The 56,169-nt window shown below is 72.9% G+C and carries 54 protein-coding genes, 1 pseudogene and 1 riboswitch (2 of these 56 only partly in view); of the genes and pseudogenes, 21 read left to right on the top strand and 34 right to left on the bottom strand.

The window, feature by feature from the left end; all coding sequences use genetic code 11:
- Positions 1-1,308, bottom strand: partial view of a polysaccharide biosynthesis tyrosine autokinase gene (locus ACIRG9_RS05925; RefSeq protein ID WP_402850818.1) — the 5' portion only. The gene continues 144 nt to the left of window position 1, outside the view; only the first 1,308 of its 1,452 coding nucleotides appear in the window; it begins with the start codon at positions 1,306-1,308; its stop codon lies beyond the left edge, outside the window.
- Positions 1,309-1,771: 463 nt separating this feature from the next.
- Between ACIRG9_RS05925 and nhaA the strand changes: the two genes are divergently transcribed.
- Positions 1,772-3,121, top strand: coding sequence for a Na+/H+ antiporter NhaA (gene nhaA / locus ACIRG9_RS05930; protein WP_402850820.1), 1,350 nt, complete (start codon positions 1,772-1,774; stop codon positions 3,119-3,121).
- A gap of 25 nt (positions 3,122-3,146) precedes the next feature.
- On the opposite strand, the gene ACIRG9_RS05935 is transcribed toward nhaA, so the two are convergent.
- From ACIRG9_RS05935 to ACIRG9_RS05970, 8 genes are all read right to left on the bottom strand, one after another.
- A complete protein-coding gene (locus ACIRG9_RS05935) occupies positions 3,147-3,362 on the bottom strand; it encodes a hypothetical protein (RefSeq protein WP_402850822.1) in 216 nt (71 codons plus the stop codon).
- Between the two features lie 255 nt (positions 3,363-3,617).
- Positions 3,618-4,205, bottom strand: a complete 588-nt coding sequence (locus tag ACIRG9_RS05940; protein ID WP_402850825.1) for a TMEM165/GDT1 family protein — start codon at positions 4,203-4,205, stop codon at positions 3,618-3,620.
- Between the two features lie 226 nt (positions 4,206-4,431).
- Positions 4,432-5,397 carry an L-histidine N(alpha)-methyltransferase gene (egtD, locus tag ACIRG9_RS05945; RefSeq protein WP_402850828.1) on the bottom strand — a complete coding sequence of 322 codons (966 nt, stop codon included), beginning with the start codon at positions 5,395-5,397 and terminating at the stop codon, positions 4,432-4,434.
- A 38-nt stretch (positions 5,398-5,435) separates the two neighbouring features.
- Positions 5,436-6,182, bottom strand: coding sequence for an ergothioneine biosynthesis protein EgtC (gene egtC, locus ACIRG9_RS05950; protein WP_402850831.1), 747 nt, complete (start codon positions 6,180-6,182; stop codon positions 5,436-5,438).
- Between the two features lie 42 nt (positions 6,183-6,224).
- Complete coding sequence (gene egtB / locus ACIRG9_RS05955) at positions 6,225-7,559, bottom strand: ergothioneine biosynthesis protein EgtB (protein WP_402850834.1); 1,335 nt, start codon at positions 7,557-7,559, stop codon at positions 6,225-6,227.
- Positions 7,556-8,791: an ergothioneine biosynthesis glutamate--cysteine ligase EgtA gene (gene egtA / locus ACIRG9_RS05960; RefSeq protein ID WP_402850836.1), complete on the bottom strand. Its 1,236-nt coding sequence runs from the start codon at positions 8,789-8,791 to the stop codon at positions 7,556-7,558. The genes egtB and egtA overlap by 4 nt, the downstream gene beginning before the upstream one ends.
- A gap of 153 nt (positions 8,792-8,944) precedes the next feature.
- A complete protein-coding gene (locus ACIRG9_RS05965; RefSeq protein ID WP_402850839.1) occupies positions 8,945-9,694 on the bottom strand; it encodes a hypothetical protein in 750 nt (249 codons plus the stop codon).
- Between the two features lie 16 nt (positions 9,695-9,710).
- Complete coding sequence (locus tag ACIRG9_RS05970; RefSeq protein ID WP_402850842.1) at positions 9,711-10,352, bottom strand: RNA polymerase sigma factor; 642 nt, start codon at positions 10,350-10,352, stop codon at positions 9,711-9,713.
- A gap of 542 nt (positions 10,353-10,894) precedes the next feature.
- Here ACIRG9_RS05970 and ACIRG9_RS05975 point away from each other — a divergent pair.
- On the top strand, positions 10,895-12,271 hold the full coding sequence (locus ACIRG9_RS05975) for a serine/threonine-protein kinase (protein WP_402850844.1): 1,377 nt from the start codon (positions 10,895-10,897) through the stop codon (positions 12,269-12,271).
- Between the two features lie 77 nt (positions 12,272-12,348).
- Here the strand turns inward: ACIRG9_RS05975 and ACIRG9_RS05980 are convergent, their stop codons facing one another.
- The 10 genes and pseudogenes from ACIRG9_RS05980 to ACIRG9_RS06025 all read right to left on the bottom strand — a co-directional run bounded on the left by ACIRG9_RS05980 (position 12,349) and on the right by ACIRG9_RS06025 (position 22,783).
- Positions 12,349-14,829 carry an ABC transporter permease gene (locus ACIRG9_RS05980; protein WP_402851867.1) on the bottom strand — a complete coding sequence of 827 codons (2,481 nt, stop codon included), beginning with the start codon at positions 14,827-14,829 and terminating at the stop codon, positions 12,349-12,351.
- A 14-nt stretch (positions 14,830-14,843) separates the two neighbouring features.
- A pseudogene (locus tag ACIRG9_RS05985) lies at positions 14,844-15,068 on the bottom strand (ATP-binding cassette domain-containing protein); the annotation flags it as partial.
- Between the two features lie 149 nt (positions 15,069-15,217).
- Positions 15,218-15,883 carry a response regulator gene (locus ACIRG9_RS05990; protein ID WP_402850846.1) on the bottom strand — a complete coding sequence of 222 codons (666 nt, stop codon included), beginning with the start codon at positions 15,881-15,883 and terminating at the stop codon, positions 15,218-15,220.
- Positions 15,880-17,121: a sensor histidine kinase gene (locus ACIRG9_RS05995; protein WP_402850849.1), complete on the bottom strand. Its 1,242-nt coding sequence runs from the start codon at positions 17,119-17,121 to the stop codon at positions 15,880-15,882. The genes ACIRG9_RS05990 and ACIRG9_RS05995 overlap by 4 nt, the downstream gene beginning before the upstream one ends.
- A gap of 80 nt (positions 17,122-17,201) precedes the next feature.
- The gene (locus tag ACIRG9_RS06000) at positions 17,202-18,131 is read right to left on the bottom strand and encodes a PfkB family carbohydrate kinase (RefSeq protein ID WP_402850852.1); all 930 of its coding nucleotides are present in this window, start codon (positions 18,129-18,131) and stop codon (positions 17,202-17,204) included.
- Positions 18,132-18,387: 256 nt separating this feature from the next.
- Positions 18,388-19,212 carry a MerR family transcriptional regulator gene (locus ACIRG9_RS06005; protein WP_402850855.1) on the bottom strand — a complete coding sequence of 275 codons (825 nt, stop codon included), beginning with the start codon at positions 19,210-19,212 and terminating at the stop codon, positions 18,388-18,390.
- A 53-nt stretch (positions 19,213-19,265) separates the two neighbouring features.
- Positions 19,266-20,231 carry a hypothetical protein gene (locus ACIRG9_RS06010; protein ID WP_402850857.1) on the bottom strand — a complete coding sequence of 322 codons (966 nt, stop codon included), beginning with the start codon at positions 20,229-20,231 and terminating at the stop codon, positions 19,266-19,268.
- Positions 20,232-20,351: 120 nt separating this feature from the next.
- A complete protein-coding gene (locus tag ACIRG9_RS06015; protein ID WP_402850860.1) occupies positions 20,352-21,173 on the bottom strand; it encodes an isocitrate lyase/phosphoenolpyruvate mutase family protein in 822 nt (273 codons plus the stop codon).
- A gap of 193 nt (positions 21,174-21,366) precedes the next feature.
- A complete protein-coding gene (locus ACIRG9_RS06020) occupies positions 21,367-22,107 on the bottom strand; it encodes an ArsR/SmtB family transcription factor (RefSeq protein WP_402850863.1) in 741 nt (246 codons plus the stop codon).
- 142 nt (positions 22,108-22,249) lie between these two features.
- Positions 22,250-22,783, bottom strand: coding sequence for a 2'-5' RNA ligase family protein (locus ACIRG9_RS06025; RefSeq protein ID WP_402850866.1), 534 nt, complete (start codon positions 22,781-22,783; stop codon positions 22,250-22,252).
- Positions 22,784-22,898: 115 nt separating this feature from the next.
- Between ACIRG9_RS06025 and ACIRG9_RS06030 the strand changes: the two genes are divergently transcribed.
- Entirely contained in the window at positions 22,899-24,626 is a 1,728-nt protein-coding gene (locus ACIRG9_RS06030; RefSeq protein WP_402850869.1) for a DEAD/DEAH box helicase, read from the top strand.
- A 55-nt stretch (positions 24,627-24,681) separates the two neighbouring features.
- On the opposite strand, the gene lon is transcribed toward ACIRG9_RS06030, so the two are convergent.
- On the bottom strand, positions 24,682-27,018 hold the full coding sequence (gene lon / locus ACIRG9_RS06035) for an endopeptidase La (RefSeq protein WP_402850872.1): 2,337 nt from the start codon (positions 27,016-27,018) through the stop codon (positions 24,682-24,684).
- 246 nt (positions 27,019-27,264) lie between these two features.
- On the opposite strand from lon, the gene ACIRG9_RS06040 reads away from it, so the two are divergent.
- A complete protein-coding gene (locus ACIRG9_RS06040) occupies positions 27,265-27,612 on the top strand; it encodes an Lsr2 family protein (protein ID WP_402850874.1) in 348 nt (115 codons plus the stop codon).
- Between the two features lie 202 nt (positions 27,613-27,814).
- Here the strand turns inward: ACIRG9_RS06040 and ACIRG9_RS06045 are convergent, their stop codons facing one another.
- Positions 27,815-28,696, bottom strand: a complete 882-nt coding sequence (locus ACIRG9_RS06045) for a hypothetical protein (protein ID WP_402850877.1) — start codon at positions 28,694-28,696, stop codon at positions 27,815-27,817.
- Positions 28,697-28,956: 260 nt separating this feature from the next.
- On the opposite strand from ACIRG9_RS06045, the gene ACIRG9_RS06050 reads away from it, so the two are divergent.
- The 5 genes from ACIRG9_RS06050 (at position 28,957) to ACIRG9_RS06070 (ending at position 31,485) form a co-directional block, all read left to right on the top strand.
- Complete coding sequence (locus tag ACIRG9_RS06050) at positions 28,957-29,202, top strand: hypothetical protein (protein WP_402850880.1); 246 nt, start codon at positions 28,957-28,959, stop codon at positions 29,200-29,202.
- A 22-nt stretch (positions 29,203-29,224) separates the two neighbouring features.
- Positions 29,225-29,614, top strand: coding sequence for an Asp23/Gls24 family envelope stress response protein (locus tag ACIRG9_RS06055; RefSeq protein WP_402851868.1), 390 nt, complete (start codon positions 29,225-29,227; stop codon positions 29,612-29,614).
- A gap of 21 nt (positions 29,615-29,635) precedes the next feature.
- A complete protein-coding gene (locus tag ACIRG9_RS06060; RefSeq protein WP_402850882.1) occupies positions 29,636-30,154 on the top strand; it encodes a hypothetical protein in 519 nt (172 codons plus the stop codon).
- Positions 30,151-30,702, top strand: a complete 552-nt coding sequence (locus tag ACIRG9_RS06065; RefSeq protein WP_402850885.1) for a hypothetical protein — start codon at positions 30,151-30,153, stop codon at positions 30,700-30,702. The genes ACIRG9_RS06060 and ACIRG9_RS06065 overlap by 4 nt, the downstream gene beginning before the upstream one ends.
- A 66-nt stretch (positions 30,703-30,768) precedes the next feature.
- Entirely contained in the window at positions 30,769-31,485 is a 717-nt protein-coding gene (locus tag ACIRG9_RS06070; RefSeq protein WP_402850888.1) for a helical backbone metal receptor, read from the top strand.
- 41 nt (positions 31,486-31,526) lie between these two features.
- Here ACIRG9_RS06070 and ACIRG9_RS06075 read toward each other — a convergent pair whose 3' ends face one another.
- Complete coding sequence (locus ACIRG9_RS06075) at positions 31,527-32,225, bottom strand: CBS domain-containing protein (protein WP_402850891.1); 699 nt, start codon at positions 32,223-32,225, stop codon at positions 31,527-31,529.
- A 218-nt stretch (positions 32,226-32,443) separates the two neighbouring features.
- On the opposite strand from ACIRG9_RS06075, the gene ACIRG9_RS06080 reads away from it, so the two are divergent.
- Positions 32,444-33,019, top strand: a complete 576-nt coding sequence (locus tag ACIRG9_RS06080) for a hypothetical protein (RefSeq protein WP_402850894.1) — start codon at positions 32,444-32,446, stop codon at positions 33,017-33,019.
- 171 nt (positions 33,020-33,190) lie between these two features.
- Positions 33,191-33,559, top strand: coding sequence for an FKBP-type peptidyl-prolyl cis-trans isomerase (locus tag ACIRG9_RS06085; protein WP_402850897.1), 369 nt, complete (start codon positions 33,191-33,193; stop codon positions 33,557-33,559).
- 55 nt (positions 33,560-33,614) lie between these two features.
- On the opposite strand, the gene ACIRG9_RS06090 is transcribed toward ACIRG9_RS06085, so the two are convergent.
- The 5 genes from ACIRG9_RS06090 to pdhA form a co-directional block, all read right to left on the bottom strand.
- Positions 33,615-33,980: an STAS domain-containing protein gene (locus tag ACIRG9_RS06090; protein WP_402850900.1), complete on the bottom strand. Its 366-nt coding sequence runs from the start codon at positions 33,978-33,980 to the stop codon at positions 33,615-33,617.
- A gap of 181 nt (positions 33,981-34,161) precedes the next feature.
- Positions 34,162-35,421 carry an Ig-like domain-containing protein gene (locus ACIRG9_RS06095; RefSeq protein WP_402850903.1) on the bottom strand — a complete coding sequence of 420 codons (1,260 nt, stop codon included), beginning with the start codon at positions 35,419-35,421 and terminating at the stop codon, positions 34,162-34,164.
- Between the two features lie 260 nt (positions 35,422-35,681).
- Positions 35,682-37,076 carry a dihydrolipoamide acetyltransferase family protein gene (locus tag ACIRG9_RS06100; protein ID WP_402850906.1) on the bottom strand — a complete coding sequence of 465 codons (1,395 nt, stop codon included), beginning with the start codon at positions 37,074-37,076 and terminating at the stop codon, positions 35,682-35,684.
- Positions 37,073-38,077 carry an alpha-ketoacid dehydrogenase subunit beta gene (locus ACIRG9_RS06105; protein WP_402850909.1) on the bottom strand — a complete coding sequence of 335 codons (1,005 nt, stop codon included), beginning with the start codon at positions 38,075-38,077 and terminating at the stop codon, positions 37,073-37,075. Before ACIRG9_RS06105 ends, ACIRG9_RS06100 begins: the two co-directional genes overlap by 4 nt.
- Positions 38,077-39,276, bottom strand: a complete 1,200-nt coding sequence (gene pdhA / locus ACIRG9_RS06110; protein ID WP_402851871.1) for a pyruvate dehydrogenase (acetyl-transferring) E1 component subunit alpha — start codon at positions 39,274-39,276, stop codon at positions 38,077-38,079. The genes ACIRG9_RS06105 and pdhA overlap by 1 nt, the downstream gene beginning before the upstream one ends.
- 72 nt (positions 39,277-39,348) lie before the next feature.
- On the opposite strand from pdhA, the gene ACIRG9_RS06115 reads away from it, so the two are divergent.
- Entirely contained in the window at positions 39,349-39,855 is a 507-nt protein-coding gene (locus tag ACIRG9_RS06115; protein WP_402850912.1) for an Lrp/AsnC family transcriptional regulator, read from the top strand.
- Positions 39,856-39,859: 4 nt separating this feature from the next.
- Here the strand turns inward: ACIRG9_RS06115 and ACIRG9_RS06120 are convergent, their stop codons facing one another.
- Both ACIRG9_RS06120 and ACIRG9_RS06125 read right to left on the bottom strand, forming a co-directional pair.
- Complete coding sequence (locus ACIRG9_RS06120; protein ID WP_402850915.1) at positions 39,860-40,843, bottom strand: DNA polymerase domain-containing protein; 984 nt, start codon at positions 40,841-40,843, stop codon at positions 39,860-39,862.
- 108 nt (positions 40,844-40,951) lie between these two features.
- Entirely contained in the window at positions 40,952-41,182 is a 231-nt protein-coding gene (locus ACIRG9_RS06125) for a hypothetical protein (protein ID WP_402851874.1), read from the bottom strand.
- Between the two features lie 275 nt (positions 41,183-41,457).
- Between ACIRG9_RS06125 and ACIRG9_RS06130 the strand changes: the two genes are divergently transcribed.
- The gene (locus ACIRG9_RS06130; protein WP_402850918.1) at positions 41,458-43,068 is read left to right on the top strand and encodes a vanadium-dependent haloperoxidase; all 1,611 of its coding nucleotides are present in this window, start codon (positions 41,458-41,460) and stop codon (positions 43,066-43,068) included.
- A 57-nt stretch (positions 43,069-43,125) separates the two neighbouring features.
- On the opposite strand, the gene ACIRG9_RS06135 is transcribed toward ACIRG9_RS06130, so the two are convergent.
- Entirely contained in the window at positions 43,126-43,878 is a 753-nt protein-coding gene (locus ACIRG9_RS06135; RefSeq protein ID WP_402850921.1) for a BTAD domain-containing putative transcriptional regulator, read from the bottom strand.
- Positions 43,879-44,361: 483 nt separating this feature from the next.
- Between ACIRG9_RS06135 and ACIRG9_RS06140 the strand changes: the two genes are divergently transcribed.
- Together ACIRG9_RS06140 and ACIRG9_RS06145 are read left to right on the top strand one after the other, a co-directional pair.
- Positions 44,362-45,888, top strand: a complete 1,527-nt coding sequence (locus tag ACIRG9_RS06140) for a S8 family peptidase (RefSeq protein WP_402850924.1) — start codon at positions 44,362-44,364, stop codon at positions 45,886-45,888.
- Between the two features lie 121 nt (positions 45,889-46,009).
- Positions 46,010-46,099, top strand: a riboswitch (ZMP/ZTP riboswitch).
- Between the two features lie 18 nt (positions 46,100-46,117).
- A complete protein-coding gene (locus ACIRG9_RS06145) occupies positions 46,118-47,554 on the top strand; it encodes a glycine hydroxymethyltransferase (RefSeq protein WP_402850927.1) in 1,437 nt (478 codons plus the stop codon).
- A gap of 142 nt (positions 47,555-47,696) precedes the next feature.
- Here the strand turns inward: ACIRG9_RS06145 and ACIRG9_RS06150 are convergent, their stop codons facing one another.
- Entirely contained in the window at positions 47,697-47,951 is a 255-nt protein-coding gene (locus ACIRG9_RS06150) for a hypothetical protein (protein WP_402850930.1), read from the bottom strand.
- A gap of 131 nt (positions 47,952-48,082) precedes the next feature.
- On the opposite strand from ACIRG9_RS06150, the gene ACIRG9_RS06155 reads away from it, so the two are divergent.
- Positions 48,083-48,481, top strand: coding sequence for an MmcQ/YjbR family DNA-binding protein (locus ACIRG9_RS06155; protein WP_402850933.1), 399 nt, complete (start codon positions 48,083-48,085; stop codon positions 48,479-48,481).
- Positions 48,482-48,610: 129 nt separating this feature from the next.
- Here the strand turns inward: ACIRG9_RS06155 and ACIRG9_RS06160 are convergent, their stop codons facing one another.
- Positions 48,611-49,282 (bottom strand): TetR/AcrR family transcriptional regulator, encoded by a 672-nt coding sequence (locus ACIRG9_RS06160; RefSeq protein ID WP_402850935.1) that lies wholly within the window; start codon positions 49,280-49,282, stop codon positions 48,611-48,613.
- Between the two features lie 59 nt (positions 49,283-49,341).
- On the opposite strand from ACIRG9_RS06160, the gene ACIRG9_RS06165 reads away from it, so the two are divergent.
- The 5 genes from ACIRG9_RS06165 (at position 49,342) to ACIRG9_RS06185 (ending at position 53,457) form a co-directional block, all read left to right on the top strand.
- The gene (locus ACIRG9_RS06165) at positions 49,342-50,181 is read left to right on the top strand and encodes an alpha/beta fold hydrolase (protein WP_402850937.1); all 840 of its coding nucleotides are present in this window, start codon (positions 49,342-49,344) and stop codon (positions 50,179-50,181) included.
- Between the two features lie 127 nt (positions 50,182-50,308).
- Positions 50,309-50,761 carry a hypothetical protein gene (locus ACIRG9_RS06170; RefSeq protein ID WP_402850940.1) on the top strand — a complete coding sequence of 151 codons (453 nt, stop codon included), beginning with the start codon at positions 50,309-50,311 and terminating at the stop codon, positions 50,759-50,761.
- 212 nt (positions 50,762-50,973) lie between these two features.
- On the top strand, positions 50,974-51,741 hold the full coding sequence (locus ACIRG9_RS06175) for a helix-hairpin-helix domain-containing protein (RefSeq protein ID WP_402850943.1): 768 nt from the start codon (positions 50,974-50,976) through the stop codon (positions 51,739-51,741).
- A gap of 191 nt (positions 51,742-51,932) precedes the next feature.
- Positions 51,933-53,135 carry a low temperature requirement protein A gene (locus tag ACIRG9_RS06180; RefSeq protein WP_402850946.1) on the top strand — a complete coding sequence of 401 codons (1,203 nt, stop codon included), beginning with the start codon at positions 51,933-51,935 and terminating at the stop codon, positions 53,133-53,135.
- A 115-nt stretch (positions 53,136-53,250) separates the two neighbouring features.
- Positions 53,251-53,457 (top strand): hypothetical protein, encoded by a 207-nt coding sequence (locus tag ACIRG9_RS06185; RefSeq protein WP_402850948.1) that lies wholly within the window; start codon positions 53,251-53,253, stop codon positions 53,455-53,457.
- A gap of 127 nt (positions 53,458-53,584) precedes the next feature.
- On the opposite strand, the gene ACIRG9_RS06190 is transcribed toward ACIRG9_RS06185, so the two are convergent.
- Together ACIRG9_RS06190 and ACIRG9_RS06195 are read right to left on the bottom strand one after the other, a co-directional pair.
- The gene (locus ACIRG9_RS06190; protein ID WP_402850951.1) at positions 53,585-55,693 is read right to left on the bottom strand and encodes an amino acid transporter; all 2,109 of its coding nucleotides are present in this window, start codon (positions 55,691-55,693) and stop codon (positions 53,585-53,587) included.
- 119 nt (positions 55,694-55,812) lie between these two features.
- Positions 55,813-56,169, bottom strand: partial view of a DUF5995 family protein gene (locus tag ACIRG9_RS06195; protein WP_402850954.1) — the final stretch only. The gene runs 414 nt beyond the window's last position; the window shows 357 of its 771 coding nt (coding positions 415-771); its start codon lies off the right edge, out of view; it ends in the stop codon at positions 55,813-55,815.

Here is a 56,169-nt window from a genome sequence, read left to right on the forward strand (position 1 = left end):
CTTGGCGACCTTGGCCATGTTGAGCACGCAGCCGAGCAGGCGCACCGAGACGGAGTGGAGCGCGCGGGCGGCGGCGGCCACCTGACTGCGTGAGGTCCGCCCCTGCTGGGTGACCAGCAGCGCGCCGTCGGCCTGCACGGCCACCACCACACCGTCGGTGACGGCGAGCAGCGGCGCGGTGTCGATGACCACGATGTCCGCCGACTCCCGCAGGGCCACCAGCAGATCCGCCATCGCCTTGGACCCGAGCAGCTCGCTGGGGTTGGGCGGGGTGGCGCCGCTGGGCAGGACCAGCAGTGACTTCTCGCCCCACCGTTGCACCACGTCGCCGACCTGGACGTCGCCCACCAGCACGTCGGTGAGGCCCACCCCACCGTCCAGGCCGAGGTAGTCGGCCACCTTGGGCCGGCGCAGGTCGGCGTCGATGAGCAGCACCCGCCAGCCGGCCTCGGCCAGCGCGATGGCGGTGTTGCAGGCCATGGTGGTCTTCCCCTCGCCCTGCAGCGCGCTGGTGACCGCGATGACCCGGGCCGGCTCGTTGACGTCGACGAAGCGCAGGTTGGTCCGCAGTTTGCGGACCGCCTCGGCGCGCGACGAGTTGGCCGCCTCGCCGACGATCAGCGGGGCCGACTTGGCGCCGGCCTCGAACGGGATCTCGCCGAGCAGCGGGCTGCCGGTCACCCGCTGGAGCGCGGCCGCGTCCCGCATCCGGACGTCGGCCAGCCCGCGCAACACGGCCAGTCCCGCGCCGAGCAGCAGGCCCACCAGGCCCCCGAGGACCAGGTTCTTGACCGGCTGCGGCGACACCGGGCTGGTGGTCACCCGGGGACCGCTCACCACCTCGATCTTGATCGGCGGCGACTTGCCGTCCGGGGGCGTCTCCACCTTCTGCACCAGCTCGACGAACTTCGCGGAGAGCACCTCGGTGGTCTTCAGGGCCCGGGCCTGGTCGGTGTCGATGAAGGTGGCCTTCAGCAGGACCGTGCCGGCCTCGGTGGAGGTGCTGATCCGGCTCCGCACCTGGTCGGCGGTGAGGCCGGGCGGGCTCTCCGACACCACGCTCTGCGCCAGCCGGTCGCTGGTGAGCAGGTCGGCGTAGGACTTGACCCGCTGCTGGAGGAAGAGGCCGCCCTGGTTGGCGTCGGTGACGCCCTGGCCGGGCGTGGTCACGAAGAAGGTCACCGAGGCCTGGTAGCGGACCGGGGTGCGAACGGTGATGAGTGCGGCGGTCCCCAGCGCGAGCATCACGGTGATCAGGACGATCCACCAGTGCCGTCGGACCAGGCGCAGGTAACTGAGAACGTCCATCACGTTCCCCCTCGCGACACGCCGACCAGCCGATGAAACTGCACGTAACCCCCCTAAAACGCCCACTACACGTGTCAGGATCTAAAACGCCTTATTCATCACTGTAAGCACCATGACGAACGTAAACGACAAGAAGCGCATAGACGGCCTAAATCCTCCAATTCGGGATGGGCACGCAGAGAGCAACGATGGATCACGAGGCCCTCGCCGCCGAAAATGCCGCTCGACCTCGTGACCGGGTCACCCCGCCGCGCAGCCACCCTCTCCCTGTTAACGCTGGACACCGCTGGGTGGTGCGGGGGATTTCTGGGGGCGGCCTGGGACGCGCCCCGCCAATGAGGTAGGCGGGGACCCGTACGTCGATGCGCGGCGCCGCCGCCGGTGCGGATAGGCTCGGAGGTGGTGTGCCGGGAAGTCTGGTCGGCGATGGTTCCGACAACTCGACGTCCCGAGGTGACACCGCATGGCCAACCGCACCCCCGAGCACCTGCTCTCCCGCCGGTCCTGGCCGGAGGCGCGATTTCTGGCCGACGTGCTACGCACGGAGACGGTCGGTGGCGGGCTGCTGCTGCTCGGCGCGGTGATCGCCCTGATCTGGGCCAACTCGCCCTGGCGCGCCGGGTACGCCGCCGTCGCCGGCTGGGTGCCGTGGCCCGGTGGCGCGGCGCTGCACCTGGACCTCGACCTGGCCGCCTGGGCCGGCGACGGACTGCTCGCGATCTTCTTCTTCGTGGTGGGCCTGGAACTGAAGCGCGAGTTCGTCGCCGGTGACCTGCGGGACCCCCGACGGGCCGCGTTGCCGGTGGTGGCCGCCCTGGGCGGCATGGCGCTGCCCGCCGTGTGCTACGTCGCGGTGACCCTCGCCGCGGGCGGGACCGGACTGCGCGGCTGGGCCATCCCCACCGCCACCGACATCGCGTTCGCGCTGGCCGTACTCGCCGTCGTCAGTTCCCACCTGCCGCAGGGCCTGCGCGCGTTCCTGCTCACCCTCGCGGTGGTCGACGACCTCTTCGCGATCATCATCATCGCGGTCTTCTACACCGCCGACTTCCACGTCCTGCCGCTGCTCGGGGCGCTCGTGCCGATCGCCGCCTTCGCCCTGCTGGTGCGGCGGCGCCGGCTCTGGTGGTGGGCGCTCGTGCCGCTCGCCGTGCTCGCCTGGGGCCTGGTGCACGCCTCCGGGGTGCACGCCACGGTCTCCGGGGTGCTGCTCGGCTTCACCGTGCCGGTGCTGGCCCGACGAGGCAACCGACCGGAGCCGGCCGGGCGGGGCGACGGACCGACAGCGGCCGGGCGGGGCGACGGCCCGGGGCTGGCCGAGCGGCTGGAGCACCGGTGGCGCCCGGTCTCGGCCGGCCTGGCGGTGCCGGTCTTCGCGTTCTTCGCCGCAGGCGTGTCGCTGGTCGACGTGGACCTGGCCGGCGTGCTCACCGACCCGGTGGTGCTCGGGGTGGGCGCCGGACTGGTGCTCGGCAAGGCCATCGGCGTGTTCGGCTCGACGTTCCTGCTCGCCCGGTTCACCCGCGCCGAACTCGACGAGGACATCACCTGGGCGGACCTGTTCGGGCTGGCGCTGCTGGCCGGCATCGGCTTCACCGTCTCGCTGCTCATCGGCGAGCTGGCCTTCGGCGCCGGCAGCCCCGAGAACGACCGGGTGAAGGCGGCCGTCCTGCTCGGGTCACTGGTCTCCGCCGCGCTCGCCTCCGGCGTGCTGAGACGACGCAACCGGGTCTACCGACGGATCTCGGAACGGGAGAGCCGGGACTCCGACGGCGACGGCGTGCCGGACGTCTACCAGGAGGAGTCCTCGTAACGCGACCGACGGGCGGGTACGCGGGTCAGCGCCGGTGTTCGGCCGTACGCTCCTGCTCGGTCTCCTCCGGCTCCTCGGTCTCCTCCTCCACCGCCTCGGCGTACGGCTCCATCAGGTCGTCACCGGGCACTGCGACCGCGTCGGCCTTGTCCTGCTCGTCGGCGCGCCCGCCGGGCGGTGGCTCCGGCGCTGTGGGGTCACCGGCGAAGCCGTACTCGTTGGGCTCGTCGTGCCTGCTCATGCGCTGAGACCTCCCGCTCGTGGCCGTGTTCGCCTCACGTGGGTCACGCTATGCGCTGCTCTGCTCCGCCGCAGCGCGCCGGAGATGTTCATACCCGGGCGCGGCGGGCACGATCATCGGCGCCGGGCACCGCTCACGGTTCCGCCACCCCGCCCGCCCCGGGGCCGGGCCGGGGCGGGGCGGGGCGGGGCGGGGCGGGGCGGGGCGGGGCGGGGCGGGGCGGGGCGGGGCGGGGCGGGGCGAACCCGCGCGGGCTCAGGTCAGCTTGGCGACCGCATCGAGGATCAGCCAGAGGCCGGTGACGGCGAACAGGACCGCGGCGCCGTACCGGATGAACTTCTCGGGCAGGTGCCGGCCGAGCAGCCGGCCCACCATGATCGCCAGCGCGTCGGCGGCCACCATGCCGAGGGTCGAGCCGAGCCAGGTGCCGAACCAGCCGTACTTGGTGGCCAGGGTGATGGTGGCCAGCATGGTCTTGTCGCCCAGCTCGGCCAGGAAGAACGCGACGCCGACGGCGATGACGGCGTTGCGGCTGCTCTTCTCCGCCTTACGCTTCTCCTCCTCGGTGAGCTTGTCGCCACGCAGCGTCCACGCGCCGAAGCCGAGGAAAGCCACGCCGGCGATGAGCGAGATCCAGCTGGTGGGCAGCGTGGCGTGCAGTCCGTACCCGATGCCCACCGACGCCAGGTGCACGATCGCGGTGGCGACGGTGATGCCGATGAGCACCGGCACGGTCTTGAACCGCGTGGCGAACGTCAGGGCCATGAGCTGGGACTTGTCACCCAGCTCGGCAACGAAGATGACGCCGAAGCTGACCAGCAGCGCGACGAGAAAACCGTCCATCTGAACCTTCCCGATCAAGCCGGGAGGAGGTATGGGGTGCCCTCGACCCGGCTGCGACAGCCTGAGTCGAAGGTCTCGCCCGCCCCGAGCCGGGGCCGCGTGGCCGGATGCGGAACGCATCAGTATGTCGACCACGACATTGGGGGCTACTCCCCTTCGCACCGCCCAGCCTAGCCCACTCCCGGGCCCGGGAGTCCGCGGGGGAACCGCCCGCCCGGCGCGCCGCTCAGTCGGCCCGGGCGAGGGTGACGCCGAACAGCCCGTCGGGGTCGGTCCAGAACGCCTGCCGATCGAACCCGGCGTCGGCCAGCTCCGCCGCTATCCCCTCCGGCCGGAACTTCGCCGAGATCTCGGTACGCAGTTCCTCACCGGCGGCGAACTCGACCGCCAGGTCCAGCACCTGCACCCGCATCGGGTGTCCGGCGCGCAGGCGCATCTCGATCCACTCGTGCTCCGGGTCCCAGACCGCCACATGGGCGAACGCCTCCGGGTCGAAGTCGGCTCCCACCTCCCGGTTGATCACGCGGAGCACGTTGCGGTTGAACTCGGCGGTCACCCCGGCCGCGTCGTCGTACGCGGGCACGATCACCTTCGGGTCCTTCACCAGGTCGGTGCCGATCAACAGCCGGTCGCCGGGTTCCAGGGCGGCACGCATGGCGGTGAGGAACTCGGCCCGCTCCACCGGGAGCAGGTTGCCGATGGTGCCGCCGAGGAACACCACCAGCCGCCGGCCGCCGGTGGGCAGCCGGTCCAGCTGCCGGGTGAAGTCACCGACGATGCCGCGTACCCGCAGGCCGGGGTATTCGGCGGCGACCTGCCTGGTGGACTGGCGCAGCGCGCTGACCGAGACGTCCAGCGGCACGAACGTGCCCAGCTCGCCGTGCCGGGTGAAGGCGTCCAGCAGCAACCTGGTCTTCTCCGACGAGCCGGACCCCAGCTCGATCAGCGTCTTCGCGCCGGTCAGCTCGACGATCTCGTCCGCGTGCTCGGCCAGCACGGCCCGCTCGGCCCGGGTCGGGTAATACTCCGGCAGCCGGGTGATCTCCTCGAAGAGTTCACTCCCGCGAGCGTCGTAGAACCATTTCGGCGGCAGCCACTTCGGCTGCGCCGTCAGCCCGAACCGGACGTCCTCCCGCAGGCCGCGGCCGAGGTCCTGCTCCTCCAGGTAGATCTCCAGTGGCTCCGCGCTCATCAGCTGTCCCTTCTGCCTCAGAATTGGAAACGTCCGCGTCAGCCGACCACCAGGTCCCGGCTGTGCGCCCCGGTCGCGGTGGCCACCACCAGCCGGCCGTCCGGCACCGCCCGCCAGCCCGGGTCCTCGTCGAGGGGTTCCGAGGCCAGCAGCACCGACTCCGGGGTACACCGCAGCGACAGCGCGTGCCCGACCACGCTCGCCACCACGGTCTCGCCGTCGGTGAGCAGCAGGTTCAACCGCGAACCGGGGGCCGCCGCGGTGACCGCCGCCACGGTTTCGGCCACCGCGACCGCCGGGTCCTCGCCGGCCCGCAGCCGGTGCCGGACCAGCGCCCAGAGCAGCGCCGCGTCGGTCGGCGCGTCCAGCGTCAGCAGGTCGCGGAGCGGCAGTTCGGCGGCGAGCGGCACCACCGCGTCCGGCCAACCCCGGACCACCCCGTTGTGGCTGAACAGCCAGCGCCCCTCGGCGAACGGCGCGGCGGCCGCCTCCTGGACCGGCATGCCGACCGTGGCGGACCGGACGGCGGCCAGCACCGCACCGGCGACCGTCACCGCGGCCAGCTCCGGCAGGGTGGTGTCGCTCCAGAGCGGCTGCGCCCGCCGGTAACGCACCGGGACGCCGCCGCCCGGGTACCAGCCGACCCCGAAGCCGTCGGCGTTGATCGTGCCGCCGCCGCGCATGTCCCGCGGTGCCCAGGACTGCCGCAACAGCCCGTACGGCGGGTCGTACAGCAGGCTCCACAGGCTGACCGGCGGACCGAGATACGCCAGGTGGCGGCACATCAGCCAGGGCCGCCGCTCACACCGCCGCCTCGCGGCACCAGCTCACACCGCCTCTTCCGGACGGGCGTCACGGGCGCAGCGGAAGCCGCTGAAGATCTGCCGGCGGATCGGGTAGTCCCAGTTGCGGAACGTGCCCCGGCAGGCGGCCCGGTCGGTGCCGAAGGAGCCGCCGCGCAGCACCGGGTAGTCGTCGCCGAAGAAGACCTCCGAGTATTCCCGGTAGGGGAACGCGACGAAGCCCGGATGCCCCCGGAACGTCGTCGAGGTCCACTCCCAGACGTCGCCGACGAGCTGGTGCACGCCCAGTGGCGACGCGCCCGCGGGATACGCCCCCACCGGCGCCGGCCACAGGTGCCGCTGGCCCAGGTTGGCGTGCTCGACCGTCGGGTCCCCGTCGCCCCACGGATAGCGCCGGGACCTGCCGGTCGCCGGGTCCCAGCGGGCCGCCTTCTCCCACTCCGCCTCGGTGGGCAGCCGCTTGCCGGCCCAGGCCGCGTACGCCTCCGCCTCGTACCAGCAGACGTGCACCACGGGCTCGTCGTCGCGTACCGGCGACCACCGGCCGAACCGGCGGTACGCCCAGCCGTCGCCGTCCCGCCGCCAGTGCATCGGCGCGCTCAGCTCGGCCTCGACGCGGTGCCGCCAGCCCGCCGTGCTCCACCAGCGCGGCTCGTGGTACCCGCCGTCGGCGATGAACGCCCCGTACTGCCCATTGGTGACCGGCGTCGCGTCGATCGCGTACGCCGGCAACTCGACGGTGTGCGCGGGGCGTTCGTTGTCCAGTGCCCACGGGTCGGTCGAGGTGCCCATGGTGAACGGACCGGCCGGGACCAGCACCTCGCCGGCCACCCGGACGCGCGGCTCGGGCGGCGGCGGGGCGTCCAGCACCGGCACCCCGGCACGCAACTGGTGGGTGGCGAGCATGGTCTCGTCGTGCTGCTGCTCGTGCTGCACGATCATCCCGAACGCGAAGCCGTCCTCGACCAGCCTCCGGTCGGTGAACCGGATCCCGTCGAGCAGGTCGTAGACCTTGTCCCGCACGGTACGCACGTACGCCCGCGCCTCGGCGGGGGGCAGCAGTGGCAGCGACGGGCGGTCCCGGCGCGGCTGTTTGAACGCGTCGTACAGGTCGTCGATGTCGTGGCGCACCGGCTCACGGCCGCCGACGTCGCGCACCAGCCACAGCTCCTCCTGGTTGCCGACGTGCGCCAGGTCCCACACCAGCGGCGACATCAGCGTCGAGTGCTGCCGCAACAGGTCGTCGTCGTCCACCGCGTCGGTCAGCAGGGCGGTGCGGGCCCGGGTGCGGTCCAACTCCGCCGCGATCCGGCTGCGCAGCCGTTCACTGTCCGTACCCGTGCTCTCGGTCGTGGTCACCGGTGCCTCCTCTCCACGGCGACGCGGCGCCGCCGGATTTCTCGGCTCATCTCCTCGTGGCTTCCGGCCGGCAGGTCCAGCCCGGGCAGGGCCGCCAGGGCGAGTTCGAACAGCGCCGCCGCGGCGTCGGCGAGCGGTCCGTCGGCCAGGCCGCACCGGGCGGCGGCGTGCCAACGGTCGGCGACCGGCGCGGCGACGGCCAGCGCCTCCCGGGTGGTGGCCGGGTCGGCGAAGATCGCCGCCAGGACCGCGAGCGGCACAGTCCACTGCCGGCCCGGTTGGGCATCCAGGTAGCGGATCTCCAGGTAGCCGCGGGGGCGTACCGGCGGGAAGAGGGTGCTGACGTGATATTCCAGGTCGTCGGTGGTCGGCGGGTGCGGCAGCGCCCCGGCCAGCCAGTCGGCGAAGGTGACGCCCGCCGGCGGGGTCCAGTCCGAGCCGTCGTCGCGTACGCAGAGCAGGGGTGCGGCGAGCGCGTACTCGGTCCAGGCGGCGACCGGGTCGCGGTCGGACCGGGTGGGCGACCAGACCGGGGCCGTCCGGGCCGGGTCGATGGCCAGCCAGGCGGCCATCCGGGTGGAGGCCCATCCGGTACGCCGGCCGGCGTGGTGGTCCGCGGTGGCGAAGGCGGCCAGCAGCGGCGGCCCGACGGCGTGGGCGGCGGCCCAGCGTTGCGCCGACCGTTCCGGCTCCCCCGCGTCGAGGCAGACCTGGAGGCCGGCGGTGCTGTACATCATGGCGCGACCGGCCAGGCCACGCCGGTCGAAGACGCACCGCATGGCCCGGTAACGGGGCGTTTCGACCACCGGAAGCGGGGCCCGCCAGGGATCCATCCCGCTCTGGCCGAGGACGAGACCGCCGGTGCGCAGTGCGGCGGTCAGTTCGGCGATGTCGGCCTCGGTGGCCAGGATCAGCGCGGCGACCGAGGTTCGCGGCGCGGAGGAGATCTCCACCTGCCCGCCCGGCTCCACGGTCACGGCGCCGCCGTGCCGGAGTCTCTGGGCGGGGCTGGTGGGATCGATGGTCACGGGGCTGTGCCGCCCCAGCGCCCGGCACAGGCGCTCGCGGTCGACCGGTCGGGTCGGATCCGCGGCGTCGTGCACGGTCCATTCCAGCTCGACACCGGTCAGGGTCGGCGGGCCGGTCTTGAAGCAGATCCTGGCGAGGTACCTGGCCGCGGCGGCCTCGTCCCGTAGGACCATGGCCTGGTCCAATTCCGGCGACATCACCAAGAGACGGCTCCTCTCTCCGGGTGGCGGCCACCGCGTCGACCGAGACGCGCACGGTTACCAGTCGGACACACTCCCACCATCATGTGTCTAGCAGACTGAATCCGCGCGTCCGGAGAGATGAATGTTTGTCCGGAATCTGGTGGCGTCGTGGGATCAGCCGTCGTCCTTTTTTTTGCCGGAACGGGCGGGGGTCGACGTCGACGTGGCCTCGGGCGACCGGGTCGACCGGGTGTTCCGCGACGGCTTGCCGACCGCCTCCGGTACGAGCCGGACGCAGTACTCCTCGACCTGGTCGGCGCCGCCGGCCGCGGCGACCAGGTCGGCGAAGCCCGGCGTCTTCAGCGCTCGTGCCCGCTGCTCGGCCGACTTCGACAGGTACGCCCGGCAGTGGCCGGCGAGCTTCCCAGCCGTCGCCGACCGTCCGGGTTCGCCGGACCCGGTCGGGTCGGGTTCGGCGGACGGCATGACGGCACCCGTGGTCGGGCTCGCCTCCCGGGACTGGCCCGGCCGGCTCGGGCTACCCGCGCCGGTGCTGCCGGCGGAGGTGCCGCCCGCGGTGGCCGACGGCGGCGGCGCAGGGACCCAGGACCGGTCCAGGTTCACCGCGGCGACGGCGCCCCCGGCGGTGGCGACGGCGGCGACTCCGGCCACCCAGGCCGCCACGCCGACCCGGAAGCCTCCCCGCCGGGGTGCCCGCGCCGGTGTCGCCGGCGGGTTCGCCCGAGCCGCCCGGAACGCGGCGAGCGCCTGCTCCTCACCGGCCACCTCGGTCGGGTCGGCCGGGGCGGCCGCCGCGGCGAGCAGCCGGGCCAGCGGGTCGGCTGCCCATGGCGACTGCCCGGCTCGGGCCGCGTCGAGGAGACGCTCGGACTCCGTCCGGTCGTCGGGCCGGCGATGACTCATCCCAATCCCCCCACCCTCATCCGTCCGCCGGCTCCGCCGTCGGCGCGTTCGGCGCCTGCCGCCCCCGGCCGGTACGCGGGTGGGGCGGGGTGACCTCCGCGGCCCGTCTGGACGGCTGTACGGGGTCGGTACGTTCCAGGAGCGAGGCGAGCCGGCGCAGGCCTCGGTGCGCGGCGGTCCGGACGGCTCCCGCGCGCCGCCCGAGAACCCGCCCCGCGGTCTCCGCGTCGAGTCCGATCACGGCCCGCAGCAGGACCGCCTCCGCCTCCCGGGGCGGCAGGGTCGCGATCAGCGCCAACGCGCTCTCGGTGCCGATGGTCTCGCCGGCCCGCTCTGCCGTGTCGGCGTCCCCGGCCAGCCCGCTGAGCGCCTGGACCGGCACCGGCAGGGACGGCCGCCGTCGCTGCCGGCGCAGGTGGTCCATCGCCCGGTTGCGCGCGATGGTGACCGTCCAGGCCCGGAACTCCCCGCCGGTGAAGGTGGGCAGGTCACGGGAGATCTGCAACCAGGCCTCGGACGCGACGTCCTCGGCGTCCCCGCCCACCAGCGCGGTGAGGTAGCGCAGCAGGCCGGGCTGCAGGCTGCGGTAGAGGAAGCGGAAGGCGTCCTCGTCGCCCGCCTGCGCCGCGGCGACCACCTCGCTCAGCTCACCGGTCATGGACCCGCCGTTTCCGCCCTACCGATTCCCGGGACCGGAGCATGCCGGTGCCGGCGTACCCGGCGCGCGACTGGTCGGGTGACCGGATCACCACCCGCACCACCAGCCCCCCGCTGACCTGATCGGCGTTTGACGCGAAACGCGCGGACGCACATGGACAGGTGCCGCGACGTAACGGTCGTCGGCGGACACACCGTACCCGCGTTATGGGACACCCCAGAGCCGGGCTAACGGTAGGAGCGGATGGACCGGCGGACAAGCCACCAGCCCACCGGAAGCAAAGTGAGAATTGTCGCCAGGCGACAGCGGCGAGTCGGCGTAACGAACACCAGCGCTCGTACGCTGCGGTGGTTGCGGCGTTGGACCCGCCACCGCCGGGGCGGCCGATCAACGGCGGAGCTTTCGGCCCGATCGTACCCAGGTCGTCACCCTCAGCCGATCGGGGACACGGCCGCTGACCGTTTGGCGGAGCGAGTCGAACCGGCCGCCGCCCGCGCGGGGCGAGATCGCGAGAAATACTTCCCGACCGCTCTGGGTACGGTATGTGGGTGTTGTCATCGGAGGTCGTCCTCAGCGGTCGGTACCGCCTGAACGACCGTGTCGCCACGGGCGGCATGGGCGATGTCTGGCGGGCCACGGACCTGGTGCTGGGCCGTCAGGTCGCGGTGAAGGTCCTGCTGCCCGCGCTGGTCTCCGATCCCGACTTCATCGCCCGCTTCCGCGCCGAGGCACGGATCATGGCCGCCCTGCGGAACCCGGGTGTCGTGCAGGTCTTCGACTGCGGCGAGGACGAACTGCCCGACGGTAGCCGAGCCGACTACCTGGTCATGGAGTTCGTGGAGGGCGAGCCGCTGTCCAAGCGGATCGAGGCGGCCGGCCGGCTCGAGGTCGGCGAGACGATGTCGATCGTGGCGCAGGTCGCCCAGGCCCTGCAGGCCGCACATGCCCGGGGCATCGTCCACCGGGACGTGAAGCCGAGCAACCTGCTGGTCCAGGAGAACGGGACCGTCACCCTGGTCGATTTCGGGGTGGCCCGGTCGACCAATGTGACCAGTATCACCAGCACCAACGCGGTGCCCGGAACCGCCCTCTACATGGCCCCCGAGCAGGCCGCCGGCCGCCCCGTCTCCGGCGCCACCGACATCTACGCGCTCGGCGCGGTGGCCTACTGCTGCCTCACCGGCAGCCCGCCCTTCACCGGAGACACTCCGCTCCAGGTGGCCGTCCGCCACCTGGACGACGAGCCGCCCGAACTGCCGGCGGACATCCCGCAGCCGGTCCGCGACCTGGTCGCCCGGGCGCTCGCGAAGGACCCCGCCGAGCGCTTCCCCACCGGCACGGCGATGGCCGCCGCGGCCCGGGCCGCGATGTCCGAATCGCCGACCTCGACGGTGCCGGCCAGGTTACGCAGCCCGGCCGGGGTCGCGGACACCAGGGACGATCTTCCGGTTGTGACGCCGTCGGCGTCCCGGCCGGGCCGTCGGCGGGGGACGCTGGTCGGCGCCGGCGTCGCGGTCCTCGTGGGACTGGCCGCGCTCGGCGCTGCGCTGGGTGCCGCCAACAACACGGGCGAGCCGGCAACCACCTTCAAGACCCCGCCGGCGGCCACCAGCAGTGACGACGCGCCCGCCGTCAACGAATCGGTGTCCGCCGACGAGAGCAACCGGTCATACCGGCCGGGGTCGGGCAAGCGCCCGTCGGAAACGGCGACCGCCACCCCGACCCCGACCGGGTCTCCGACCGGGTCCGTGGAGTCGTCGCCGTCGGTGCCGCCGCCGACCGAGCCGACCGAGCCGGCGGCGACGCCGAGCAGTCCGGCCCCGACGACGGACGACCCCCCAAAGCCGAGCAACAGCCCGCCGACGTCCACGCCCGGCGGCAGTGGCGGTGGCGGCCAGATGCCGACCCAGGTCAACTGACCTCGCCCCGCTGCCAGGGACCGGCGGTCGAGCGCCGCTGATTCCGCTCCGATCCGTCCGGCCCCCGGCAGGACCGCTCACTCGGCGCCGAGCGCCACCACCACCGGCCGGGACAGCGCCCGCCGGGCCGGGAGGACGCTGGCGGCCAGCGCGGCCAGCACCGCCACCGCGACCACGAGACCGAGCCGCCCCCACGGCATGACCAGGGTGAAGTCACCGCCGATCCGGGCCACGACCGCCATCGCGCCGGCACCCACCCCGATGCCCAGGGCGAGGCCGAGCAGGGTGCCGACCAGCGCGGTGAGCACCGCCTCGACCGCGAGCACCGTCCGCATCCCGCCGCGGGTGAGCCCCACCGCCCGCAGCACGGCGTTCTCCCGGGCGCGTTCCACCACCGACAGGCTGAGCGTGTTCGCCACACCCACCAGAGCGATCACCACAGCCAGGCCGAGCAGCGCGGTGACGAACGCCAGCACCATGTCCACGGTGCCAGTGAGCATCTTCTTGTACGCGGCCTGGTCCAGCAGGTTGACCGTCGGGTATCCGGCGAGCACCGACTCGATGGCGGCCCGGGCGGTGTCCGGGGCGACCCCCTCCGCCGGATCCACCTCGGCCAGGTAGCCCCGCTCGGTCGGGAAGAGGCGGGCGAAGTCGGCGTCGACGACGTCAACCACGTACCCGGCGGGCACCGGGCCGCCCGCGAGGGCCGGGCCCTCGGCGGCCACCACCGCCGCCACCCGGAACGACCGGCCGGCGAGCGTGATCGTCTCGCCGACCCGCCACCCTCGGGCGGCGGCCAGCTCGCGGTGCACCAGCACCGTTCCCGGCCCCAGCCCGGCCGGGTCGCCCGCGTCCACCCCCGACAGGGTCCGGCGGACCAGCGCCGGGTCGGCGGCCCGCAGCTCGACCCCGCCGACCGCGTGGCTACGCTGCTCGTGCACGATCCCCAGCTCGGGCCGGGCGGCCAGTTCCCCGGCCAGCGGCGCCGGCAGGTCCCCGCCGATCCCGGTGACCAGGAAATCCACCCCGATCTGCCGGTCCACCGCGCGCTCGATGCCGGCCTTGGCGCTGCCGGCGCCGACCACGAACGCGGACACCAGGCCGATCCCGATCACCAACGCGGTGGCGGTGGCGGCGACCCGGCGCGGATTGCGCACGGCATTCGCCACGGCCAGGCCGGCGGTGGCGCCGAGCAGCCGGCGGGCCGGCCAGCCGAGCACCCGGACCAGCGCCGGCACCAGCAGCGGGCCGAACAGCACGATGCCCAGGAAGGCCAGCACCCCACCGGCGGCGACCAGCGGCAACTGGCCGGCGGCGCCCGCGCCGAACAACGCCGCCACTCCGCCGGTGAGGATCAGCCCGCCGGCCGCGAGGCGTACCCGGCCGGCCCGCTGCGCGGGCCGCACGGCGGCGTCGGTCAGCGCGGCCACCGGCGCGACCCGGGTGCCCTGCCACACCGGCACCGCGGCGGACAGCACCGTCAACAGCGTGCCCAGGCCGAGGCAGACCAGCACCGTACGGGCGGTCACGGCGAGGGTGCCGGTGACCGGCGCGTCCATCCTGGACATCAGTGCGCCGAGGCCCATGGCCAGGCCCACCCCGGCCAGCACGCCCACCGCCGAGGCGACCAGGCCGGTCAGCGCCGCCTCACCCAGGGTGGCCCGGAACACCTGTCCCCGGGTCGCACCGACCAGCCGTAGCAGCGCCGTCCGCCGGGTCCGCTGGGCGAGGACGATGGCGAAGGTGTTCGCGATCACGAAGCCCGCCACCACCACCGCGACGGCGGCGAAGGTCAGCAGGAACAGGCCGAACTGCTGCCGGTCGCGTACCGCGTCGGTGACGGCCTCGTCGAGGATCACCTGCCGGTCCTTCACGGCCACGTCGGGGCCGACCGCGGCGCGGACCCGCTCGGCCAGCGCCTCCCGGTCTACGCCGGGCCGGGCCGCCACCATGATCCGGCCGTACCCGGGCTCGCCGCCGACGACCAGGGCCTCCGCGCCGACCAGCCCGACGAACGGGCCGCCGACGTCCCGGGACGTGCCGGCCACGTCGACCGTGCCGACCAGGGTGTACGGCCGGGCCGGCCCCGCGGACCCACCGACCCGCACCGGCGCGCCGAGGACGAAGCCCTGCTCGGTGACGGTGGGCGCGTCGAGCACCACCTCACCCGGACGCTCCGGCAGGCGCCCGCTCACCACGTCGTACGACTGCAGGGCCGGGTCGGTGGGGATGGCGGCCAGCACGGCGTAGCCGAGCACCGGCCGGCCGTCGGAGCCGACCACCCCGGCGGAACCGATCAGCTCCCCGGCCGCGGCGGCCACCCCGTCGACCGCCCGGACCCGCTCGATCAGCGCGGGCGGCAGCGGTTCCTTCCCGGCGTACGCCGCCAGGTCGGTGTGCCGGTCGAAGGCGCCGGCCCGCGCGTACGCCCCGGCGCGCATACTGTCGGTGAAGATCAGGGTGCCGGCGACGAAGGCGACGCCGAGCACGACGGCCACGCTGGAGAGCAGCAGGCGCAGCCCGTCGGCACGAACCTGGCGCAGGGTCAGGCGCAGCATCCCGGTCACCGCCCCACCGTGCCGGCGGGGGGCCGGTCCAGTCCGGCGAGGCAGTGCAGGAGGGTCGACCTGCCGGAACCGGACGGACCCATGACGGCGGTGAACCGGCCGGCGGTCAGGTCGAGGTCGATCCCGTCGAGGGCGACGACCCGGGACTGCCCGGAGCCGTACTCCTTGCGCAGGGCACGGGTGGACACGGCGACGCCGGTGGCGGCGCTCGCGGTGGGTGCGACGGACACGTGGTGCTCCCCGTCTCGAGACGTTCAGCGGACGTCTCCGACGCTATGGGCGGCATCCCGTGATCGAGCTCCACCTGCGCGCTCGACCTCGGTACGCCCCGGGTCGCCCCCGACCGGGTCGACCCGTACGACCCAGGTCGTACGCCGGCTCAGCCGCCCGGGGTGATCAGGCCGCTCTCGTACGCCAGCACCACCGCCTGCACCCGGTCGCGGAGTTGGAGCTTCGCCAGGATCCGGCCGACATGCGTCTTCACGGTCGCCTCCGCGACGTGCACCCGGGCGGCGATCTCCGCGTTGGACAGTCCCCGCGCGACGAGCAGCAGCACCTCCCGCTCCCGCTCGGTGAGCTGAGCCAGTCGGGGGTCCTCGGTGGGGCCGGGACCGAACTGGCCGGCGAACCGGTCCAGCAGCCGCCGGGTGATCGACGGCGCCACCACCGAGTCGCCCTCGGCGACCACCCGGATCGCGGCGAGCAGTTCCTCCGGCGGGACGTTCTTGAGCAGGAACCCGCTGGCCCCCGCCTGGAGCGCCGCGAACGCGTCCGCCTCGGTGTCGAAGGTGGTGAGCACCAGCACCCGGGGACGCCCGGCGGGCGGTCCCGCGCAGATCCGCCGGGTCGCCTCCACCCCGTCCATGGTCGGCATCCGCAGATCCATCACCACCACGTCGGCGTCGACCCGGTCGAGCACCCGCAGCGCGTCGGCACCGTCGATCGCCTCGCCGACCACCGCCAGGTCCGGCTGGGAGTCCAGCACCATGCGGAACCCGGCGCGGACCAGCGCCTGATCGTCGACAATCACCACGCGGACCGTCACGCCGCCTCCTGCCGCTCGGTGTCCGGCACCGACGGTAGCGGTAGCCGCGCCTCGACCCGCCAGCCCCCGGCCAGCGTGGGACCGGCGGAGAGGCTGCCGTCGTACACCCCGACCCGCTCGCGCATGCCGACCAGGCCGTGCCCGCCGGACGGCGCCGGCCGGACCACCGGACGACCGCGCCCGTCGTCCACGGCCCGGACCACGACAGTGGTCGCGGACCAGTCCAGGCTCAGCTCGACCGACGCGCCCACCCCGGCGTGCTTGAGCGCGTTGGTCAGCGACTCCTGTACCACGCGGTAGACGGTCAACTCCAGGCCCGGCGGCAGGGGCACCGGGTCGCCCGTGGTGGCGTAGCCGACCCGCAGGCCGGCGGCGCGGAAGCGGTCCAGCAGGGCGGGCAGCTCCACCAAAGCCGGCCGGCGGTGCGCCGGCTCGCCGGAGAGGCCGCCCTCGGGCCCGGCCACCGCGGCCGGCGGGGCCACCGGTTCCGGCCGGCTCGGCTCCCGCAGTACGCCCACCAGCCGGCGCATCTCCTCCAGCGCCTGCCGGCCGGTGTCCGCCACCACCTTGGCCGCCTCGCGAGCAATGGCCGGATCGCGGTCGATGGTGAACCGGACCCCGTCGGCCTGCACGATCATCACCGCCATGCTGTGTGCGACCACGTCGTGCAGCTCCCGGGCGATCCGGGTCCGCTCCTCGGCCACCGCCGCCCGCGCCTCCGCCTCCCGCTCGCGTTCGAGGGTGGTCGCCCGCTCCTCCAGGCTCAGCACGTAGAGCCGGCGGGTCCGCACGTTCAGCCCCACCAGCCACACCGCGCCGGTGATCAGCCCGAAGTAGATCGCGCTGGCCCACCAGGCCGCGGGTCCGGGCACCTGGAGCGCGGCCAGCACCACGCCGACCGCGGCGACCAGCCCGGCGATCACCCCGTCGCGGAGCCGGTCGGCGTACTTGACCACGCTGTAGAGGGCGATCAGCACGGCGATGTCGTAGCCGAGCGGACCCCAGCCGGCGAGCACCTGGACGAGCGCCAGCACGGCCACCACCGCCGCGACCACCGTCGGCCGGGTACGCCGGAACAGCAGGGCGAGTGCCATCCCGATCCCGACCAGGGTCGCCTTCCAGCCACCGGGCTGGGCCACGACCGCGACGACGGCGAAGAGCACCACCAGTCCGGAGACGGCGACGTCGAAGCCGACGCTGCGCAACGGCCGACCAAAGATCCCGCGGTCCACGGTCACCCAGCGTACGGCGCGCACTGCCCGTCGATGCTGACCGTCCTTGTCGCGGTCCGGACAGCGCGAGCCTGGCACGTCCAGGATCAGCGGGCGGCCAGGCGGGCCAGTTGCGCGTCGATCGCCTCGGGGGTGAGGGCGGGTCGCCCGCCGGGTTGGCCGACGGTCGCGCCGGCCGCGGCGACCGCGTACCGGGCGACATGCTCGTACGGGTCGCCGCGGAGCAGGCCGACGGTGAGCGCGGCGACGAAGGCGTCCCCGGCGCCGGTGGTGTCCACGGTGGGCGTGTCGCTGAGCGGCACGAAGACCTCGCCGTCCGGCCAGACGAAGGCGTTCCCCACCCCCGCCACCTCGACCGCGGCCAGCGACGGCCCTCGCTTGAGCAGTTCCCGGCCCGCCCGCAGGCCCGACACGGCGTCCGTCGGCGGATCACCCACGAGCAGACCCACCTCCCGCGCGTCGGCGCGCAGCACGTCGGCCAGGGCGAGCAGCTCCAGCCCGCCGGCCGGATCCGGCGCGCCGTCCAGCACCACCAGCCGACCGGTCGTGCGGGCACACCGGGCCGCCGCGAGCGCCGCCGGAAGCGGCTGCTGGAGCTGCACGAGTACGGCCCGGGCGGCGCTCAGCGCCTCGGCCGCTCCGGTCACGTCCGCCTCGGTCAGCAGGGTCGCCTCGGGGATGTCCTCCAGGTAGCGCCACCGGGCCTGGGCATCCACCACGTCGACGATCAACGCGCTGGGGGTGCCGGCCCGGCGCAGCACGGGGGCTACGTCGATCCCGTCGCTGCGGGCCTGGCCCAGTAACCGGTCGCCGACCTCGTCCTCCCCGACCACGCCGAGCAACCCGACCCGGACGCCGAGCTGGGCGAGGCCGACGGCCTGGTTGGCCCCCTTGCCGCCGAGCAGTTCCCGCCGGCGGCGTACCGGTGCCGTGCCGGATGGGCCGGGCACCTCGTCCACCAGCAGGACGAGGTCCCGGCACACCTGCCCCACCACGAGCGCGTCCAGTCCGGCCATGCCCGGCTGATACCCGGGCGACGGCCGGTCACGCCCCGCTCACCGGCCGCCCGCACGCCCGACAGCGAACCTGAAGCAGCCGTACACCACGTTGCGGCTGTGCAGGCGGTCGACCGCGGGGTCGGCGAACAGCTCGCCGATGACGCACCCGCCCAGCCTGGTCCGCGTCCGTGGCCGGTGCTGGCGCCGATCGGACCTCACGTTCCCGGCATCTCGCCCCGACGCCGCTCAGCCTCGCCGCCGACCGCTCCCGGCGTCAGCGGCGGGAGATCGGGATCTGGAGTTCCGTCACGCCCTTCTCCGGCTCGTTCTGGCAGTATTCGAGGTAGACCTCGCGGGCGTATCCCTCGGCTCGCCAGCCGTTCTCCTCGATCCAACGGGCGAGCACCTGCATGGTGGCCTCGACCTCGTCCATCGAACCGTGATGCACGAGCGCCGCGGCGGTGGGGATCGCCGGCAGGTCGATGACGGCGAAGTCCCGGGCGGCCGCCAGGTCCACGCCAACGGTCGCCCCGGCGTGCACGACGACCGCCTCCCCCTCGCCCTCCGGCTCGTACCAGGCAATGGTCGGGCCGGTCGGGCGGACGTGCGCCTCGTCGAGCCGGCGGAACAGCTCCGGATAGAGCGGTTGAATCACCGGACCGATGTCCGTCGGCTCGTAGCTGGCGGCGACGGCCGTCAGCTCCGCGATCCGCACCGGCGGGATTTCCTTCAGTACGACGTCCTTGGTGGTCATCTGACCCTCCGTCTCGAGCATCCGGAGCCTCGCCTCGATCCTGGCCAGCCGGGCGGTGTCGGCGGCGACCTGCGCCGCGAGTTGGGCTTGGCGCAACCGCAGCATCCCGCGCAGCTCGGCGACATCGACCTCGTCGTCGAGGACGGTCCGGACCTGGCCCAGGGTGAGCCCCAGGTCCTTCAGGGCGACCACCCGGTTGAGCCGGCCCAACTGCGCCGCCCGGTAATAGCGGTAACCGGTGTGCGGGTCGACGACGGCCGGGCGGAGCAGCCCGATGCCGTCGTAGTGCCGCAGCATCCGGACCGACACCCGGCCGAGTGCGGCGAATTCTCCGATGGTGAACATGGTCCCCTCACGCTCGCCCCTGACACGGTGTCAGAGTCAAGCGTGCCGGACCCTCACACCCCCATCTCGGCCTCGTACGCCCGGCGGAACCGGCGACGGGCGGCGGGCGCGAGGCAGACGTGCCAGTACTGCCCCTCGTCGACGACGTTGACCTCACCGGCCTCCTGCCGGGCCAGCAGCAGCTCGGCCAGGGCGTCGCGGGCGCCGAAGCGGCGGAACCAGGTCATTTCCAGGTCGGCCGCCCAGCCGAGGCAGTGACCACTGGGCACCAGGGCCGCGTACCCGAGGCGGCGCAGCCGGTGCTGGTGCTCGGCGCTGCGCGCCAGGCTGGTCACCCAGAGCGGCGGGCTGGCCGGCGGGGTGGCCAGGGCGAACTCCCGACCGATGTCGTTGAGCAGCGCCACCATCTCGCGCCGGGTCCGGCGGAACCTCAGCCCGGCGGTGCGCGGGGTCACGCTCGGCAGCAGCCGCCGCCGGACCGCTCGTAGCCCGCGGCCGACGAGGGTCGCGGGTTGCTCCTGGTAGCGGAAGGCGAGCAGGCCGCGCCGGCGCAGCCACTCCAGGTCGACCAGGTCGATACTGCTGTCGACCTGCTGGTCGGTGAGGAAGGCCGGGGTGTCCCGCCACCACATCGCGTCGATACGGGAGAGCAGGTAGATCCGGACCAGCGCGGTGAGGTCGGGTGCCGAGCGGCGGGCGTCGGATTGGTGGCGGGCCAACTCCAGCAGCAGGGTCTCCCGGGCACCGACGAGCCCCTGCGGGGTGGCGTCGAGGACGGCGGCGATGGCCGGCTCGCGCAGCCGCTGGTCGAGCAACACCTGGCGGGCGGTGGTCGACGGGGCGTCCGCGAGGGCACCGACCTCGACCATCAGCTCGGCCACCGCCACCCGGTAGGCGGCCAGGTCGGGTGCCACGGGGTCCGGGCGGCGGGCCGTGGCCGAGGGCAGTCGGCGGCTGGGAGCGGTGGAGGCGATGGCGGGCCCGGAGGGCGGGCCAGGGCTTCCGATGGGCACTCGCATGTTCGGGTCCCCTCTCCAGGCAGGACACGGTGTGGCTGGAACCTGGACACACCGTATTCGCCAGGATCGGTAATTCTCCGAACGATTCTCCTATCTACCCACAAAGGGAGACAGGCAGCCTCATCCGGAGCGACCGTTCCCGAATCGCCCGGTCAACTCCTGCACCCACCCGTACGAGGGCAGGTCGGGGCCCGCTCCGGCACGGTCCGCGCCGGCCGCTCCGGCCCGGACCGTGTCCGCGACCTCCAGTGCCGCGCCGAGTGCGGCCCGGAACAGCAGCGAGCCGGTGCTGACCCGCGCCACCCCGAGCCGGCCCAGCTCGGCCAGGCCCGGCCCGCCCGGACGGTGCAACACGTTCAACGGCCGGCCGGCCTCGGCGGCCAGCAGCGCGACGGTGTCGTCCGGCGCACCGGGAACGAACAGGCCGTCGGCCCCCGCCTCCCGGTACGCCCGGGCCCGGAACAGGGCCTCCGCCAGCGGCTCGGGCAGCCCGAGCCACCAGGCGTCGGTGCGGGCGTTGACGAACAATCCCGGCACGGCGTCCCTCACCGCGGCGATCTTGGCGACGACCAGCTCCGGTGGGGCGAGAGTGCCGTCCGGGCGACCGTCCTCCAGGTTCACCCCCACCACGCCGAGCCCGGCCAGCTCGGTGACGTAGTCGGCCACCGCCGCCGGGTCGTCGCTGAAGCCGCCCTCGACGTCGACCGTGAGCAGGACGGGCAGGTCGCGGAGCCGCCGGGCGAGGTCGAGATTCTCGGCCCGGGTGGCGCCGGTTCCGTCCGGCTTGCCGGCGGCCGCGGCGACCCCGAGGCTGGTGGTGCCGATCGCCGGGTACCCCTGGGCCGCGAGGGCGGCGGCGGAGGCGTGGTCCCAGGCGTTGGGCAGCAGCAACGGCTGGCCCGGCCGGTGCAGGGCGTGGAACGCGGCAGCGCGGTCGATCAACGGAGCGTCACCTCGATGCTCGTGGGGACACGGGGAGCGGGATGCGGCACGTACTCGATCATGGCTGCGTCACCCACCGGCATCACGATCCACTCCACTTCCCGCAAATAGCGGTCACCGGGACCGTCCGAGACCACCACATGCCGCACACGGAGTCGATCAAACGGCGGCCAGGCGCGGTGGACGGTGGCCGTCAGGCGCGGTGGACGGTGGTGTCACGGAGCGGAGCCAGGTCGGCTGGGGCGACGCCGAGAGCGGTGGCCAGGGCGGGACGGCCAGCCGGGGTGAGACGGATCGCGCGGCCGGTGCCGCGCACCGTCCAGCCAAGGTCCAGGAAACGCTGGCACAGTGCCGCGCCGAGCGCTCCGGCCAGGTGCGGGCGGCGCTCGGTCCAGTCGAGGCAGTCACGGATCAGGGGCCGCCGGCCGGCGCGCAGCGGCTCGAACGGCACGCCGACCCCGGCCAGCCACGCCACTCCGTCCGGCGTGACCGCCAGCCCGCCCGTCCGGTCCAGCACGCCGCGGGCCAGCAGCGCGTCGTGCAGCAGCACCCCGAGCCGGCCGGCCAGGTGGTCGTAGCAGGTCCGGGCGTACGCCAGGGCAGCGGCGGCCGACGCGACGCGCAACGTGCGGGGTGGGGTCGGCGGTGCGGGCGCGTGGCCGGCCAGGTCCTCGACGAGCTGGGCGACCGACGGGCCGGCCAGGCGGACGTACCGGTGCCGGCCCTGCCGCTCCTCGACCAGGAGCCCGCCGCGCACCAACTGGTTGAGGTGGTCGCTCGCGGTGGAGGGCGCCACCCCGGCGGACCGGGCCAGCTCCCCCGCCGTCCAGGCCCGCCCGTCCAGCAGCGCCAGGCAGAAGCTGGCCCGGGTGCGGTCGGCGAGCAGCGCGGCGAGTCCCGCTATCGCGCGGCCGTCGGTGCCGGTCGTGGTCATGCCATCATGCTGGCACGGGGACGGTTCGGCCTGGACCGCACAGTGCGGCGGGCCGCCGGTCATCGGGGGGCGCGGCCCGGCGGCGAGGTCGACTCGATCCCGCCACCGCGTCGCCGACCGCGAACGGCGCGGGCCGGCCGGGTCAACCGGGCAGGAGGGGGCCCGCGGGGGTCAGGTCGCTGACCGTGCGGGTGTCGCTGTCGTAGCTGCGCGCCGCCACGAACTCCCCGGCGGGGCGGTCGAGCCCGGCCACCGCCCGGGCTCTGCGCCGATCGCCGTCCCGGAACCGCAGGGCCAGACTCAGGTGCGGAATCCAGCGCCCCGGCAGGTGCCACGGGCGCGGGCCGGGCGCCTCGGCGAGCACGTCCCAGACCGCACCGTGCAGGGCGATCAGCTGCGGTGCGGGCCGGACCAGCCAGACCAGCGGGGCGCTCCCGTCGAGCACCGCCACCCGGTCGACCCGGGCGGGCAGCGGCAGGGCCGAGGCGCAGAGGTCGGCGAGGCGCTGCTCGGCCCCGGGCGGAAACTCCTCGACCGAGGCGAGGGTCAGGTGCGGCCGGTTGTTGGGCTGGGCGTTGCGCGCCAGGCTGGGCAGTCCGGCCTCGGCCAGCCGGTGCCAGGCCGCCCGTACCGTCCCCTCCAGCTCCGGCGAGCAGAGCAGTTCGACCGTACGCACGCCGCCAGGCTAGTCGTCGTCGGTGCGCCGTGACGCACCCATCTGAAACGTGGCCGGGCTGACGGTTGTGCCGGTCGCCGCAACCGCCCGCCGGGGGTGATGAAAGGCTTGGCGTATGAGTTCCGCACCAACGCCCACCGACCCCACCTTCCCCGACGACGCCGACGCGGCGACCGCCTTCGCGGATCTCGGGCTACGCGCCGAACTGCTGGGCGCGCTGGCCGCGCTCGGCTACGAGGAGCCCACCCCGATCCAGCGGGAGGCGATCCCACCCCTGCTCGCCGGCCAGGACCTGCTGGGGCAGGCGGCGACGGGTACGGGCAAGACCGCCGCCTTCGCCCTGCCGCTGTTGCAGCGGCTGCCCGAAGACCGCCCGGGCGGGGATCCGGCGTCGCTGGTGCTGGTGCCCACCCGGGAGCTGGCGGTGCAGGTCTCCGAGGCGTTCCACCGATATGGCAAGGACCTCGGCACCCGGGTCCTGCCGATCTACGGCGGCCAGCCGATCGGCCGGCAGTTGCGCGCCCTCGACCTGGGCGTGGACGTGGTGGTGGCGACGCCGGGCCGGGCGCTGGACCACATTGCCCGGGGCACCCTGCGGCTGGGTTCGCTGGCCACGGTGGTGCTGGACGAGGCCGACGAGATGCTCGACATGGGCTTCGCCGAGGACATCGAGGCGATCCTGGAGCACGCCCCCGCCGAACGGCAGACGGTGCTCTTCTCGGCGACCATGCCGGCGCGTATCGACGGGCTGGCCCGCCAGCACCTGACCGACCCGGTGCGTATCCAGATCGAACGCGAGCGGCCGGTGGCCGGCGAGGCGCCCCGGGTGCGGCAGAGCGCGTACATCGTGTCGCGGGCGCACAAGCCGGCCGCGCTGGGCCGGGTGCTGGACGTGGAGTCGCCGACGGCGGCCATCGTGTTCTGCCGCAGCCGGGAGGAGGTGGACCGGCTCACCGAGACGATGAACGGCCGGGGCTACCGGGCCGAGGCACTGCACGGCGGGATGAGCCAGGAACAGCGGGACCGGGTGATGGGCCGGTTGCGGGCGGGCACGGCCGACCTGCTGGTGGCCACCGACGTGGCGGCCCGCGGGCTGGACGTCGAGCAGCTCAGTCACGTGGTCAACTACGACGTCCCGTCGGCGCCGGAGTCGTACGTGCACCGGATCGGCCGGGTTGGCCGGGCCGGCCGGGAGGGCGTGGCGATCACCCTCGCCGAGCCGCGCGAGCACCGGATGCTCAAGACCATCGAGCGGGTCACCGGCCAGCGGATCGCCGTCGACAAGATCCCCACGGTGGCGGATCTGCGGACCCGGCGGCTGGAGCTGACGCAGGCGGCGCTGCGGGAGTCGCTGCTCGAGGACGACCTGGAGCCGTTCCGGGCGATCGTCGAGTCGCTGACCGACGAGTTCGACCTGATGGAGGTCGCGCTCGCGGCGGTGCGGCTGGCCCATGAGGCGACCCTCCCCGGCACGGCCGACGAGGAGGAAGAGATCCCGCAGGTCACGGTTCGTCCGCCGCGGGAGCAGCGCGGGCCCGAGGGCCGGGAACGGCGTGGGCCTGCCCGTCCCCGCCCCGGCGGTACGACCCAGGTCTTCGTCGGCCTGGGCCGGCGCGCCGGGGTCCGTCCGCAGGATCTGGTCGGGGCGATCACCGGGGAGACCCGGGTCAGCGGGCGGGACATCGGCTCGATCGAGATCGCCGACCGGTTCTCCCTGGTGGAGGTCCCGTCCGGGCTCGCCGACGAGGTGATCCGCGGGCTGCGCGGCAGCACCATCAAGGGCCGCAAGGCGACCGTCCGCCTCGACCGGGACGGCGTCGACAGCCCTCGCGACCGCCGCTGAACAGCACGGCCCCCTGTCTCGGCACGAGGCGTCGACAGGGGGCCGTACTCCTGGCTCAGGCCGCGGCGAGTGGCTGGCCGCCCAGCGCTTCCGCGTCGACGTCGGCCGGGCGCAGCGCCAGGGCGAGCACGTCGGCGACGTCGGCGAGGGTGTGGATGGTCAGCGCCTCGCGTACCTCGGTGGGCAGGTCGTCGAGGTCCGGCTCGTTGCGCTTCGGGATGATCACCTCGGTCAGGCCGGCCCGGTGGGCGGCGAGCAGCTTCTGCTTCACCCCGCCGATGGGCAGTACCCGGCCGGAGAGGGTCACCTCACCGGTCATCCCGAACTCGGGGCGCACCGGCCGGCCCGTGACCAGGGAGGCCAGCGCCGTCACCATGGTGATGCCGGCACTCGGACCGTCCTTCGGCACCGCACCGGCCGGGACGTGCAGGTGGATCCGCCGCCCGGCGAGGGCGTTCGGGTCCAGCCCGAACCGCCGCCCGTTCGACCGCAGGTACGACCACGCGATGTGCGCGGACTCCTTCATCACGTCGCCGAGCTGGCCGGTCAGGGTCAGCCCCGGCTCGCCCTCCATGCTGGTCGCCTCGATGAAGAGCACGTCGCCGCCGGCACCGGTGACCGCCAGTCCGGTGGCCACGCCCGGCACCGCCGTTCGCTCCGCCGACTCGGGGGTGAACTTCGGCCGGCCCAGGTAGCGGGCCAGGTTGTCGTCGTCCACCCGGACCGGTGCCGGGTCGGTGGCCAGGGCCACGGCGACCTTACGCAGGATCTTGGCGAGGGCGCGTTCGAGCTGCCGTACGCCGGCCTCCCGGGTGTACTCCCCCGCGATCCGGGCCAGCGCCCCGTCGGCGACGGTCACCTCGTCGGGGGTCAGCCCGGCCCGCTCCCGCTGCCGGGGCAGCAGGTGGTCCCGGGCGATGGCCACCTTCTCGTCCTCGGTGTAGCCGTCCAGGGTGACCAGCTCCATCCGGTCCAGCAGCGGGCCGGGGATGGTCTCCACCACGTTGGCGGTGGCCAGGAAGAGCACGTCGGACAGGTCGAGGTCGACCTCGAGGTAGTGGTCGCGGAAGGTGTGGTTCTGCGCCGGGTCGAGCACCTCCAGCAGGGCCGCGGCCGGGTCGCCGGCGTAGCCGACGGCCAGCTTGTCGACCTCGTCGAGGAGCACGACCGGGTTCATCGAGCCGGCCTCGCGCAGCGCGCGGACGATCCGGCCGGGCAGCGCGCCGACGTAGGTGCGCCGGTGGCCGCGGATCTCCGCCTCGTCGCGGACGCCGCCGAGGGAGACCCGGACGAAGTTGCGGCCCAGCGCCCGGGCGACGGACTCGCCGAGGCTGGTCTTGCCGACGCCGGGCGGGCCGGCGAGGGCGAGCACCGCGCCGGAGCCGCGACCGCCGACCACACCGAGGTTGCGCTCCGCGCGCCGGTTGCGCACCGCCAGGTATTCCAGGATGCGGTCCTTCACGTCGGCCAGGCCGGCGTGGTCGGCGTCGAGCACGGCGCGGGCCGCGGCCAGGTCGGTGTTGTCCTCGGTCCGCGTGTTCCACGGCATCTCGAGGACGGTGTCGAGCCAGGTACGGATCCAGCCCGCCTCGGGCGAGGCGTCGCTGGCCCGCTCCAGCTTGCCGACCTCGTGCAGGGCCGCCTCGCGGACCTTCTCCGGCAGGTCGGCGGACTCGACGCGGGAACGGTAGTCGGCGGAGCCCTCCGGCTCGTCCTCGCCGAGCTCCTTGCGGATCGCGGCGAGCTGCTGGCGGAGCAGGAACTCCCGCTGGGACTTCTCCAGCCCCTCGCGGACATCGCTGTTGATCCGTTCGGTGACCTCCTGCTCGGCCAGGTGCTCCTTCACCCAGCCGACCAGCAGCTCCAGCCGGGCGGTGACGTCCGGCGCGGCGAGCAGTTCGGTCTTCTGCGCCAGGCTCAGCCAGGGCGCGTAGCCGGCCGCGTCGGCCAGTTCGGAGAGGTCGGTCATCCGTTCCATGGCGTCGATGACCTGCCAGGCGCCGCGCTGCTGGAGGACGGAGGTCATCAGCGCGCGGTACTCGCGGGCGAGTTCCCGGGCGCGGCCGGCCGGGGCGGGTTCGTCGAGTTGGGTCGCCTCGACCCAGAGCGCGGCACCCGGTCCGGGCACACCGGAGCCGATCCGGGCCCGGGCCAGGCCGCGGACCACGGCGGCGGGCTCGCCGCTGGGCAGCCGGCCCACCTTCTCGATCGTGGCGATCACGCCGACGGAGCCGTAGTCGCCGTCGATCCGGGGTACTGCGAGGAGCGTCTTGTCGCCGCTGGCGCGGGCCGCGTCGACTGCGGCCTGGGTGGTCGGGTCGAGGGTCACCGGGATGACCATGCCGGGCAGCAGGACGGCGTCGGTCAGCGGAAGTACCGGAAGAGTTGCCATCGAACACCTGCCATCATGTTGAGTTGAGCGTGTCAGACTCAAGTAACAAAGCGTTGCCCTTGTTCCGCCTTGTGACTCACGCCACTCCTCCAGCCCCTCACGGAGCGCACCGCGCGTGGGAACCGCCATTCCGGGCTACGGATTAGCCGACCCGCCGAATGGCGATCCGGCGGATATTGTTGCGAATTTGCCGCACCATAGGTCAAACTCTTAGCCACACCCCGCCCGACACAGGGAGCAATGGCGATGGCAAGGAAAGTAATCACCGTTCTGACCGACGACCTCGATGGCGGAAAGGCGGATCGGACCGTCGAGTTCGGCCTGGACGGCGTGGCGTACACGATCGATGTCTCCGATGAGAACGCCGGCGTTCTGCGCAAGGCCCTGGACCCGTACATCACCGCTGGCAGGCGGATCGGTCGCGGACCGGTGGAGAGCGTACGCGCGGCGCGCCGGACGGCCCGCCCGGCGACCTCCGGAATGGACCGCGAGCAGAACCGCGCCATCCGGGAATGGGCCGTGAAGAACGGCTACGAGATTTCCGAGCGGGGCCGGATCCCCGTGTCGGTGGTGGAGGCGTACAAGAACCGCTGAGCCGCCTGGTTCACCGTCGGGCACGCCGGGGTCACGCTGAGAAATCAGCTGGGCCCCGGTTGGCTTTTTCGTCGTTCACAATTTTCATCGATGACACGAGCGTTGGCATCCATTGCCACCGCGGCGCAGCGAGCCACGCCGCCATCGCCCGGACAGACCCGCCGTCCGCCAGCCCGGACGATCGATCAGGCCACGCGGTGGCTCAGTCCTCGCAGAGGTGATCGAAGGCGAAGCCGCCGTCGAAATCGTCGCGCCGTGCGGCCAGCCGGCGGACATGCTCGCGCAGCTCGTCCCGGTCGACCAGGTACGGCTCGACGGCGTCGAGGTCGCGCAGCCGTTCCCCCAGCGCCACGGCGGCCAGGTCCTCGGCGAGCCGGCCCGGGGCCACCCCGCAGGAGAACCGCTGCACGAAGAGGTTGACCCGTTCGACCAGGCACCGACCGGGCCGCACCTCGATCCAGCTCCACCCCTCGGCCGGGCCGCCCGTCCACTGCACGTGCAGGCCGCGCACGATCGGGTCGGCGAGACGTCGCTCGACGTACGCCTCGACGGCGGCGACCCGAGCCAGCGCCCCGAGGTCGTTCACCAGCCCGCTGCGGCCGTCGGGCAGCCGGCCGACGATCTCCCGGAACCCGACGGCGTCCCCGCTCTCCGGTCCCGAGCCGGCGGCGTAGCTCCGCGCGTCGATGACGTACTCGACGAGACGCCGGGCCTGTTCGGCACCGCGCAGCGCCGACGACTCGACCCGTAGCACCGGCAGGCCGACGGCGGCGCAGACCACGCTGGTCATCCGTTCGGCACGGCGGGCGGCGGAACCGGCGGGCGCCGGCGGGGCGAGCTGCACTGCGAAGACCGGACGGCCCGTGTCGGCCGCGCAGACCACCTGGTCGAAGCCCTCCCGGAGGGCGGTGCTCCACTGGTGCCCGGTGACGCCCTGCGGCCGCCCCTGCACCAGCTCACCCAGCCGCCGCGACGGGTACCCGACCTGACCGGCCCGGGTGAAGGGCGGGAGGCTCCCCGCCGTGATCGGACGCAGCCAGGAAGCCGCCACGCTGCCGCCGCTCGTCATCTTCCCCAGATCCATCCGTCGCTCGATCGACGCCCGAGTGTAGGCCGTCGATCATGGGCGCCGCGAACCCGGTGCGGGGTGGAACCGGTCGGTTCGGGGCGCCACCGGCCAGTTGGCCACCCCGGTGACGGGCTGGCCGGGTCGTACCCGTTCGTCGCCTTTCCGGTGGCCACCTGGCGGTCCGGTCGCCCCCTGTCGTCGACGCGATGACTGCGCGACGCGGGAACGGGTACGCGCCGCCCGTCCGGTCGATTCGCCACTGAGCGGAGGTGGGCATGACGCGGCAACAGTTCGGGTTCCTCGCCGGGTTCCTCCTGGTGGCGGTCCTGGCGCTCGGCGGGATCGGTGCCGCCGCGGCCGCCGCCCTGGCCGGGCTGGTCGGCTGGCTACTGATCCGGGTCGTCGACGGCGACGTCACCGCCTCCGGGTTCGCCGACCGGATCGGCCGCAATTCGGCCTCCGCGCCGCTGGGCGGCGTTCCGGACCGAACGCGGGCCGCTGGCGCGGACCGGCACCGGTGAACGGGGCGCGACGTTGACCACCATGCGGCGGCGCGGCGCGGCCATGGCCATGCCCGGGCCGGCGCCCGCTTTCGAGCCCGCCGTCCCGGTGCAACCGTGGACGGAGGAGCGGATCGCCCGGCTGGTCGAGGAGGCGGCGTCACGCACGCCGGCCGCCGCCGGCGCCGAGGCGACCGTCCGGGTGTGCGGCGGCGCCGCCCGGGTCGACCTGGACCTGGTCGTCGACCACGGCACCCACCTGGCGACGGTCGCCGAGGCGGTACGCCACCGGATCGGCGACCGGGTCGGAGCGGAGACCGGACTCACCGTCGAGGCGATCACCGTCACGGTGGTGGACCTGCGCCTGCCCGACCAGGCAGCCACCGCGCAGCACGAGCCGAGGGCCGACACGGACGCCTGGACGGCGACGTGAGCCCGGTGGCCGGAGGTTGAGGTGCGGACGGTCAACCGGCTCGCCACCCTGCTGCTCGCCGTCGCCCTGCTCGCCGGCGGTGCGCTCGTGGCGGTCGAGGCGCTACTCGCCGCGTTCGGCCACCCCGGCCCGCTGGTCCACCGGTGGTACGCCGTCCTGACCACCACCCGCTGGCAGGACGCCCCGGTCCGGGCGGTCGCCGCGGGCGTCGCCCTGCTCGGCCTGGTGGTGCTGGTCGCGGAGTTGCGCCGGTGGCGCCCCACCCGACTGCGGCTGACCGAGGACGACGGTTGGCATCTGCAACGCCGCTCGGTCGAACGGCGGCTGGCCCGGGCGGCCCGCGCCGTGCCGAGCGTCCGCCGGGCCCGGGTACGCCTGCGCCGGCGCGGGGACGCCTGGCGGCCCCGGGTGACCGCCACCGGCGACCCGGCGGCCCGTGCCGACGTCGAGTTCGCGCTGCGCTGGGAGCTCGACCGGCTGGCCGCCCCGCGCCGCGACCCGATCGAGGTCCGGCTCCTCCCCGAGCGGGGGATCACGTGAGCAACGCCGCCCACCGGCTGCTCTGGACGGTGCTCGCGCTGCTGCTCGTCGCGGCGGGCGCGACCGCGTCGGCGGTCGGGCTGGGTTGGCTACCGGGCGGCGGCAGCCCGTTGCTCGGGTCCGCGCCGGTCACCTGGTGGCGGGCCGGTACGCCGTGGAGCGCCCTCGCGGTGGCGGCGGGTGGGGTGCTGCTGGCCCTGCTCGGGCGGCGGCTGCTCGCCGCCGGTCTGCGGGTGCCGGGCCGGCTGACCGGCACCCTGACGCATCCGGGGGACGGTGGTGGGCGTACCCGGGTGGCGAGCGAGGTGCTCACCGACGCGCTGGAACGGGATCTGCTCCGGGCTCCGGGCGTGCACCGGGCCCGCGTGCTGCTCACCGGCCCGGCCGTCCGGCCGGACATCTGGGTCGAGGTGGGCCTGGACCCCGCCGCCGGTCTCGGCGCGGCCCGCGCCCAGGTGGACGCCGCGGTCCGGCGGTTCGCGGCGACGCTCGGCTGCCGTCCGGCGCACCTGGATGTGACGGCGGTGGTGGACGAGACGCCCCGCTGACCGCCCGCCCCGCGCCGGGCGTTCCCCCGTGAGCGAGGATGCTGCTCAGCGTGGAGAGGAGCGGCCGTGCGGGTGGTGTCACTGGTGCCGTCGTTGACCGAGGCCGTGGCGTTGACCCGGCCCGAGGTGCTGGTCGGCGCCACCGACTGGTGCACCCACCCGGCCGGGCTGAACGTCGCCCGGGTCGGTGGGAGCAAATACCCCGACCTGGATCGGGTGCTCGCGCTCCGCCCCGACCTGGTGCTGCTCAACGAGGAGGAGAACCGGCGCGCCGACGCGGACGCCCTGCGTGCGGCCGGCGTGCCGGTTCGGATCACCTTTCCCCGTACCGTCCCCGAGGCGCTGGCCCAGCTCGGTGAGCTGCTCGCCGCGCTCGGCGGGTCGGGCGAGCCGGACTGGCTGCGGGCTGCCCGGCGGGCCTGGGCCGGGCAGCCCGTGCCGGCGGCGCCACGCGGCGCGGTCGTACCGGTGTGGCGGCGGCCGTGGGTGGTCCTCGGCCGGGACACCTTCGCCGGCGATGTGCTGCGCCGGCTCGGCGTCGTCAACCAGTGGGCCGACCACGAGGACCGCTACCCGCGCCCAGGCCTGGAGGAGCTGCGCGCCCGGGCACCGGAACTGGTGGTGTTGCCGGACGAGCCGTACCGGTTCACCGCCGAGGACGGGCCGGAGGCGTTTCCCGGCGTACCGGCCGCGCTCGTCTCGGGCCGGCATCTGACCTGGTACGGCCCGTCGCTCGCGGAGGCGCCCGCGCTGCTCGCCGCCCAGCTCGCCCGGGCCGGCTGAGCCGGCCGACCCAGGGGTGGCGGGCCGGCCGGCGCCGACGGTCAGACGACCGGCGTGGCGTGCACCGGGTCCACCTCCCGGAGCGTGGTGTCGTCCACGTCGTACCCGATCGCGTTGTCGACCTGCACGACGCCGCTGACCTGGGCGGCGAGCCGGCCGGCGAGGTCGACGGCGCTGCGCCGGTCCAATCGGCCGTCCAGGGTGACCGCGCCGTCACGGACCTGGACGGTGACCAGGCCGTCCCGCACCGCGAGCACCCGGCGCAGCACCTCCTGCACCACGTCCTCGCGGATCTCGGCATCGGTGCGCAGATGCACCCGGAGCAGGTCGCTTCGGGTGACGATGCCGACCAGCCGGCCGAGGTCGTCCAGCACCGGCAGTCGCTTGACCACCTCGCGTTCCATCAACCGGGCCGCCGCCGGCAGCGCCGCCTGCGGATAGGTGGTCACCGCCGGCGCGGTCATCAGGTCCTTCGCGACCAGCGCGCCCGCCTTCTCCCGGGCGGTACGCCGGCGCCGGCCCTCGAAGACCCGCCGCTCGTCGAACTGCCCGGCCCGTTCCACCTTGTGCAGCAGGTCCGCCTCGGAGACCACGCCCAGTACCCGGCGGAAGTCGTCCACCACCGGCACGGCGCTGATGCCTCGCCGGATCAGCACGTCGACGATCTGCCGGTACGGGGTCTCCTCGCCCACCGTCGCGACGTCCTTGGTCATCACGTCGCCCACCTGCCATGTACGCATCACGACCTCCTCGGCCCGCTGTTCCACAACGACGTTAGGGCGGCGGCAACCACCGTGGTCAGAGGCGGTCGGCAGGCCGGGAAAGGCCGACCGGACCGGGCCCGAAGGGGTCCAAGGTCCCGGTCCGGAGCGGCCCGGTCGGCCCTGCCGCCGAGGACGCCCCGGAGGTGGAATGAATGTGCCACCGGAAAGGCGCGGTGCGAACCACCAGAAGGGACGTGGAGACCATGACCGCGACGATCGAGCGGATCAACGCCAACACCATCGCTCCGGCGGTTCGGACCACCCGCGAGGCCGAGACCACCCGGCAGCGAGCCGCCCGGTACGTCTTCGCCGGACTGCGGATCGCCCTCGGCTGGATCTTCCTCTGGGCCTTCCTGGACAAGATGTTCGGCCTGGGACACGAAACCGCGGCGAAGAACGCCTGGATCAACGGCGGCAGCCCCACCAAGGGCTTCCTGGCCTTCGGCACCAAGGGCCCGCTCGAGGGCTTCTACCACGGCATCGCCGGGGCGGCCTGGGCGGACTGGATGTTCATGACCGGGCTGGCGGCCATCGGCGTGGCCCTGATCGTCGGCGTCGGGATGCGGGTCGCCGCGGTCGCCGGTGGGCTGCTGATGGTCATGATGTGGACGGCCGTGCTGCCCCCCGCCAACAACCCCTTCATGGACGACCACCTCATCTACGCGGGTCTGCTGGCCGGCCTGGCCCTGGTCGGCGCCGGCAACACCCTCGGGCTCGGTCGGGCCTGGGCGAACCTCCCCATCGTCCAGCGGCTCCCCTGGCTCAAGTGAAGTGAACGATCCGGCAGCACCCATCGGGCGGGCGTCACCGAAGGTGGCGCCCGCCATCTCGTCCGCCCACCGGTCCCCGCCTCCGACAGGCGGGGACCGGCGCGTATCGGCCGGCCGCGATCCGGCAGGATCGACGGAGACCCACATCCGGAACCACCGAGGAGACCCGCTATGGAGAAGCCTGAGGTTGGCCCGATCGAGGGCGAAGCGCCCGCCGATCTCGTCATCGAGGACATCACGGTCGGCGAGGGCCCGGAGGCCCGCCCCGGCCAGCACGCCAAGGTGCACTACGTCGGGGTGGCCCACTCCACCGGCCGCGAGTTCGACGCGTCGTGGAACCGGGGTGACGCGTTCGAGTTCCCGCTCGGCGGCGGGCGGGTCATCGCCGGCTGGGACCAGGGCGTCGTCGGCATGAAGGTGGGCGGCCGGCGCAAGCTGACCATCCCGCCGCACCTGGGCTACGGAAACCGGGGTGCCGGCGGTGCCATCAAGCCGGGCGAGACCCTGGTGTTCGTGGTCGACCTGCTCGGCGTCCGCTGAGCCGTCACTGATCCACCCGGGGCTGTCGGTCCGGCCGGCGGCCCCGGGCCGCCGGTCAGGCCGCCGCCAGCTCCACCGGCCTGGGCGCACCCGCCCGCGCCGACTCGTGGATCGGCATCACCCGGTGCAGCCCGGTGGCGCGCAGCACCCGGGTCACCACCGGATCGGGGTCGACCAGCACCAGCTCGCCACCGCGGGCCCGGATCCGCAGGTGCGCCGCGACCAGCGCCCGCACCCCGGCGGCGGAGAGCACCCGGACGCCGGAGAGGTCCAACCGCAGCATCGGCCGTGCCGGGGCGGCCCAGAGCGCGGCCCGGAACGCCCCGACCGTGGCGATGTCGATCTCACCCACGGCGCGGACGTCCACCACGTGGTCACCGACGCTGATCTGCACGTCGAACCGGTCGCTGCGCTGTCCCATGCCGGCAAACCTATCCGTCGGGACCGACATTTTCGGCCGCCCGGACCCGGGATCCGGGAACGTCCCGGGTAGACCCCGAGAGACTCAGGGTGGCCCCGAGACGCCCGCGTCGCCCCGGCCCGAGCACGGCGGGGACGGCCCGCCACTGGCGAGCCGTCCCTCGGTCGTTCCCCCAGGTCCCTCAGCCGCCGCTGATCGACGGTGCGGGTGCGGGTGCCGAACCGCCGGCCACCGCGCCCGGGTGCGGCGTCGCGCTCTGCGTGGGCTTGAGCCCGGCCGGCACCGGCAGCGCGCTGCCCTTGGCGAAGTCGTCCCAGCTGACGTTCCAGGCCGTGAAGCCGTTGCCCTGGTCCAACTTCACCTCGGTGCCCTTGACCGTCACCAGGTCGCCGACCTGGGTGATGCCCATCAGCCAGTGCGCGTCAACGGACGAGACGTTGGTGCAGCCGTGTGAGGTGTTGGTACTGCCCTGCTCCCCCTCCGACCACGGCGCGGCGTGGATGAACTCGCCGCCCCAGGTGAGCCGCTGCGCATCATCGACGTCGACCACGTAACCGCCGGCCGGGTCGCCCCGGGTGTCGAAGGTGGTCCGGTCGAACTTCTCCATGATCACCATGTTGCCGCTGGAGGTCGGTGTGCTCTCCTTGCCGAGACTCACCGGGATCTTCTTGACCAGCTTGCCGTCCTGGTAGACCGACATCTGCTTGGTGGCGTTGTCGATGTCCATCGAGACCTGCCGGCCGACCTTCGAGGTCCCGGAGTGGTCCGCGTCACCGACGGCGTCCTTGCCGATCGGCAGCCCCTGCAGGGCACTGCGCACGCTGATCTTCGTGCCCGGCTTCCAGAAGTCCGGCGCGCGGTATTCGACCTGTTTGCCATCCGCTACCCACGACCAGGTGCCCGGCTGCGGCGGATCGGTTTTCACGAACAATCGCCGCTGTACGTCCGCCCTGGCCTCCTTCGGAATCGGCGGGTCGAATGCGACGACCACCGGCATCGCCGTCCCGTACGTCTGTTTGTCGGTGAAATAGAGTTCACTGGTGATCGCCGGTTTGGTCGACTTCGCCGACGTGGTGAACGTCGTCTTCTGTGTGGTCGTCTTTCCGGAGTCGCCGGTCGCGGTCACCTCCGCGGTGTAGGTTCGGGAATTCTGCAACGGCTTGTTCGGCACCCAGCTCGAGCCGTCCTCCCGTGGCTCGGCCGGGACCTGCGCGCCCTTGTCGTCGGTGAGTCGGACCGCGGTGATCTTCCCGCCGCTGACGGTGGTGCCCACCTCGGCGCTGATCGGCACGTCCTTGGTGCTGTTCGCAGGTGTCACGGTCACCGACGGGGGCTTCTTCTCCGACTTCGTCAACTTCGGCCCGGCCGTGCAGCCGGCGACAACCAACGGCGTGGTCGCCATGGTTACCGCCAATAGCGTGAATCGTCGCCTCACGTCCATATTCGGCCCCCCATTTCCACTCCCCCTTTGGCCACATTCTGTACGGCGCTTCCCAGGCCCACGGCGCTCTTCCCCGAGAAATGCTCGCCAAACCAGGGGTAACTGTCGCCGATGCGCCGGGCAGGTCGTTGCGGGGAGGTGATGTCCCGAATGGGCGCCGGTGATGTTCGGCGTGCCGGAGAGGACCGGTGGGTCCCGGTTTCCGGGAGACACGACGGGGCCGGTCACCCCACAGTGAGGGTGACCGGCCCCGGCCGGGTTCAGACGTTCGCCACCAGCAGCGCGGGCTGCTCCACGCAGTCCGCGACGTGGCGCAGGAAGCCGCCGGCCACGCCGCCGTCACAGACCCGGTGGTCGAAGGTGAGGCTGAGCTGGGTCACCTTGCGGACCGCGAGCTGCCCGTCGACCACCCAGGGCTTGTCCACGATCCGGCCGACGCCGAGCAGCGCCGCCTCCGGGTGATTGATGATCGGAGTGGAGCCGTCCACCCCGAACACCCCGTAGTTGTTGAGGGTGAAGGTGCCACCGGTCAGCCGCGCCGGCGGGAGGGTGCCGGCCCGGACGGCGGTGGTGGTCTCCACCAGCGCGGCGGCCAGCTCCCGGGTGGTCAGTCGCTGGGCGTCGCGAAGCACCGGGACGATCAGGCCCCGGTCGGTTTGCGCGGCGATGCCCAGGTGCACCCCGGCCGACTGGACGATCCGCTGCCCCTCGGTATCCACGTGCGCGTTGAGCTGCGGATACTTCCGCAGGCCGCTGAGGCAGATCCGGGCCAGCAGGGCCAGGATGCTGACCGGCGAGTCCGGAGCGGCCGCGTTGATCGCGGCCCGGGTCTCCAGCAGCCCGGTGGCGTCCACGTCCACCCAGATGGTGACCTCGGGGATCTCCCGCCGGCTGCGGGAGAGCTTGTCGGCGATCGCCTTGCGGATGCCGGTGAGCGGGATGACCACGTCACCGCCGTCGATCGGGGCGAGCCCGACGTGCGCCTCCGGGGCGTCCGGCACGGCGGCGAGCACCGCCGGGGCGGCCGAGGCGGACTCCACGTCGGCACGGCGGATCACCCCGCCGGGCCCGGTGCCGCGCAGCGCGGCCAGATCCACGCCGCGTTCCCTGGCCAGGCGCCGGACGATCGGCGAGATGACCAGGAAGGCGCGCCCGTCGGTGCCAGCCGGACCGCCGGCCGCCGGGGTGCCTCCGGCGGCCGACGATCCGACGTTCTGGGCCGGGCCGGCGGCAGCCGACGCAGCGGTGGTGGTAGTGGGCTCCGGGGCGAGGGCCAGCCGGGGCCGGCGACGCCGCCGGCCCGAACCGCCGTGGCCGGTGCCGTACCCGATCAGGACGTTGCCGGAGCCGGCACGCTCCTCCTCGCGGTAGGTGGCGTGCGGGTCCTCCCCGTCCGAGCCGTCCAGCGGCGCGATGGTGATCAACGGCTGGCCGACCGGACGGACCTCGCCCGCCGCGCCGTGCAGGGCCACGACCCGCCCGGCGTACGGGCAGGGCACGTCGACGACGGCCTTGGCGGTCTCCACCTCGACGACGGTCTGGTCCACGGTGACCACGTCACCGACGGCGACCCGCCACTCGACGATCTCCGCCTCGCTCAGCCCTTCCCCGAGGTCGGGCAGGAGGAAGTCCCGGGTCTGCTGCGCGGTCGTCATGCCGCCACCCAGCGTGCGTCGGGCTGGTCGTCCCACTGCAGGCGGGCCACGGCGTCCAGCACCCGGTCCACCGAGGGCAGGTGGGTGTGCTCCAGCATCGGCGCCGGGTACGGGATGTCCAGGCCGGACACCCGCAGCACCGGGGCGTGCAGCGCGTGGAAGCAGCGCTCCTGCACCCGGGCGGCGATCTCCGCGCCGACCCCGGCGAAGCCCTGTGCCTCCTGGATCACCACGCACCGGCCGGTCCGGCGGACCGAGGCGGTGACCGTGGCGTCGTCGAACGGCACGATGGTGCGTACGTCAACGACCTCCAGGTCCCAGCCCTCCTCGCGGGCGGCCTCGGCCGCCTCCAGGGCGACCGGCACCGCCGGGCCGTACGCGACCAGGGTGGCGTCGGTGCCGGCGCGGCGTACGACGGCCTGGCCGAACGGCGCGGTACGGGCCGGCAGCTCCGCCTCGGCACTGGAGAAGTAGAGCTTCTTCGGCTCCATGAACACGACCGGATCCGGGTCGTCGATCGCCTCGCGCAGCAGCGAGTACGCGTCCTCGACGGTGGCCGGGGTGACCACCTTCAGGCCCGGGGTGTGCGCGTAGTACGCCTCGGAGGAGTCGCAGTGGTGCTCCACCCCGCCGATGCCACCGGCGTACGGCACCCGGATGACGATCGGCACGCTGAGCGCACCCCGGGTGCGGTTGCGCAGCTTCGCCACGTGCGAGGCGATCTGCTCGAACGCCGGGTACGCGAACGCGTCGAACTGCATCTCGACCACCGGCCGCAGCCCGGACATGGCCAGGCCGACGGCGAAGCCGACGATGCCGGCCTCGGCGAGGGGGGTGTCGAAGCAGCGCTTGTCGCCGAACCGGGCCTGGAGGCCGTCGGTGATCCGGAAGACGCCGCCGAGCTGCCCGACGTCCTCGCCGAAGACGACGACCCGCTCGTCGGCGAGCATCGCGTCGGCGAGCGCGGCGTTGAGCGCCTTCGCCATGGTCATGGTGGCCATCAGGCGTCCCCCTCCTGGGCGGCGGCCAGCTCGGCGCGGACCTGCTCGCGCTGCTCGACCAGCTGCGGGGTCGGCTCCGCGTACACGTGGTCGAAGAGGCTCATCGGGTCGACCGTGGGCTGGGCGTTCATCCGGTCGCGCAGCGCGGCGGCGTACGCCTCGGCCTCGTCCGCGATCGCGGCGACGGCGGCGTCGTCCAGCACCCCCTGACCGCGCAGGTACGCCTCCAGCCGGGCGATCGGGTCGCGGTCCCGCCACGCCTCGACCTCCTCGGCGTCCCGGTAGCGGGTCTGGTCGTCGGCGTTGGTGTGCGGTTCCATCCGGTACGTGTGCGCCTCGACCAGGAACGGCCCCTTGCCGGACCGGGCGTGCTCCACCGCGCGGGTCAGCACCGCGAGCACGGCCATCGGGTCGTTGCCGTCGACCTGCTCGCTCGGCACGCCGTAGCCGACGCCCTTGTAGGCCAGGCTCGGCGCGGCGGTCTGCCGGGACAGCGGGACGCTGATCGCGTACTTGTTGTTCTGCACGAAGTAGACGACCGGGGCCTTGAACACGGCGGCGAAGTTGACCCCCTCGTGGAAGTCGCCCTCGCTGGTCGCGCCGTCGCCGATGAACGCCAGCGCCACGGTATCCCGCCCCTGGTACGACTCGCCGTAGGCCAGGCCGGCGGCGTGCACGCACTGGGTGGCGAGCGGGGTGCACTGCGGCGCGGTGTGCCGGGCGGCGGAGTCGTACCCGCAGTGCCAGTCACCGCGCAGCAGGGTGAGCACCTCGACCGGGTCGATGCCCCGGGCGGTCAGCGCCATCGACTCGCGGTAGGTGGGGAAGACCCAGTCGCTGTCGCGCAGCGCCAGCACGCCGCCAACCTGGCACGCCTCCTGCCCTCGCGAGGACGGGTAGACGGCGAGGCGGCCCTGCTTGGTCAGCGCGGTGGCCTGGACGTCGAAGCGGCGGCCGACGACCATCCGCCGGTACATCTCGCGCAGCGCCTCGACAGGCGGCTCCGGGTAGTCGTCGCGGGCCGGCAGCGGGCTGCCGTCCGGGTTCAGCAGCCGGACCGGCTCGGTGCGCGGCAGCAGGCCGGCCGACGGGTCGGGAACGGCCGGGTTGGTCTTCCGGCGAGTGCGGGGGGATGCCCTGCGGACCGCCTGGGGTGTGGTCGTCACGGCGAGGACCTCCTGGACTTGTGGTGGTCCTATGCTCACGCCCTCGGATGATTGACTCAAGTTCGCGGTTGAACGTGGGACGAATGGCAGGACGAGGAGCGATTCATGAGCCAGGAGACCAACCCCGTAGCGGGCGCGGCGGGCGGAACGGGACGTTCGGCCGGCCCCCTCGACGAGGTGGACCGGCGGATCCTGCGCGAACTGGTCGACGACGGCCGGCTTTCCGTCCGTACGCTGGCCGAACGGGTACACGTCTCGCGCACCAACGCGTACGCCCGGGTGGAGCGCCTGTTGCGGGACGGGGTGATCACCGGGTTCCGGGCCCGGGTGGCGCCGGAGCCGGCCGGGCTGGGCACGTCGGCGTACATCGCCTTGACCATCGAGCAGAACACCTGGCGCGAGGTGTCGGCCGAGCTGGCCCGGGTGCGCTACGTCGAACACGTGGCGCTGCTCAGCGGCGAGCACGACGTACTGGCCCTGGTCCGCGCGCCGGACAACGCCACGCTGCGGGACGTGGTGCTGGAGCGGGTGCAGAGCATCGCCGGGGTGCTGTCGACGCGTACCTGGCTGGTCTTCGAGGAGTTCGACGGGACGCAGAGCCCCTGGCCGTAGCGGGTCAGCGTTCGGGCGGGGACTCCAGCCCTTCCCGGTCGGCCAGTTCCAGCAGCGGATCGAGGGAGAACCTGCGGTCGTCCAGGCCCGCGTGCGGGTCGGCGCGCTCGGCGAACCGGGCCGGCAGGCTCAGCACGTCGAAGTCCTCCGGCCGGGCGTCGTCCAGCTCCGACCAGTCGAGTGGGGCGGAGACCAGGGCACGCGGGGTGGGCCGGATCGAGTACGCCGACGTCATGGTGTGGTCGCGGGCCATCTGGTTGTAGTCGACGAAGACCGGCCGGTCCCGCTGCTCCCGCCACCAGGTGGTGGTGACCAGGTCGGGCCGCCGGCGCTGCATCTCCCGCCCCAGGGCCAGCACCGCCCGCCGACACTCGCCGAAGCCCCACCGCGGCTCGATGGACAGGTAGACGTGCAGGCCCCGGCCGCCGGTGGTCTTCGGGTAACCGACCAGCCCCAGCTCGTCGAGGAACGCCCGTACCTCGTGGGCGACCGGGACCACCTGGGCGAAGTCGACGCCGGGCATCGGGTCGAGGTCGATGCGGAGCTGGTCGGGGTGCTCCACGTCGCCGGCCGAGACCGGCCAGGGGTGGAAGCGCAGGGTGCCCAGGTTGGCCGCCCAGATCACCACGGCCAGTTCGCTCGGGGCCACCTCGTCGGCGGTCCGGCCGCTCGGGAAGGTGATGTGCGCGGTGCGCACCCAGTCGGGCGCTCCGGCCGGCAGCCGCTTCTGGTAGAACGCGTCGCCACGGTTGCTCTGCCGGGTGGCGATCTTCGCGCCCTCGAACACCCCGCGGGGCCACCGCTCCAGCATGGTCGGCCGGTGCCGGAGCGCGCGCAGGATGCCGTCGCCGACGGCGAGGAAGTAGCGGACCACGTCCAGCTTGGTCAGCCCGCGCTCAGGGAAGTAGGGCTTGTCGGGGCTGGAGACGCGGACCAGCCGCTCCCCCACCTGGATCTCCTCGGCCGCCGTGGTCGCCACGCTCCACACCGTAGCGGGCGGCGGGCCGCCCGGGCCGTCCGTCGGACGAGATGTTCCGCGCCGTCGGCGGGTCCGGCCGCTGCCCCCGCCGGGCAGCGGCCCCGGTTGCGTCCGCGGTCAGCGCCCCTCCTGCTGCATCCGCGACATGAGCATCTGCTTGCCCTGGTCACCCGCCTTGCGGTTGTTCTCCTGGATCTTGCGGAACCAGTTGGCGAGTTCCGTGTCGCCCCGCGCGTCCGCGTCGGCGATGTAAGTGTCCATCCGGTAGATGTTCTCCAACGACATCTGCACCGTGTGGATCAGGTCGTAGTTCTTGTCCCGCACCGGGCTCATCTGTTCCTTGGTCATGGTCGCCACGACGCACCTCCCTGTCTCGGCTCCGGTCGCGCCAGCGCTTACCCGCCCACGGGCGGTTCACGCGGCACCCCGACCCGGTCCTCAATAACGGCTCCGTGGCAGGGCCGTAGCCGGGCCATAGCGAGCTGGCCCAGGCTCACGGCGGACGCGACCTTCCCGCGGCCGTTCCGGGTCTCTCACCGAGGAGTTCCATGGGCAGGCTCAGCACAACGAGACGGTGCGGTGCACTGGCACTGACCGCCGCAGCTCTCAGCACCGTCGCCATCGTGCTCCCGACCACTGCGGCGCACGCGGCGGCACCCAATGATCACGTCCTGTACTGGAACGACGTTCTGATTCGTACGTACCGCCAGGTTGGCGGAGCTCCGGGGCCGCTGGCGCGCGCCGGCGCCATGCTGCACGGCGCGATCTACGACGCGACCAACTCGGCTCTGTGCGCGGCCGGTGACGCCCAGTGCATCGGCCAACCGTACCGGGTCAAGGTCGCGCCCACGCCCGGCGTCGTGCCGGACCTCGCGACCGCCATCGACTACGCCGCCTACGACACGCTGCGCAGCGTGTACCCGGCCGTCAACTTCGATGCCGACCTGGCCAACGCGCAGGACGGGACGGCCAGCTCGCCAGCCCAGACCGACGGTCGGCGGATCGGCTCGGCGAGCGCACAGGCGATGATCAGTTTCCGGGCCAACGACGGGGCGCCGGACACCTCGACGTTCCCGTTCAGCGATACACCCGGAGTGTGGCGACCGACCGGCTCCGGTCCCGCCGCGACGCCCAGTTGGGGCCTGGTCAAGCCGTTCGCGATGACCTCCGGCGCCCAGTTCCGGCCGGGCCTGCCGGCGGGCTACTCCAACATGGCCGACCTGCTTGCCAGCTCCCAGTACGCGGCTCAGGTCAACGAGGTGCAGGACCTCGGCCGGTACAACAGCGCGTCCCGGACCGACGACCAGACGCAGGCCGCCTGGTTCTGGGCCAACGACCTCGACTACCTCACGTACAAGCCACCAGGTCAACTCTTCGCCCACACCCAGATCGTGGCGAAGTCGGCGAAGCTGACCCAGGCCGGGAACGCCCGGCTCTTCGCCCTCGTGGCGATCGCGCTGGCCGACGCCGGCATTGTGGCGTGGGATGCGAAATACCAGACCCCGATCGCCCTGTGGCGGCCGGAGAGCGCAATCCAGCTCGCGGCCACCGACGGCAACCCCGCGACCAGCCCCGACGCCGCCTGGAAACCGCTCTCGGCCGACGACAAGGGGGTGAATTTCTCGCCACCGTTCCCGGCATACACCTCCGGGCACGCCACGTTCGCCGCGGCGTGGTCGGCCGCGATGAGGGGCTTCTTCAAGACTGACGAATTCTTCTTCATCGCCACCACCCAGGATCCGCACGCGGTGGGAGTCACCCGGCCCTTCGCCACCTTCAGCGCCGCTGCCACGGAGAATGCCCGCAGCCGCGTCTACCTTGGTGTGCACTACCAGTGGGACGCGGACGCCGGGATGTCGTCGGGGACTGCGATGGCGGACTACGTCTCCGCGAACTTCCTGCGCCCCACCACCTCGTACACCTTCGACGGGTTCTACCTCAATGGCAGAAAGGTCGGCGACTACACCAACGCCGCACCGCCAAAGGCTTTCACGTTCGGGTTCGCCATCAAGAACTCCGCCGGGCAACCCGTGACCGACCCGGGCGCCGTCGTCGGCACGTCGTGGAACGGCCATCCCGGGGGAACGGTGTCGACGTCGGTGTACAACCCGGCCACCGGGCGATACGAGGTCGGAACCAACGTCAACCGGTTGTGCGACGGGCCGCAGGTCCTCTCGGTCCTGCTCCGGGACGGCTCGACCCACTCGATCACCGTTGACTGCGACGTCGTCTGATCGTCGTCTCGACGGACACGCGGGCGGGGGCTCGGCTTCCGGGTCCACGCCCGCGTGTCAGCATCTCCCTGGTGGTGACACGCCCAGGGCCTCAAGCTGATGGCGTACGTCGCGGAGCAACTGTTCGGTCAGCCGCAGGCAATCGAGCGTCGTCGCGAGGGATCTCCCGTCGACCATCGACGGCGCGGTCGGCACGTCCCCGAGCAGGTCGCGGTACGCCGCCACCAGTTCCCGGCCCGGGTCCAGGCCAAGTTCCTCTCGAAGGAGCCGGCGAACCCGGTGATAGGCGGCGATCGCCTCGCCCCGGCGGCCAGCGCCGTGCAGTGCCACCACCAGATGCCTCCAGAACGTCTCCCGCAACGGATGCTCCGCGACCAGCTCGGTCAACGTAGGGATGACCTCCTGGTGCCGACCCCGTAACAGCTCCAACCCGCACAACTCACCGAGCACGTCGAGCCGCTGCTCCTGCAGTTGGACCGCGGCGACCCGGGCGAACGGCGCATCGACGTTGCACAACGGTGGCCCGTGGTGCAGCTTGAGCGCCTCGCGGAGCAGTGCCACGGCCGAGTCGAGCTGGCGAGCCGTGCTCAGCGCCCGGCCGCGCCGCACGAGTTGGTCGAACACGTGAACGTCGATCTCGCCAGGTTGGGTGTGCAGGGAGTAGCCGGCCGGATGCGTGCGGATCTCGACCCCGCCGATGGGCCGGAAGGTGGCCCGCAGGATGGAGATCTGGGCCTGCACCTGGGTCCGCACGGTCCGCGGCGGAGTCTCGCCCCAGACCGCCTTGACAATCTGGTCCGTCGGAACCAATGAGCCGTTGTTGACGAGCAAAAGCGCAAGCACCGACCGTAACCGGTTGCCACGTATGGGGAGCGACCTGTCCCCGGGCCCCACGGTCAGCGGGCCCAGGAGCCGAAACCTCATGGGCGGCGAGGTCGGAGAGGAAGGTAAGCCGACCGGAAAATCTGAAACCCCTGCATGCCGTCCCCCGTCACGCATAGCGACATCAACAATCGCGGGCGTAACAGTAAGAGATCTTCGATGTGTCGGCAAGGGCGTGGCTGACCAGGCGGCGGGACGGCCCGAGCTGACCCGGGGTCGCACGCGAGATGGGGAGGACGAACCCACCGCACTCCCACCATATGACGATTGTTGTTCATCCGTTCGGCTGTGTGTAACACCACACCCCGTCCCTACGCTGAACCCCCTGGAAAGCGAGCAACCTGCTCGTCTTCCGCCGGCCCGCTTCCCGCCAGGCAGTAGGGCCGGCTGGATCAGTCCCTGGGAGTCTGTGTGAAGAACCTGCGTCGCAAGACACTCGCCGCTGCGTCCGTAGTGACGCTCGGCGTCGGCCTCGCCGCCATGGGCGGGCTGGCGCCGGCTGCGGCCGCCGGGCCGGAGACCACGTTCCTGGTCCTCGCCCCGCAGGGCGGCAAGACCGACAAGGCCGCCGCCCGCGTGGCGGCCGCCAACGGCACCATCGTGGCCAGCTACGACCAGATCGGCGTGCTCGTTGTCCGCTCGACCAACCCGAACTTCGCCACCGCGGTGGCGGGGGCGGGCGTCGACGCGGTCGCGTCCACCGCCGGCCTGGGTACCGCCCTCGACGAGGGCGAGACCGTGGAGGTCTCCGCCGCCGACGTCGCCGAAGCCACCGGCGACCCGACCAAGGAGCCCATGTACGGCCAGCAGTGGGACATGAACATGATCCACGTCCCGCAGGCCCACGCGGTCAACGCCGGCAGCCCGAACGTGGTCGTCGGCGTGCTGGACAGCGGTATCTCCAGCAGCCACCCCGACCTGGCCACCCAGATCGCCAAGGACAAGAGCACGTCCTGCATCGGCGGTGTCACCAACACCGCCGAGGCGGCCTGGAACCCGACCACCTCCGACCACGGCACCCACGTGGCCGGCACCATCGCCGCCGCCGTCAACGGCGTCGGCGTCGCCGGCATCGCGCCGGGGGTGAAGGTGGCGGCGGTCAAGGTCGTCAACGACGACGGCTACATCTTCCCGGAGGCTGCGGTCTGCGGGTTCATGTGGGCCGCCGACCACGGGATGCAGCTGACCAACAACAGCTACTACATCGACCCGTGGGAGCTCAACTGCCGCAACGACGCACGCCAGCGTCCGGTGTGGCAGGCCGTGCAGCGGGCCATCCGTTACTCGCAGAACAAGGGCGTGCTCAACATCGCGTCCGCGGGTAACTCGAACTACGACCTGGCCCACAAGAACACCGACTACGGCAGCCCGAACAACCTGCCGGCGCCGCAGGAGCCCACGCCTCGCGCGGACCTCAACAGCGCCTGCCTCGACCTGCCGGCGGAGGCGCCGGGCGTGGTGGCCGTCGGTGCGGTCGGCCCGACCGGGGAGAAGAGCTACTACTCCTCGTACGGCCAGGGCGTGATCAGCGTGACGGCCCCGGGTGGTGACACCCGGTTCCGTACGCAGGGTGCCCGGTCGACCACGAGCGACGCCATCCTTTCGACCGTCGGCCTGCCGAACGCCAAGGGCGAGATGGTCAACGGATGGGGGTACAAGCAGGGCACGTCGATGTCCGGCCCGCACGCCACCGGTGTCGCGGCGCTGGCCCTCTCGGCGCACCCGGGGATGACCCCCGGCCAGCTGTCGTCGTTCCTGGAGCGCACGGCAGTCGCGAAGTCCTGCCCGGATGGGGTCTACAACCCGGTGCCGAACTGGCCCCCGGCGATCCCGCCCGCCCAACTGCCGCACAACATCGGTCCGTCGTACTGCTCCGGCGGTGCGCGTAACGGGTTCTACGGCTTCGGCATGGTCGACGCGTACAACGTGGTGAAGTAACGATCACACGAACCGTGGTGGGGTCCGGCGAGTGATCGCCGGGCCCCATCCGTTTTCCCAGGCGGGATCGCCCCCTCCGGTGGAGGTCGGCCGGGCCGGCCCCGAAGTACCCGGTACGATCGGCGCGGGCCGTGACTGGCGCGTGGGGATGGAGCACCATCGGGAAGCGGTCCCGTCACAAGGACGCACGCCGAGCGCCTGGGCCTTCCGTACGTCCTCAGGAGGTCACATGTCGCTGAACGCCGAATCCACCGCCTTCCGCAGCGCGCTGGAGGTGATCCGCGCCGTCGAGCCGCGGGTGGCGGACGCCATCGGGGCGGAGCTGGCCGACCAGCGCGAATCCCTCAAGTTGATCGCCAGCGAGAACTACGCCTCCCCCGCCACCCTGCTGGCGATGGGCAACTGGCTCAGCGACAAGTACGCCGAGGGCACCGTCGGCCGGCGGTTCTACGCCGGCTGCCAGAACGTCGACACGGTCGAGGCGCTCGCCGCCGAGCACGCCCGGGAACTGTTCGGCGCCGCCCACGCGTACGTGCAGCCGCACTCCGGCATCGACGCCAACCTGGTCGCGTTCTGGGCGATCCTGGCCGACCGGGTGGAGTCCGCGGCCCTGAAGAAGGCCCAGGTACGCCAGGTCAACGAGCTGACCGAGGCGGACTGGTTCGCGCTGCGCCGCGAGCTGGGCAACCAGCGGATGCTCGGCATGTCGCTGGACGCCGGCGGCCACCTGACCCACGGCTTCCGCCCGAACATCTCCGGCAAGATGTTCGACCAGCGCAGCTACGGCACCGACCCGGCCACCGGCCTGATCGACTACGACCGGGTCGCCGAGGCGGCCCGCGAGTTCAAGCCGCTGATCCTGGTCGCCGGCTACTCGGCGTACCCCCGGAAGGTCAACTTCCGGATCATGCGGGAGATCGCCGACGAGGTCGGCGCCACCTTCATGGTCGACATGGCGCACTTCGCCGGGCTGGTCGCCGGCAAGGTCTTCACCGGTGACTTCGACCCGGTGCCGCACGCGCACATCGTCACCACCACCACCCACAAGTCGCTGCGCGGCCCGCGCGGCGGCATGGTGCTCTGCGGCCCGGAACTGGCCGACCAGGTCGACCGGGGCTGCCCGATGGTGCTCGGCGGTCCGCTGCCGCACGTGATGGCCGCCAAGGCGGTCGCCCTCGCGGAGGCCCGCCGCCCCGACTTCGCCGACTACGCGTCCCGCATCGTCGCCAACGCCCAGGCCCTCGCCGAGGGGCTGCTGCGCCGCGGCGCGAAGCTGGTCACCGGCGGCACCGACAACCACCTGGTCCTGATCGACGTCTCCGGCTACGGGCTCACCGGCCGACAGGCCGAGCAGGCGTTGCTCGACTCGGGCATCGTCACCAACCGCAACGCCGTCCCGCAGGACCCGAACGGCGCCTGGTACACCTCCGGCATCCGGATCGGCACCCCGGCGCTGACCACCCGGGGTCTGGGCAGCGCCGAGATGGACACCACCGCCGAGCTGATCCACACCGTGCTCACCCAGACCGCCCCCGGGTCGAACCCGGACGGCACCCCGTCGAAGGCGAAGTACGTGCTCGACCCGACCCTGGCCGACAAGGTGAGCAAGCAGGCCAGCGACCTGCTGACCGGCTTCCCCCTCTATCCCTCCGTCGACCTCGCCTGAGGCGACCCGCGCTCCCCGACGCCCCGCCCGGCGCCTGCCGCGCGGGGCGTCGGCATATCCCGACTTCACTCTGGTTGCGGCAGCTGGCGGTGTCCCGGAGAGCGGATACCGCGATATGCCGCAACCGGAGTCGACCAGGTGATCAGCGTTCCAGCGGGCGCTTGAGGTAGTAGCGGAACACCTCGGTGCTGCCCTGCACGTTGTTCACGTCCTCGGCGGCGTTGACCAGCTCCCAGCCATCCCGGCCGACCCGGTTGAGGTGCGCGACCGCCGTGTCGCCGTACGGAGTCACGTCGGTGCGCGACCCGTCCGGTGCGTACCAGACGAACGAGACGGTGAAATTGCGGCCCTGCCCCTGAAAGCGGCGGACCAGCAACGCGTACTCCCACGGAACCATCCGTCCATTATCTACGGTCGACCGACGGCCGGGGGCACGGGGGGTTGCGGAACGGCGACCCTGCGGTGTTCACCAGTCTCGCCGTACCGCGCCTGACCCGCCGATCACCCCGACGGGCGTATGGTCGGCTCATGGCGACCTGGGACGACGTCCGCCGCATCGCGCTCGCCCTGCCCGAGACGACCGAGCGTGGCTCGTATCATGACCTGCCCGCCTGGCGGGTCCGGGACAAGTCCTTCGTCTGGGACCGTCCGCTGCGCCCCGCCGACCTGACGGCCCTCGGCGACTCCGCCCCGGACGGCCCGGTCCTCGGCGCCCGCGTGCCCGACCTGGGCGCCAAGGAGGCGCTGCTCGCCGACGACCCCGAGGTCTACTTCACCATCCCGCACCTCGACGGGTATCCGGCGGTGCTGGTCCGCCTCGACCGGATCGGGATCGCCGAGTTGACCGAGCTGGTCACCGAGGCGTGGTACGCCCGCGCCCCGAAGCGGCTCGCCGCCACCTACCGCACGGCGCACGACGCACGCTGACCGCTGTCGCGGCCCCGCCGCCGGCCCGCACACCGCCACCTGCACCCTTCCATTCGGCGGGTCGATCATGAGGTTGGCGGTACGACACGCCGGAGCGGGCGGGGCCAACCTCATGATCGACAGGTCGGGTCAGTCCGGGTCGGTGAGGAGGCCGGTCAGTAGGGCGCGCAGGGTCCGCTCGAAGAGGTCCCGGCGGGGTGCGGCGGACGGGGGTTCGGCGAACGCGGAGGCGAGATGGGGGTACGCCGCGAGGTCGACGTGGTCGAAGCTGAGCGGGCCGGACGCCGCCTCGGCCCGGGCGAAGAGCGAGACTGTGCCGGTGACCATGGCGATCGCCTCGAACTTGGCGACGACGGGGGCCGGCACCGCCTGGAGGACACGCAGGCAGGTGTCGAACCAGGCGATGGTGTTCGGGCCGGGCGTCCCCGTGCGGGTGATCGCGTCGGAGAGCCACGGGTGACGCCGGTAGAGCTCCAGTTGGCGGCGGGCCAGCAGCACCATCTCGTCCCGCCATTCCCCGGCGCCCTCCGGGTAAGGCCGTAGCTCGCCGACGCACCGATCGACCATCAGGGCGAGCAGGTCGTCGCGGGACGACAGGTGCCGGTAGAGCGAACCGGCGGCCATGCCGAGCGCCGCCGCCACGGCGCGCATCGACACCGCCGCGAGGCCGCCCGAGTCGGCCAGTTCGACGGCAGCGGCGACGATGGCGTCCCGGTCGTGCGCGGGGGCGGGACCGCGGGTGCCGCGCTCCGGCCGGCTCCAGATGGACCGCCCGCCGGAATCAGAGGATGCGCCGCTCACCACACCACTGTAAACTGCAAACGGCGTTCGCTGTTTCGGCGGGTCGGGAGGAGACGGTCATGACACGGATCACGGCACCGGACGGCGCGAGCATTGTGCTGCACACGACGGGCACGGGCCCGGACATCGTGGTGGTTCACGGCGGTGGGGTCACCATCGACGAGTACCGCCGGCTGGCGGCACGGCTGGCCGAGCGGTTCACCGTGCACCTCTACAACCGGCGGGGCCGGGCGGACGCGGCGCCGCGACGAGAGCCGTACACGGTGGAGCAGGAGATCGACGACCTCGGCGCGGTGCTCGCGCACACCGGGGCCCGCCGGGCCGTCGGGCACAGCTACGGCGCCTTCGTCGTGCTGCGGGCCGCACTCCGGCTGCCGCTGGACCAGGTCGTGGTCTACGACCTCCCGCTCTGCATTTCCGGCCACGGCATACCGATGGCGTTCCTCGACCCGGCCGAGGAGGCGGTCCGCGCCGGGCACCTCGCCCGGGCGATGGCCATCGTCGGCGCCGGCGTCAACCCGCAGGACCCGGCGTCCCGGCTCCCGCTCGGCGTCCAGACCGCGATCTGCCGGTTGTTCCTGCGCACCCCTATCGGCCGGAAGATGGGCGCCCTGCTGCAGATGACGCTGCGCGAATCCCGGCAGATCCAGGCCCACGAGGGGCCGGCCGAACAGTACGCGGGGATCACGGCCGAGGTCCTGCTGGCCTGCGGGGCCAAGGCCGCGCCCTGGTACGCCGAGGTCAACGAGCTGTTGGCCGACGTCCTGCCCCGGGCCCGCACACTCCAGGTGCCCCGCTGCGCGCACAACGGGATCGCCGTCGCGCCGCCCCGACTCGTCGACCCGATCGCCGAGTTCCTCGCCACCCCCACGGCCTCCGAGCGGGCCGATTCGGTGTAGGAGCTTCGCTTACCCGTCCACACCCTCGGGCCGGCCGCAGCTATGGCCGGCCCGAGGGTCGGTGCGGGCCGCTATCCTCCTCCGCACGCCGGTCGGCACCCGCCGGTGGCAGCAAGGAGGACACCGGATGACCGACGGGCCGCCACAACTCATCGCGATCGACCACGACGACTACCACGCCGAACACGTGGGGCACACCGCGGACGGGCGGCAGTTCTTCCTCACCACGCCGTTCGAGCCCGGTGATCCGGAGACCGGTGGGGGCGCCGAGTTCGTCGCCCGCTACCTCTTCGACGCCTCGGGTCGGCTGCTCGACGCCGCGATCGACGCGTTCGGCCCGCGCCACCTGATGGACCACGACGCCCGGCGGCGGACGTACGAGGCGCGGCTGGCACAGCTCGGGCCGGTGACGTACGACCGGATCGAGGTGGCGCCGTTCGCGGTGGAGCGGTTCGGCACCACCTTCGGCCTGCTCCCCCGCCCGCCCGAGGACGAGGACGATTCCTGGTGGGTGGAGCTGCACCCGGGCGACTACATGGCCTTCACCGAGCCCTGGGACAGCGGCGAATACGACACCTGAACGCCCGACGCGCCACTCCGAGGGTGGGGGGCGGAAGGCTGAGACCGGGCGGTGACACACCCACCCTCGGTCACCTCGCCACCACCGCCCGACATGTGTCCGTCCCATCAGCGACGAAAGCCGCGGACCGCCCTGCCGTCCACAACCTCGGTGTGGGAAGCTGCCCCGAGTTTCTTGCGACTTTCGTTCACATACTGAGGAGGAGGTTGGCCGTGTCGCCAAGTTTCGCGCTATGGCTGGTCGGGATCCTGACTGTGGTGGCGGGCCTGGTGATCTGGCGGGTGCTGGCCGGAGGCCGCACGACCGCGGACCCGGTGGCGCCCATCGTGGAGGGTGACCCCGCGACCGCCGCTGGTGACCAGGAACAGCATGCCACGGCCGTTGACGAGGTTCCCCCACCCGCTGTGGTGACCGAGGATCCGGCCCCGACGCAGGAGGACGTCGTCCCGGTCGCGGAGACGGCCGCCCCGCCGTCCACCGACGCCGCCGAACCGGCCGGTTCGGCCCCGGCTGAGGCGGAGCAACCCGCCGCCGTCGAGGCCGAGCAGGTCAGCACCGAGACCGAGCCCGTTGCCGCCGAGGTCGCGCCGGCCTCGGCTCCCGAGGAAGTACCGCCGGCCACGGCAGTTGCCGAGGTGGAGGCGGCCCCGGCGCAGGAGGAGCCCACCCCGGCCGCGCCGGCGGCCGTACCCGCGCCGCGCGCCTCCGTCGAGAACGACACGGCGGCGGTTCCCACCGCATCCGCCGTCGCCACGGTCGTCGGCGGGCCCGCCGACGACTTCCGAAAGATCCAGGGAATCGGGCCCAAGATGGCCGCCGGCCTCCAGGCTGCCGGCATCCGCACCTACCAGCAGCTCGCCGAACTGGACGAGGCTGGGCTCCGGGAGGTCATCAAGGCGGCCGGCCTGCGTGCCGCGCCTGGCGTGGCGACCTGGCCGCAGCAGGCGGAGGCACTCGCCGGCGCTGACGGAAACGTCTGAGCCCGTCCCGGGCCGGTGCTGACATCGTCGCCACCGGCCCGGGGCGCGCCCGACTCACACGGCCTCCAGGCGGCTCACCTCAGGATTGGACAAAAACCCCAAAACCGACATGAGTTCGCGTAGTCGTCGCTACTGTCGGTGGCAGGGCCGGACGGTCGGCCCGCCGCACCGATCCCGCCACGGAGCCGCTCGTGCCCTTCGCCAGGCCGGAACCGTCCGCGGAGGGGCGGCCCCCGCTCCGTGACCCTGATTCACCCCGCCGGGTCACCCTGCTGGAACTCTTCTTCGACCTGGTGTATGTGGTCGCGCTCAGTCTCATCTCGCGCAACCTGATCACCGAGGCGTCCTGGGAGCACGCCTTCCAGTCCCTGCTCCTGCTGATGGCGGTGTGGTGGACCTGGGCGATCACCACCCTGGTCACCGACATGTACGACCCGCAGCGTCCCGAGATCAAACTGCTCATCACGGTGGTGATGTTCGGCGCACTGCTGATGACCACCACCATCCCGGAGGCGTTCACCACCCGGGGCCTGGTCTTCGCCGGCACGTACGTGGCGATCCATCTCGGACGCGCGCTGTACCTCCTGCCCGCGTCCCGGCACCGGCCGCCGGCCCAGCGCCGAGCGGTCCGGGTCTGCCTCTGGTTCTCGGTCTCCGCCATCCCCTGGCTGGTCGGTGGCGTGGTGCACGGTTACGCCCGGGAGACGCTCTGGGCACTCGCGCTCGGCATCGACTACGTCGGTTTCCGGCTCGCCTACCCGATACCCCGGATCGGGGCCGTCCCCGAAACCCAGCAGACGGTCACCGCCGAACACCTGTCCGAACGCTACCAGCAGTTCTACATCATCGCCCTGGGCGACGCCATCCTGGTCACCGGCACGATGTACAGCATCAGTCACTCCGAACTGGAGAACCTCGCCGCGTTCGCGGTCGCCTTCATCACCACCCTGCTGCTCTGGCGGATCTACGTGCACAAGTCCGGCGAGCTGCTGCCGCACGCCATCTCCCGGGCACGGCAGCCCAGCCGGTTCCTGCTCTCCGCGCCGTACACCCATCTGCTGATGGTGGCCGGGGTGGTCACCACCGCGGCCGGGTTCGACCTGGTGCTGCACGACCCGACCGGACGTACGCCGCCGGCCTGGGCGGCGATCCTCCTCGGCGGGCCGGCGATGTTCCTGGCCGGCCGAGCCGCCTTCGAGTACGAGGTGTTCAGCCGGGTGTCGATCTCCCGCCCCGGCGGGCTGCTGGCCCTGCTCACCATCGCGCCGGTCGTCCTCTTCCTGCCGATGCTCCTCGCTGCGCTCGGGGCCATGCTGGTGCTGGCCGGAGTGGCCCTGTCCGACTACCTACGCAGCCGTGGCCGGCCACCCGAGGACCCGTCCCCGCCGCACTGACCCGACCACGATGATCGAAGTCGGCCGCGCCGACGCCGCCGGCGCTGTTTGACCACGCCCCCGCTCTGGGTACCTGGCCTTCACCTCGACCACCGCACCCCCGTGGAGGCAACCAATGCGCGGCACCTCGATAGTCGGCGTCCTGGTCGTCATCTGGCTCATCATCGGCGCGATCGCCGCCGGACAGCGCGGTTACTACACCAACGACGAGAAGAACTGCGCCGAGGCGGGAACCATCCTGGTCACCATCGTGGCCGGTCCGCTGAACTACGTCGGCCTCAACCCGAAGGTGGACTGCAAGCTCCCCGAGCCGTCGAAGTAGGCCGACGCCCTTCTCCGGCCCGCGCCCGTTCGCCGGGGCGCGGGCCCCCTCATGTTCTGGCCGCCGCCGTGCGTCGCTCGTCACCACCCGCGGGCCGTCCTGCGCGGAATGCCAACCGGCCTGCCAGTCAGCCGACGTGGATGCCGGGTCGGCGGGAGGGGTCCGGCTCGGACTTGCGGATGATCTCCCGGACCACCGGTGGCGTGTCGCCGCGGCCGAGGATCAGGTAGCGCAGCAGGTGCGCGATGGGATTCCCCTCGGACCATTCGAAGTGGCAGTGCGGGCGGACCCCGGTGGCGTTCCGGAGGCCCAGCAGGATGGCGGCGATCGCGTTCGGCGCGGCGGGGCTGCTGGCCCGCAGGATCCGGTAACCGCCGACCTCCACCCCGTGTACCCGCAGGACCTGGCTGAACTGCGACGGGTCGCTCACGTCGATCTCCAGGAACAGCACGTCGGCGGCGCCCGGCACGGGGTTCATCCCGCGCTGCGCGCGCTCCTTGAACCGGTACTCCTTGAGCGCCCCGCTCTGCCGCTTGTTCGCGATCAGGTGGAGCTGGCCGTCGTGGGCCACCGACTCGGTGACGAACCGCCGCGCCGGCTCGTCGAACTCGATCCGCTCGGCGCGCAGCTCGGTGGTCCGGGACACCCGGGAGATCAACGAGACGGCGATGATGCCGGCGATGAACAGGCCGGAGATGGCGATGCCGTCCGGCTTCTCGATCACGTTCTCGGTGAGGGCGTAGAGCAGCACCGCGCTGAGCACCGCGAAGCCGAGCCCGGCGAAGGGGTGCCGCGCCCGGTACGCCGAGATGGTCACCGCGATCGCGCCGGAGACCATCATCGCCAGGATCCCGGTGGCGTACGCGCCGGCCTGGGCGTTGACGTCCGCCCGGAAGGCGACCGTGAGAACGATGCTGATCGTCGTGTAGACCAGCACCACCGGGCGGATGGCCCGCCCCCACTCCGGCGCCATGCCGTACGCGGGCAGGTAGCGGGGCACGATGTTGATCAGGCCGGCCATCGCCGAGGCGCCCGCGAACCACAGGATGAGGATGCTGCTGATGTCGTAGATCGTGCCGAACCCCTCGCCCAGGTGCTCGTGGGCCACCCAGGACAGCGCCCGACCGTTGGCCGCTCCGCCGGGCTGGAACTCCTTGGGCGGAATCAGCACCGTGGTGACGAATGTGGTGGTGATCAGGTAGACCGTCATGATCAGCGCAGCGGCCGCGAGCAGTTTGCGGGTGTTGCGGATCCGCGCCGCCAGCCGGGCCTCGGTGTCCGCGCCGTCGCCCTTGATCAGCGGCATCATGCTGACCCCGGTCTCGAAACCGGAGAGCCCCAGCACCAGCAGCGGGAAGGCCAGCACGGACGTGCGAACCAGGCCGCCGATCCCGCCGGTGGTGCTGGTCAACCGCTGCGTCCAGCCGCTGATCACCGCCGGGTCGGCGAGGACGTGCGACAGGCTGACGACCACGATCACCGCGTTCAGCGCGAGGAAGGCCGCGACGAGGGGGATGGCGACCCGCACCGCCTCCCGGAACCCCATCAGGAACACGCCACCGAGAATGAGCAGCAGCACCCCGGTCACCACCACCGCGGCGGTGTCGCCGTGCGGGAACGACTTCGGCAGGTACGGGTTCTCCAGCAGGTGCACCGTGGCGTCGGCCGACGACAGCGTGATCGTGACGATCCACGAGGTGGCCACGAAGCCGAGCAGCACCAGTACGAAGATCTTGCCCCGCCAGAACGGCAGCAGCCGCTCCAGCATGGCCACCGAGCCCTGGCCGTGCGGGCTCTCCCCGGCCACCCGTCGGTACATGGGCAGCATTCCGAACAGGGTCAGCGCCACGATCAGCAGGGTGGCCAGCGGGGAGAGTGCCCCGGCCGCCAGGGCGGCGATACCGGGCACGTAGGAGAGGCTGGAGAAGTAGTCGAGGCCGGTCAGGCACATCACCTGCCACCAGGCGTGGGAGGACGCCTGGTGTTCCCGGGTCTCCGGGCCGACCGGCTGCACCTGGTGCTGGAACAGCCACCGGGTCAGCCTGCTGGCCGGTTCTCGCGGCCGCACCGGGCTGTCCACGCAGGCGGGAATCTGGTGCGGTCCCCGGCCGGTACGGTCGCCGTACCCCGGATCGCGGGCGGCGCGCAGCGCGCGTTCCGCCGCGCCGGCCTGCGCCTGGTTACGCCGCCCCCGCTGGCGCCGGGGCTGTCCCGCCCCGTCCCGTCGCTCCGCCATGGTCATCCCTTTCGGCCCTGAACCGACCGTAGGCGGTCCCACGGGCGCGGCCCGGCCGAACCCGACAACCGGTGGAGATCATCGGCGGGGCGGGGATGGGTCAGCGGGCGCCGGGGCGGCTACTGGAGGAACGCCCCGAGCGGCGACAGCAGCAACCGGCCGAACAGCGCGGCGTTGTCGTCCAGCCGCTGCCGCTCGCGCTCGCGGGCCTCCGGGTCGTGCCGGCAGCGCCAGATCTTCTGCGCGTTACGCCAGGCGACGTTCCGGGTATATTCCACCAGTTCGCCCTGGTACCAGTCGTCGATGTCGCCGTTGAGCATATCGATCATGAGCTGCCAGTGGTCCAGGTAGCCCCGGCGCAGCCCCGGGATCCGCTCGGCGAAGATCTTGTTGATCTCCAGGTAGTCCCGGTGCTGGTCGGTGCCGTCGACCGGCTCCGACTCCAGGCTGTCGAACGTTGTCACCAGCGCGAACGG

The organism is Micromonospora sp. NPDC093277 (assembly GCF_044765245.1).
Lineage (GTDB): Bacteria > Actinomycetota > Actinomycetes > Mycobacteriales > Micromonosporaceae > Micromonospora.

Excerpts from the sequence above, each read along its gene's own strand:
- nhaA (WP_402850820.1), top strand. The coding sequence starts at position 1,772 with ATGGCCAACCGCACCCCCGAGCACCTGCTCTCCCGCCGGTCCTGGCCG.
- ACIRG9_RS05935 (WP_402850822.1), bottom strand. The coding sequence starts at position 3,362 with ATGAGCAGGCACGACGAGCCCAACGAGTACGGCTTCGCCGGTGACCCC.
- ACIRG9_RS05940 (WP_402850825.1), bottom strand. The coding sequence starts at position 4,205 with ATGGACGGTTTTCTCGTCGCGCTGCTGGTCAGCTTCGGCGTCATCTTC.
- egtD (WP_402850828.1), bottom strand. The coding sequence starts at position 5,397 with ATGAGCGCGGAGCCACTGGAGATCTACCTGGAGGAGCAGGACCTCGGC.
- egtC (WP_402850831.1), bottom strand. The coding sequence starts at position 6,182 with ATGTGCCGCCACCTGGCGTATCTCGGTCCGCCGGTCAGCCTGTGGAGC.
- ACIRG9_RS05965 (WP_402850839.1), bottom strand. The coding sequence starts at position 9,694 with ATGAGTCATCGCCGGCCCGACGACCGGACGGAGTCCGAGCGTCTCCTC.
- ACIRG9_RS05970 (WP_402850842.1), bottom strand. The coding sequence starts at position 10,352 with ATGACCGGTGAGCTGAGCGAGGTGGTCGCCGCGGCGCAGGCGGGCGAC.
- ACIRG9_RS05975 (WP_402850844.1), top strand. The coding sequence starts at position 10,895 with ATGTGGGTGTTGTCATCGGAGGTCGTCCTCAGCGGTCGGTACCGCCTG.
- ACIRG9_RS05980 (WP_402851867.1), bottom strand. The coding sequence starts at position 14,829 with ATGCTGCGCCTGACCCTGCGCCAGGTTCGTGCCGACGGGCTGCGCCTG.
- ACIRG9_RS06000 (WP_402850852.1), bottom strand. The coding sequence starts at position 18,131 with ATGGCCGGACTGGACGCGCTCGTGGTGGGGCAGGTGTGCCGGGACCTC.
- ACIRG9_RS06005 (WP_402850855.1), bottom strand. The coding sequence starts at position 19,212 with ATGTTCACCATCGGAGAATTCGCCGCACTCGGCCGGGTGTCGGTCCGG.
- ACIRG9_RS06010 (WP_402850857.1), bottom strand. The coding sequence starts at position 20,231 with ATGCGAGTGCCCATCGGAAGCCCTGGCCCGCCCTCCGGGCCCGCCATC.
- ACIRG9_RS06020 (WP_402850863.1), bottom strand. The coding sequence starts at position 22,107 with ATGACCACGACCGGCACCGACGGCCGCGCGATAGCGGGACTCGCCGCG.
- ACIRG9_RS06030 (WP_402850869.1), top strand. The coding sequence starts at position 22,899 with ATGAGTTCCGCACCAACGCCCACCGACCCCACCTTCCCCGACGACGCC.
- lon (WP_402850872.1), bottom strand. The coding sequence starts at position 27,018 with ATGGCAACTCTTCCGGTACTTCCGCTGACCGACGCCGTCCTGCTGCCC.
- ACIRG9_RS06040 (WP_402850874.1), top strand. The coding sequence starts at position 27,265 with ATGGCAAGGAAAGTAATCACCGTTCTGACCGACGACCTCGATGGCGGA.
- ACIRG9_RS06045 (WP_402850877.1), bottom strand. The coding sequence starts at position 28,696 with ATGGATCTGGGGAAGATGACGAGCGGCGGCAGCGTGGCGGCTTCCTGG.
- ACIRG9_RS06050 (WP_402850880.1), top strand. The coding sequence starts at position 28,957 with ATGACGCGGCAACAGTTCGGGTTCCTCGCCGGGTTCCTCCTGGTGGCG.
- ACIRG9_RS06055 (WP_402851868.1), top strand. The coding sequence starts at position 29,225 with ATGCGGCGGCGCGGCGCGGCCATGGCCATGCCCGGGCCGGCGCCCGCT.
- ACIRG9_RS06075 (WP_402850891.1), bottom strand. The coding sequence starts at position 32,225 with ATGCGTACATGGCAGGTGGGCGACGTGATGACCAAGGACGTCGCGACG.
- ACIRG9_RS06085 (WP_402850897.1), top strand. The coding sequence starts at position 33,191 with ATGGAGAAGCCTGAGGTTGGCCCGATCGAGGGCGAAGCGCCCGCCGAT.
- ACIRG9_RS06090 (WP_402850900.1), bottom strand. The coding sequence starts at position 33,980 with ATGGGACAGCGCAGCGACCGGTTCGACGTGCAGATCAGCGTCGGTGAC.
- ACIRG9_RS06095 (WP_402850903.1), bottom strand. The coding sequence starts at position 35,421 with ATGGACGTGAGGCGACGATTCACGCTATTGGCGGTAACCATGGCGACC.
- ACIRG9_RS06100 (WP_402850906.1), bottom strand. The coding sequence starts at position 37,076 with ATGACGACCGCGCAGCAGACCCGGGACTTCCTCCTGCCCGACCTCGGG.
- ACIRG9_RS06105 (WP_402850909.1), bottom strand. The coding sequence starts at position 38,077 with ATGGCCACCATGACCATGGCGAAGGCGCTCAACGCCGCGCTCGCCGAC.
- ACIRG9_RS06115 (WP_402850912.1), top strand. The coding sequence starts at position 39,349 with ATGAGCCAGGAGACCAACCCCGTAGCGGGCGCGGCGGGCGGAACGGGA.
- ACIRG9_RS06125 (WP_402851874.1), bottom strand. The coding sequence starts at position 41,182 with ATGACCAAGGAACAGATGAGCCCGGTGCGGGACAAGAACTACGACCTG.
- ACIRG9_RS06145 (WP_402850927.1), top strand. The coding sequence starts at position 46,118 with ATGTCGCTGAACGCCGAATCCACCGCCTTCCGCAGCGCGCTGGAGGTG.
- ACIRG9_RS06150 (WP_402850930.1), bottom strand. The coding sequence starts at position 47,951 with ATGGTTCCGTGGGAGTACGCGTTGCTGGTCCGCCGCTTTCAGGGGCAG.
- ACIRG9_RS06155 (WP_402850933.1), top strand. The coding sequence starts at position 48,083 with ATGGCGACCTGGGACGACGTCCGCCGCATCGCGCTCGCCCTGCCCGAG.
- ACIRG9_RS06165 (WP_402850937.1), top strand. The coding sequence starts at position 49,342 with ATGACACGGATCACGGCACCGGACGGCGCGAGCATTGTGCTGCACACG.
- ACIRG9_RS06170 (WP_402850940.1), top strand. The coding sequence starts at position 50,309 with ATGACCGACGGGCCGCCACAACTCATCGCGATCGACCACGACGACTAC.
- ACIRG9_RS06185 (WP_402850948.1), top strand. The coding sequence starts at position 53,251 with ATGCGCGGCACCTCGATAGTCGGCGTCCTGGTCGTCATCTGGCTCATC.
- ACIRG9_RS06190 (WP_402850951.1), bottom strand. The coding sequence starts at position 55,693 with ATGGCGGAGCGACGGGACGGGGCGGGACAGCCCCGGCGCCAGCGGGGG.